This is a genomic window from Vibrio sp. NFR (genome assembly GCF_027587095.1).
Classification (GTDB): Bacteria; Pseudomonadota; Gammaproteobacteria; order Enterobacterales; family Vibrionaceae; genus Vibrio; species Vibrio harveyi.
On the sequence record NZ_JAPPTN010000009.1, the window covers coordinates 173,015 to 230,685 of the forward strand.

55 protein-coding genes (2 of these 55 running past the window's edge) are annotated in these 57,671 nt (G+C 45.4%); 12 read left to right on the forward strand and 43 right to left on the reverse strand.

Annotated elements, in window-relative coordinates:
• The 3 genes from OH463_RS17700 to OH463_RS17710 form a co-directional block, all read right to left on the reverse strand.
• Nucleotides 1–682, reverse strand: the 5' portion of a protein-coding gene (locus tag OH463_RS17700; RefSeq protein ID WP_026138334.1) for a lipase family protein. The gene continues 461 nt to the left of window position 1, outside the view; 682 of the gene's 1,143 nt are visible here — the first part of the coding sequence; its start codon is at nt 680–682; the stop codon falls past the left edge of the window.
• 1 nt (nt 683) lies between these two features.
• Entirely contained in the window at nt 684–1,256 is a 573-nt protein-coding gene (locus tag OH463_RS17705; RefSeq protein WP_017188494.1) for a DUF6795 domain-containing protein, read from the reverse strand.
• 164 nt (nt 1,257–1,420) lie between these two features.
• A complete protein-coding gene (locus tag OH463_RS17710; RefSeq protein ID WP_017818892.1) occupies nt 1,421–2,323 on the reverse strand; it encodes a LysR substrate-binding domain-containing protein in 903 nt (300 codons plus the stop codon).
• A gap of 105 nt (nt 2,324–2,428) precedes the next feature.
• Here OH463_RS17710 and OH463_RS17715 point away from each other — a divergent pair, with 105 nt between their 5' ends.
• Both OH463_RS17715 and OH463_RS17720 read left to right on the forward strand, forming a co-directional pair.
• Entirely contained in the window at nt 2,429–3,685 is a 1,257-nt protein-coding gene (locus tag OH463_RS17715; RefSeq protein ID WP_269991837.1) for a D-amino acid dehydrogenase, read from the forward strand.
• A 307-nt stretch (nt 3,686–3,992) separates the two neighbouring features.
• On the forward strand, nt 3,993–5,540 hold the full coding sequence (locus OH463_RS17720) for an alanine/glycine:cation symporter family protein (protein ID WP_005447683.1): 1,548 nt from the start codon (nt 3,993–3,995) through the stop codon (nt 5,538–5,540).
• Nucleotides 5,541–5,665: 125 nt separating this feature from the next.
• Here the strand turns inward: OH463_RS17720 and OH463_RS17725 are convergent, their stop codons facing one another.
• From OH463_RS17725 to guaB, 5 genes are all read right to left on the reverse strand, one after another.
• Nucleotides 5,666–6,259: an acetate uptake transporter gene (locus OH463_RS17725; RefSeq protein ID WP_005447690.1), complete on the reverse strand. Its 594-nt coding sequence runs from the start codon at nt 6,257–6,259 to the stop codon at nt 5,666–5,668.
• Nucleotides 6,260–6,441: 182 nt separating this feature from the next.
• Nucleotides 6,442–8,136, reverse strand: a complete 1,695-nt coding sequence (locus OH463_RS17730) for a chitinase (RefSeq protein WP_269991839.1) — start codon at nt 8,134–8,136, stop codon at nt 6,442–6,444.
• Between the two features lie 202 nt (nt 8,137–8,338).
• Nucleotides 8,339–9,862, reverse strand: coding sequence for a Na+/H+ antiporter NhaC family protein (locus tag OH463_RS17735; protein ID WP_061065606.1), 1,524 nt, complete (start codon nt 9,860–9,862; stop codon nt 8,339–8,341).
• Nucleotides 9,863–10,026: 164 nt separating this feature from the next.
• Complete coding sequence (guaA, locus tag OH463_RS17740) at nt 10,027–11,580, reverse strand: glutamine-hydrolyzing GMP synthase (RefSeq protein WP_005447693.1); 1,554 nt, start codon at nt 11,578–11,580, stop codon at nt 10,027–10,029.
• A gap of 126 nt (nt 11,581–11,706) precedes the next feature.
• A complete protein-coding gene (gene guaB / locus OH463_RS17745) occupies nt 11,707–13,170 on the reverse strand; it encodes an IMP dehydrogenase (RefSeq protein WP_005447694.1) in 1,464 nt (487 codons plus the stop codon).
• Between the two features lie 231 nt (nt 13,171–13,401).
• On the opposite strand from guaB, the gene xseA reads away from it, so the two are divergent.
• Nucleotides 13,402–14,733, forward strand: coding sequence for an exodeoxyribonuclease VII large subunit (gene xseA, locus OH463_RS17750; protein ID WP_050903979.1), 1,332 nt, complete (start codon nt 13,402–13,404; stop codon nt 14,731–14,733).
• On the opposite strand, the gene OH463_RS17755 is transcribed toward xseA, so the two are convergent.
• The 21 genes from OH463_RS17755 to trmJ form a co-directional block, all read right to left on the reverse strand.
• On the reverse strand, nt 14,730–14,954 hold the full coding sequence (locus OH463_RS17755) for a zinc ribbon domain-containing protein (RefSeq protein WP_005447696.1): 225 nt from the start codon (nt 14,952–14,954) through the stop codon (nt 14,730–14,732). The two genes, xseA and OH463_RS17755, sit on opposite strands and share 4 nt — an antisense overlap.
• A 72-nt stretch (nt 14,955–15,026) precedes the next feature.
• A complete protein-coding gene (locus tag OH463_RS17760; RefSeq protein WP_050903978.1) occupies nt 15,027–16,031 on the reverse strand; it encodes a GGDEF domain-containing protein in 1,005 nt (334 codons plus the stop codon).
• 294 nt (nt 16,032–16,325) lie between these two features.
• Nucleotides 16,326–17,195, reverse strand: a complete 870-nt coding sequence (locus tag OH463_RS17765; RefSeq protein WP_050903980.1) for a metal-dependent hydrolase — start codon at nt 17,193–17,195, stop codon at nt 16,326–16,328.
• A 93-nt stretch (nt 17,196–17,288) separates the two neighbouring features.
• On the reverse strand, nt 17,289–18,785 hold the full coding sequence (gene der / locus OH463_RS17770) for a ribosome biogenesis GTPase Der (RefSeq protein WP_009697676.1): 1,497 nt from the start codon (nt 18,783–18,785) through the stop codon (nt 17,289–17,291).
• A 181-nt stretch (nt 18,786–18,966) separates the two neighbouring features.
• Nucleotides 18,967–20,127, reverse strand: a complete 1,161-nt coding sequence (gene bamB / locus OH463_RS17775) for an outer membrane protein assembly factor BamB (RefSeq protein WP_009697675.1) — start codon at nt 20,125–20,127, stop codon at nt 18,967–18,969.
• A 12-nt stretch (nt 20,128–20,139) separates the two neighbouring features.
• On the reverse strand, nt 20,140–20,754 hold the full coding sequence (locus OH463_RS17780) for a YfgM family protein (protein WP_009697674.1): 615 nt from the start codon (nt 20,752–20,754) through the stop codon (nt 20,140–20,142).
• A gap of 126 nt (nt 20,755–20,880) precedes the next feature.
• The gene (gene hisS / locus OH463_RS17785; protein ID WP_005447704.1) at nt 20,881–22,149 is read right to left on the reverse strand and encodes a histidine--tRNA ligase; all 1,269 of its coding nucleotides are present in this window, start codon (nt 22,147–22,149) and stop codon (nt 20,881–20,883) included.
• Nucleotides 22,150–22,204: 55 nt separating this feature from the next.
• The gene (ispG, locus tag OH463_RS17790; RefSeq protein ID WP_005424674.1) at nt 22,205–23,323 is read right to left on the reverse strand and encodes a flavodoxin-dependent (E)-4-hydroxy-3-methylbut-2-enyl-diphosphate synthase; all 1,119 of its coding nucleotides are present in this window, start codon (nt 23,321–23,323) and stop codon (nt 22,205–22,207) included.
• A 5-nt stretch (nt 23,324–23,328) separates the two neighbouring features.
• Entirely contained in the window at nt 23,329–24,294 is a 966-nt protein-coding gene (gene rodZ, locus OH463_RS17795; protein ID WP_269991846.1) for a cytoskeleton protein RodZ, read from the reverse strand.
• A 419-nt stretch (nt 24,295–24,713) separates the two neighbouring features.
• Nucleotides 24,714–25,841, reverse strand: a complete 1,128-nt coding sequence (locus tag OH463_RS17800; RefSeq protein ID WP_005447708.1) for a bifunctional tRNA (adenosine(37)-C2)-methyltransferase TrmG/ribosomal RNA large subunit methyltransferase RlmN — start codon at nt 25,839–25,841, stop codon at nt 24,714–24,716.
• A 210-nt stretch (nt 25,842–26,051) separates the two neighbouring features.
• Complete coding sequence (gene ndk, locus OH463_RS17805) at nt 26,052–26,477, reverse strand: nucleoside-diphosphate kinase (protein ID WP_005440311.1); 426 nt, start codon at nt 26,475–26,477, stop codon at nt 26,052–26,054.
• Nucleotides 26,478–26,577: 100 nt separating this feature from the next.
• A complete protein-coding gene (pepB, locus tag OH463_RS17810; RefSeq protein WP_005447710.1) occupies nt 26,578–27,876 on the reverse strand; it encodes an aminopeptidase PepB in 1,299 nt (432 codons plus the stop codon).
• 172 nt (nt 27,877–28,048) lie between these two features.
• Nucleotides 28,049–28,243, reverse strand: coding sequence for a Fe-S cluster assembly protein IscX (gene iscX, locus OH463_RS17815; RefSeq protein WP_005424887.1), 195 nt, complete (start codon nt 28,241–28,243; stop codon nt 28,049–28,051).
• Between the two features lie 44 nt (nt 28,244–28,287).
• Nucleotides 28,288–28,626: an ISC system 2Fe-2S type ferredoxin gene (gene fdx, locus OH463_RS17820; RefSeq protein WP_005424889.1), complete on the reverse strand. Its 339-nt coding sequence runs from the start codon at nt 28,624–28,626 to the stop codon at nt 28,288–28,290.
• 13 nt (nt 28,627–28,639) lie between these two features.
• A complete protein-coding gene (gene hscA, locus OH463_RS17825) occupies nt 28,640–30,493 on the reverse strand; it encodes a Fe-S protein assembly chaperone HscA (RefSeq protein WP_009702953.1) in 1,854 nt (617 codons plus the stop codon).
• Between the two features lie 21 nt (nt 30,494–30,514).
• Nucleotides 30,515–31,030: a co-chaperone HscB gene (gene hscB / locus OH463_RS17830; RefSeq protein WP_005447715.1), complete on the reverse strand. Its 516-nt coding sequence runs from the start codon at nt 31,028–31,030 to the stop codon at nt 30,515–30,517.
• A 55-nt stretch (nt 31,031–31,085) separates the two neighbouring features.
• The gene (gene iscA / locus OH463_RS17835) at nt 31,086–31,409 is read right to left on the reverse strand and encodes an iron-sulfur cluster assembly protein IscA (RefSeq protein WP_005424893.1); all 324 of its coding nucleotides are present in this window, start codon (nt 31,407–31,409) and stop codon (nt 31,086–31,088) included.
• A gap of 73 nt (nt 31,410–31,482) precedes the next feature.
• Entirely contained in the window at nt 31,483–31,866 is a 384-nt protein-coding gene (gene iscU, locus OH463_RS17840; protein ID WP_005424883.1) for a Fe-S cluster assembly scaffold IscU, read from the reverse strand.
• Between the two features lie 37 nt (nt 31,867–31,903).
• A complete protein-coding gene (locus OH463_RS17845; protein WP_005447719.1) occupies nt 31,904–33,118 on the reverse strand; it encodes an IscS subfamily cysteine desulfurase in 1,215 nt (404 codons plus the stop codon).
• A gap of 28 nt (nt 33,119–33,146) precedes the next feature.
• Complete coding sequence (iscR, locus tag OH463_RS17850; RefSeq protein ID WP_005381720.1) at nt 33,147–33,653, reverse strand: Fe-S cluster assembly transcriptional regulator IscR; 507 nt, start codon at nt 33,651–33,653, stop codon at nt 33,147–33,149.
• Between the two features lie 125 nt (nt 33,654–33,778).
• Nucleotides 33,779–34,498 carry a tRNA (cytosine(32)/uridine(32)-2'-O)-methyltransferase TrmJ gene (trmJ, locus tag OH463_RS17855; protein ID WP_050904177.1) on the reverse strand — a complete coding sequence of 240 codons (720 nt, stop codon included), beginning with the start codon at nt 34,496–34,498 and terminating at the stop codon, nt 33,779–33,781.
• A 231-nt stretch (nt 34,499–34,729) separates the two neighbouring features.
• Here trmJ and suhB point away from each other — a divergent pair, with 231 nt between their 5' ends.
• Complete coding sequence (gene suhB / locus OH463_RS17860) at nt 34,730–35,533, forward strand: inositol-1-monophosphatase (protein ID WP_005447724.1); 804 nt, start codon at nt 34,730–34,732, stop codon at nt 35,531–35,533.
• A 71-nt stretch (nt 35,534–35,604) separates the two neighbouring features.
• On the opposite strand, the gene OH463_RS17865 is transcribed toward suhB, so the two are convergent.
• The 7 genes from OH463_RS17865 to OH463_RS17895 all read right to left on the reverse strand — a co-directional run bounded on the left by OH463_RS17865 (nt 35,605) and on the right by OH463_RS17895 (nt 43,571).
• Nucleotides 35,605–35,943 carry a hypothetical protein gene (locus OH463_RS17865; protein ID WP_033002896.1) on the reverse strand — a complete coding sequence of 113 codons (339 nt, stop codon included), beginning with the start codon at nt 35,941–35,943 and terminating at the stop codon, nt 35,605–35,607.
• Between the two features lie 479 nt (nt 35,944–36,422).
• A complete protein-coding gene (gene secF / locus OH463_RS17870) occupies nt 36,423–37,370 on the reverse strand; it encodes a protein translocase subunit SecF (protein WP_005447727.1) in 948 nt (315 codons plus the stop codon).
• 14 nt (nt 37,371–37,384) lie between these two features.
• Nucleotides 37,385–39,241 carry a protein translocase subunit SecD gene (secD, locus tag OH463_RS17875; protein WP_005447728.1) on the reverse strand — a complete coding sequence of 619 codons (1,857 nt, stop codon included), beginning with the start codon at nt 39,239–39,241 and terminating at the stop codon, nt 37,385–37,387.
• Between the two features lie 21 nt (nt 39,242–39,262).
• On the reverse strand, nt 39,263–39,592 hold the full coding sequence (yajC, locus tag OH463_RS17880) for a preprotein translocase subunit YajC (protein ID WP_005424903.1): 330 nt from the start codon (nt 39,590–39,592) through the stop codon (nt 39,263–39,265).
• Nucleotides 39,593–39,769: 177 nt separating this feature from the next.
• The gene (gene tgt / locus OH463_RS17885) at nt 39,770–40,906 is read right to left on the reverse strand and encodes a tRNA guanosine(34) transglycosylase Tgt (RefSeq protein ID WP_009697666.1); all 1,137 of its coding nucleotides are present in this window, start codon (nt 40,904–40,906) and stop codon (nt 39,770–39,772) included.
• 207 nt (nt 40,907–41,113) lie between these two features.
• Nucleotides 41,114–42,166, reverse strand: coding sequence for a tRNA preQ1(34) S-adenosylmethionine ribosyltransferase-isomerase QueA (gene queA / locus OH463_RS17890; RefSeq protein ID WP_038898477.1), 1,053 nt, complete (start codon nt 42,164–42,166; stop codon nt 41,114–41,116).
• A 235-nt stretch (nt 42,167–42,401) separates the two neighbouring features.
• Complete coding sequence (locus tag OH463_RS17895; RefSeq protein WP_269991854.1) at nt 42,402–43,571, reverse strand: trypsin-like serine protease; 1,170 nt, start codon at nt 43,569–43,571, stop codon at nt 42,402–42,404.
• A gap of 259 nt (nt 43,572–43,830) precedes the next feature.
• On the opposite strand from OH463_RS17895, the gene OH463_RS17900 reads away from it, so the two are divergent.
• Together OH463_RS17900 and OH463_RS17905 are read left to right on the forward strand one after the other, a co-directional pair.
• Nucleotides 43,831–44,052 (forward strand): hypothetical protein, encoded by a 222-nt coding sequence (locus OH463_RS17900; RefSeq protein WP_050907733.1) that lies wholly within the window; start codon nt 43,831–43,833, stop codon nt 44,050–44,052.
• A gap of 233 nt (nt 44,053–44,285) precedes the next feature.
• A complete protein-coding gene (locus OH463_RS17905) occupies nt 44,286–44,732 on the forward strand; it encodes a CBS domain-containing protein (protein WP_009697664.1) in 447 nt (148 codons plus the stop codon).
• Nucleotides 44,733–44,833: 101 nt separating this feature from the next.
• On the opposite strand, the gene aceA is transcribed toward OH463_RS17905, so the two are convergent.
• The 3 genes from aceA to OH463_RS17920 form a co-directional block, all read right to left on the reverse strand.
• Nucleotides 44,834–46,147, reverse strand: coding sequence for an isocitrate lyase (aceA, locus tag OH463_RS17910; protein ID WP_005440333.1), 1,314 nt, complete (start codon nt 46,145–46,147; stop codon nt 44,834–44,836).
• 148 nt (nt 46,148–46,295) lie between these two features.
• Nucleotides 46,296–47,924, reverse strand: a complete 1,629-nt coding sequence (aceB, locus tag OH463_RS17915; RefSeq protein WP_269991857.1) for a malate synthase A — start codon at nt 47,922–47,924, stop codon at nt 46,296–46,298.
• Between the two features lie 606 nt (nt 47,925–48,530).
• Entirely contained in the window at nt 48,531–49,436 is a 906-nt protein-coding gene (locus tag OH463_RS17920) for a hydrogen peroxide-inducible genes activator (RefSeq protein ID WP_005440336.1), read from the reverse strand.
• A 200-nt stretch (nt 49,437–49,636) separates the two neighbouring features.
• Here OH463_RS17920 and OH463_RS17925 point away from each other — a divergent pair, with 200 nt between their 5' ends.
• The 6 genes from OH463_RS17925 to OH463_RS17950 all read left to right on the forward strand — a co-directional run bounded on the left by OH463_RS17925 (nt 49,637) and on the right by OH463_RS17950 (nt 54,359).
• Nucleotides 49,637–50,245 carry a peroxiredoxin C gene (locus tag OH463_RS17925; protein WP_005445301.1) on the forward strand — a complete coding sequence of 203 codons (609 nt, stop codon included), beginning with the start codon at nt 49,637–49,639 and terminating at the stop codon, nt 50,243–50,245.
• A 275-nt stretch (nt 50,246–50,520) separates the two neighbouring features.
• Nucleotides 50,521–51,264, forward strand: a complete 744-nt coding sequence (locus tag OH463_RS17930; RefSeq protein ID WP_047514992.1) for a copper homeostasis protein CutC — start codon at nt 50,521–50,523, stop codon at nt 51,262–51,264.
• Nucleotides 51,265–51,330: 66 nt separating this feature from the next.
• Nucleotides 51,331–52,107, forward strand: a complete 777-nt coding sequence (ppk2, locus tag OH463_RS17935; RefSeq protein WP_269991860.1) for a polyphosphate kinase 2 — start codon at nt 51,331–51,333, stop codon at nt 52,105–52,107.
• Between the two features lie 9 nt (nt 52,108–52,116).
• Nucleotides 52,117–53,049, forward strand: coding sequence for a LysR family transcriptional regulator (locus OH463_RS17940; protein ID WP_069686838.1), 933 nt, complete (start codon nt 52,117–52,119; stop codon nt 53,047–53,049).
• Nucleotides 53,050–53,187: 138 nt separating this feature from the next.
• Nucleotides 53,188–53,826 (forward strand): YadA C-terminal domain-containing protein, encoded by a 639-nt coding sequence (locus OH463_RS17945; protein WP_005445292.1) that lies wholly within the window; start codon nt 53,188–53,190, stop codon nt 53,824–53,826.
• 53 nt (nt 53,827–53,879) lie between these two features.
• Nucleotides 53,880–54,359 (forward strand): hypothetical protein, encoded by a 480-nt coding sequence (locus OH463_RS17950; RefSeq protein WP_269991866.1) that lies wholly within the window; start codon nt 53,880–53,882, stop codon nt 54,357–54,359.
• Between the two features lie 3 nt (nt 54,360–54,362).
• Here OH463_RS17950 and phoU read toward each other — a convergent pair whose 3' ends face one another.
• The 4 genes in view from phoU to OH463_RS17970 are tightly spaced (at most 32 nt apart) and all read right to left on the reverse strand, a layout consistent with a single transcriptional unit that may run on beyond the window.
• Complete coding sequence (phoU, locus tag OH463_RS17955) at nt 54,363–55,061, reverse strand: phosphate signaling complex protein PhoU (protein WP_005440349.1); 699 nt, start codon at nt 55,059–55,061, stop codon at nt 54,363–54,365.
• Nucleotides 55,062–55,093: 32 nt separating this feature from the next.
• The gene (pstB, locus tag OH463_RS17960) at nt 55,094–55,912 is read right to left on the reverse strand and encodes a phosphate ABC transporter ATP-binding protein PstB (RefSeq protein WP_009705559.1); all 819 of its coding nucleotides are present in this window, start codon (nt 55,910–55,912) and stop codon (nt 55,094–55,096) included.
• A gap of 2 nt (nt 55,913–55,914) precedes the next feature.
• Nucleotides 55,915–57,588, reverse strand: a complete 1,674-nt coding sequence (gene pstA / locus OH463_RS17965) for a phosphate ABC transporter permease PstA (RefSeq protein WP_017188512.1) — start codon at nt 57,586–57,588, stop codon at nt 55,915–55,917.
• Between the two features lie 27 nt (nt 57,589–57,615).
• Nucleotides 57,616–57,671 carry the final stretch of an ABC transporter permease subunit gene (locus tag OH463_RS17970; protein ID WP_020194972.1) on the reverse strand. It continues 2,149 nt past the right edge of the window, so only the last 56 of its 2,205 coding nucleotides appear in the window; its start codon lies off the right edge, out of view; it ends in the stop codon at nt 57,616–57,618.

Consider the following 57,671-nt stretch of genomic DNA (forward strand, 5'->3'; position numbering starts at 1 on the left):
TATGATCTAGACCCTGTTGTCTGCTCGATAAATACTCCGAACCATTGTAAGGAGTGTGATAGAAAGGCCACACAGGAACTTTAGGTACAGGGTCAGCACCATTAACACATCTAAAAATACTATCTAGACGTTGAGTTGCATTCATAGAGAAACTTTTTCCACCTACTCTGGGAGCACCAAATGTATAAAGGTGAACTTTTGCATTAACTTCAGGAAAAGATTTAAGCCAGTTCGCGGCTAAAGTGGCTAAAGCACCACCAAGGCTATGACCCACACAGTGAATATTTAGTAATTTATCTGACTTACTGGTTTTCACGAAAGCTCTAATTTCAGGGACCATAGAATTAAAGGTTCCTTGAAACCCATTGTGTACTAGCTCTCCAGAATGTGTACCTCTATGGTTTGCCGTCATATTCGTCAATGCATCAGCAAGTGTTTTAGTGCCTCGAAAAGAAAGTACGATATCTCTCTTATAAATTTCACTAACCCCTTTACCTACAACGATGAAACCTGAAGTAGGGCGATAAAAAAAGCCTCCAGAAGTTCCTGATATCACGTTGCTAATATCAAACTTAAAGTGGGCCTTTGTGTTTTTTTGTAGAGAAATACTTTTTCTTTTTAATCTTGCTTGATAAGCAAGAGTTGCAATATCTGATGCAATTGTAGGTGATAATACACTCATATTAATCCTCTGACGGTAAGTCATTTGTTTCTTTAATCAGCTGTTCATTTGTATAACCTTTTAATCCTTCCCAACGACAAACCGAGACTAGAGGTAGATATATTCGCTCTCCACTTTGAGGTTCTCTGAACTCATAATTGAGTTCCTCTTGATTTAGTTCACAGTTAAGAGCCAACAATAATTCAGATACAAAAGGAATTGGCTTTGCATGCTTAGTAGCGTTCCACAGATAAACTTCCTTGCCTTCTTTTAAGATATATATTTCTTGAGCTACAACGAAGTTTTGCCCGAAAACATCTTCTGGCGCTCTCGAACGAACCTGAAAATTAGGAAAATAAAACTCCCCTTTTAAGCCAGTTATTGCCTCATCGGAGATTTTCTCTCCATCTTTGTAACCTTCGTAGAATAAGTCCCGATGAACCGTTAACCCCGCTTGCGGTACGCCATCAAGTGTGATGACACCACGAACTTCTGGAGACATTTCCACATCGTATTTTTTAAACGGCCAAAACATTGCGCTTGCTCCTACCGAAAATAGAGCTAAGGCTAATATAAGAGAGTTTTTTTTAGCCATAGTCTTTCTCATCCATTGATTAATTCTTAGATGATATGGAAAAAGAGGACGGAGTGAGAGGAGTGAATAAACGGAAGACAATTTGTGGGAAGCAATTCGAAGTATCATGTAATTAAGAAATTTATTTTTATTATTTCTTAAACACTCGTGTCAATTGGCTCTCTCTACATTGATAATTGAACTTGTTGTAAAAGCCACTTTTTAAATCGTTGGGTTGGTTCGCTTTTCGTGTTAATGATCAAGTAGTACCCCGCGTTGGCATCAACGGGTTCAAATGGTGAGACCAAACGACCATTTTTAAGTTCATCCTCCACCAGCGCCATACGTGCCATCGCAATACCAACGCCGGCTTCAGCCGCGGACATCGCCATATCCGTTCGATTAAAAAAATGCCCAGAATCCGTTTTAAAGTCTAGCCCCATACTTGATGCCCAATAGAGCCACTCATAGTCACGCGGCGCTTTATCCCATGGCATAGCATCGTGCAATAACGTCGCATCTCGCCATTGCTCTGGTGTCGTTTTAGGTGTTTTTAGCCACCCATGATCCTCAAGGTATTTGACACTCATCACTGGAAGAAGTTGCTCATCAAGAATCCGCTTCGCGTTTTTGTCTCGATACGGGTGCGGACCATAGTCAATTGCAACGTCGTAATCCTTCAGCTCACTATTCACAAGCGCTCCCTCTGCAAAAATCTGTACTTGCAGGTCGGGGTTATTTAGGTGGAAGCTTTCAAGCCTAGGAACCAGCCATTTAAATGCAAAAGAAGGTGTCAGTTTGAGGCGAATTTCATTGTGGGGCTTTTCAATCTGTAGCTCTTCAAGTGCTTTCCTAAGTTCAGAGAAGTGAAATTGCGAAGTCTGAGATAACTGCAAACCTTTAGGTGTCAGCCTAATTCCTCGCGAATGGCGTTCAAACAAAGTAAAGCCTAGTTGCTCTTCCAACTGGATAATTTGCTGGCTAATTGCGCCTGTCGTCAAGTGCAATGCCTTTGCTGCACTGGTAAAACTGTTGTGTTCCGCTACTTGGTTAAATAACCACAATCCACTTACGACACTACTTTTCATCCTGAGCCTATAGTTTTTCTAAACGCTGGATGTAATTTATATCGATTGTTAATAAAAGGTAAAGAAGACAAACTGCGCAACATCGAAAATGTGTGGAGCACATCAATGGAAGTCATCGTATTAGGTAGTGGTGTTATCGGTTTGACCTCAGCTTGGTATCTAGCTCAAGCAGGTTATCAGGTCACCGTGATCGAGCGCCAACCCAGCAGTGCGATGGAAACCAGCTTCGCCAATGCAGGACAAATCTCTTACGGCTACTCCTCACCATGGGCAGCCCCAGGCATTCCACTCAAAGCCGTGAAATGGCTAACCGAGGAGCATGCCCCACTCAAAATAAAACCGTCTCTCAGCCCAGAGCTTATCCGCTGGGCTACGAAAATGGTGTCTAATTGCACCTTATCTCGCTATCAGATCAACAAAGCACGAATGCTATCCATCGCCAATCACAGCCGCACTTGTTTAGAGCAGCTAAGACGTGATCATGCGATTGAATACCAAGGTCGCCAACTCGGAACGTTACAAGTATTTCGATCTCAACAGCAGTTAGACGCCATAGAAAAAGACCTTAAGTTGTTAGAACAAAGCGGTACACGTTTTCAGCTAATGAACGTCGAGCACTGCATCAAACAAGAGCCTGGGTTAGCGTTAGTAAAAGAAAAACTGGTCGGTGGGTTGTACCTACCCGATGATGAAACCGGAGATTGTTTCCAGTTTTGTCAGCAGTTAACTAAGCTGGCGAAAGCTTATGGTGTCAGGTTTGAATTCAATACAGAGGTAAGCAATTGGGTTACCGTAGGCAAAAAGGTCATGGGTGTCCAAACGGATCGTGGTTTATTTAAAGCAGACCAGTTTGTACTTGCTTCGGGCAGTTACTCAACGGCGTTACTCAAGCAGCTTGAGATTGATATTCCGATCTATCCCGTCAAAGGGTATTCACTGACGGTTCCGATTGAATGTGAACAATTTGCACCGCGATCTACCGTCATGGATGAGACCTATAAAGTGGCAATGACACGCTTTGACGATCGCATCCGGGTCGCAGGGACCGCTGAACTTGCGGGCTTTGATCCTTCATTACCGCAAAAGCGCAAGAATACGATTGAAATGGTGATTCGAGATTTATTTCCGCAAAGTGCCGATTTCACTAAAGCCGAATTTTGGACAGGATTTCGCCCCATGACGCCCGATGGTACACCCATCATTGGTGCGACCCCTTACGACAATTTATTCACGAATACCGGACATGGGACGCTAGGTTGGACCATGGCTTGTGGGTCAGGACAACTCCTTGCCGACATTATGATCGGTGCAGAAAGCAAAGTAACAAATCACTCAGAATTGAGCCTAAGCCGTTACGCCTAAACACCTGCAAACCATTTCAAATAGAACATTATTCCACATGTTGAATAGCATTCAGAAGATATGACTTCCATATCTCGCAGCACATTTTCATGACAATGTGCTGCATATTCAATCAATTCATTGTCATTTCCAATAAAAACCACACACAAACATAACAAGAACCAATTTTTAACAATATTTAACCATTCTGTGTTCATCATCACGCTACAAAGGATTTTTAGTCAAAAAGGTTAACAATTACATTACAAAGAAGGGTAATGTGTTGTACGAAAAACAACCACAACCATAACAAACAGGGAAAATACTCATGCAGTCATTAGTTGATTTTCTGAATGGAATTATCTGGAGTCCGGTACTGATTTATTTGTGCCTTGGCGCTGGTTTGTTCTACTCGATCATGACGCGCTTTGTGCAGATTCGTCACTTCTTTGAAATGTGGCGCTTGCTACTTTCTGGTAAGAGTTCAACCAAGGGGATTTCATCATTTCAGGCTTTGGCCGTTTCACTATCTGGCCGTGTAGGTACAGGTAACATTGCAGGTGTTGCAGCCGCTATCGGTTTCGGTGGTCCAGGTGCTGTTTTCTGGATGTGGGTTGTCGCCTTCTTTGGCGCAGCAACCGCATACGCAGAATCAACACTCGCACAGATTTATAAAGAAGAAGACGAAGGCGAATTCCGCGGTGGTCCAGCTTATTACATCGAAAAAGCAATGGGTCAAAAGTGGTACGCTTGGATCTTCGCTATCGCAACCATCTTTGCATGTGGTGTTCTGCTTCCTGGCGTTCAATCGAACAGTATTGGTAACGCAGTAGAAGCAGCATTTGGCTCAGGTGACATGATTGAAACCGCTATTGGTACCTTCAGTTTCGCTAAAATTTTCACTGGTACGGTTGTCTGTGTCATTCTTGCTTTCATTATCTTTGGTGGTGTGAAACGAATCGCGAACTTCACTCAAATCGTAGTTCCGTTCATGGCTCTGGCGTACATCATCACAGCATTCGTTATCATCCTACTTAACATCGGTGAAATTCCACGTATTGTTGGCATGATCATTGGTGATGCATTCACACCGATGGCGGGTATTGGTGCTGCGATTGGTTGGGGTGTAAAACGTGGTGTTTACTCTAACGAAGCAGGTCAAGGTACTGGTCCTCACGCTGCAGCAGCAGCAAGTGTTGATCACCCAGCACAGCAAGGTCTGGTTCAATCATTCTCTATCTACATCGATACACTGCTAGTGTGTTCAGCAACCGCATTTATGATTCTTATCACGGGTGCGTACAACGTACACGGTGCAGTCGAAGGTGCGTTCTTAGTACAGAACCTTCCAGCAGATATCGGTGCAAATGGTCCTGTATTTACGCAAATGGCGATTGAAAGTGCCCTTCCGGGTGTGGGTAAACCATTCATCGCGATTGCTCTGTTTTTCTTCGCCTTTACAACGATTTTGGCGTACTACTACATCGCAGAAACCAACATCGCTTACATCCGTCGCACAGTAAAAGTAAACGGTCTGATGTTTATCTTGAAGGTCATTCTGATCTCAGCGGTATTCTACGGTACGGTTAAAACAGCTAACCTTGCGTGGGCAATGGGTGACGTAGGCGTAGGTCTAATGGCATGGCTAAATATTGTCGGCATTCTGATCATCTTCTTCATGTCTAAGCCAGCACTAAAAGCTCTAGCTGATTATGAAGAGCAGCAAAAACGTGGGGTTACAGAGTACACATTCAACCCTGTTGCGCTTGGTATCAAAGGTGCTGACTACTGGGAAGAAAAGTACAAACGTAAAACAGGCAAAGCGCCTACAGCGGATAGCGACACGGCAGAAACAGTAGAACAACCATCTACCTAATGCCTCATTAACCTCCTCCCCCAGCAGGTTGGCGGGTATATAAGAAAAAGCAGTGGTCCGAAAAGGACATTAAAAAAGGGTTAGCCAGTGGCTAACCCTTTTCTTTTGCATTCAATTCGAAGCGATTATGCTGCGATTTCTTGCGTTGCAACTTGAGGCTTTTGCTTTTCGCCGATTGGAAGAACCGTGCGACCGTACTCGTTGTTTAGTACTTGAGCCATTGCGAAGTAGATTGCGCTTGCACCACAGAAGATACCTTCAAAGCCTGCGATAGTGCCGATCAGCTCACTACCAGTAAAGTCACGTGCAGCTAGTAGGAAGAACAGGATAGTAAGAGAACCAAATACGACTTGCTTCGCTACTGGGTAGCATAGAGAACCAATAAACATGAAGCCAGTGAAGATACCCCATAGCAGTAGGTACCAACCCATAAAGTGTGCTGGGCTTGCAGGAAGACCCATGTAAGGCATTACGATTAGGCCAACCAGTGTTAGCCAGAACAGACCGTAAGACGTAAATGCAGTCGTACCGAAAGTATCACCACGTTTGAAGCACATCATGCCAACAAGAACTTGGCTAAGACCACCGTAGAAGATACCCATTGCTAGGATCATTGAGTCAATTGGGAAGAATCCTGCGTTGTGGATATTAAGCAGAATCGTGGTCATACCGAAACCCATTAGGCCTAGCGGCGCTGGGTTAGCCAGTTTAGTAGACATGTAAGCGTACCTGTTTTCAAAAATGTTGATAAAAATTGCGCGCGAATTTTAATGGACTAAAAAACAAAAGAGAAAAGACGTTATTGGAAACTTAGATTGCACAAATAGGCAATCAAATGAATAAAAAAAGACCCTACTAAAAAGCAGAGTCTTTATAGATACTTAGACTATTTATTGTTCAATCACTGGCAAGAGATCTCATCCCAGAACCAGTTACTCTGGGTTGGCGTTTCCCATACACCCGGACCGTTTTTCGCAATAAAACACTTACCTTGATAAGTCACTTTGTCACCATTGGCTACTTGAGTGACACCTGGTTTCCATGCGATAAAGTCCCCTGAAACAGGAGGCTCCGTCACCGGTGGTTCGGTTACTGGAGGCTCAGTTACTGGTGGCTCTGTCACAGGAGGTTCAGTCGTTGGTGGCTCGGTTGGCGTGCCCGAAACGAGCTTCCAAGGGTCACCTTTGGTCGGCTCATTGCCTTGTGACCACCACTTAGCTTCATATACCGCCCCCTTGTAAGAGACTTGGTCGCCTGTGTTATAAACCTTGCCAGCATCCCATGCAGCAACACCACCTACAGGTGGGTCAACCGGATCGACTGGGTCTAGTTTGTCGACAATGCGTACTTCAGGCCAACCCGCGTGAGATTGGTAGAAGTTGGTAACACATTTCTCGTAATCTCCTGCTACCAGAGCCGAATATGCGGTTTGGAAGCCAACCAATTCACACTCAAATGAATGACCCCCAGGGCGATCTGAGTAGTACTTCCAGTTACCATCCCAGTTGGTGTAAAGCACATCAGTCGCACCGTTAAGGTTTAAGCTACCGTACGGCATTTGTTGCCAACAAGTATTGGTTTCATCAGCTTCGATAGGAATTTGATAATGCGCTGCTAAACCTTCCCAGTAACGAATACGGTTAACAGGCTGACCTTTGTCTTTGTTTTGCTCGCCACATTCAATACCGCCATTGATGACGTTGATAGTGGTACCAAAACCGTAACCAATGCCCGCATCGATCTCACGTTGCGATGGCACCCATGTACGATCAATTACGTGTAACATCGCTGGTTTTGGCGCTTGAGGGGTTAAGAAGAACCAAATTGCAGAAGCCAAGTTCAACCAAGAGTCAGCGACTAAACCCGGATTCTTCAGCAGCACCGATGCATCGCCATCAAACATTACTTCAGAGAATGCGCCATAGTTAAAGTGGTAAGAAAGCTGTTTGGCACCACGCCCAAAATACCCTTGACCAGGTTCGCATGGCCAGCGCTTATTTTGCCAATCGTTCTGACCACAACCTGTGGTGTAACCCTCTTGACCTTCAGACCATCCCATTTCGCGTACATGCACGAGTGCCTGCTGCCACTCTTCTAATGCAAGTGGGTTGTCTGATACGTTATCAACCGCAATGTGACCACCAGTTTCTTGAGCAAAATGCGCAAATGCTGTCACGATGGATTTCTTACAGATTGCGTCAGAGTCTCGACCATCGGTGTACTCACCACAGAATGCAGGGAACTTACCTATCGCACGTAAGAAACGAGTATAAGTGTATTCAGGCGCAGCCATTTGCGTTAGGAAGTCCCACTCACTTTCGGGGAATACACGTTCAACACGTTTAACGTTTTCTGGGTTACCTGCTGCGCCCGGTACGATAGCTTCTACAACGCTGTTCGGACGAGTCTCTAACGCCTGTGCCCAGATGGCATACATTGGGTCAGATGTTTTGCTTTGCTCAACCGCTTGAATGTCACCACGAGCGATCACGTAGCCATTCGGGTTTTGAGGATCAGGTTGGATATTCATACTGGCATGAGCTTGTGCCGCGAGCACACAGCTTAATGCAAGAGGCAGATGTTTGAGTGCAAACATGTCTAATCTCCGTATTTATCAATACAATATACAAGGAATAACTAGACACATAGTGGATCATGTAGAAAAAACGCCGAGTAAAGCCCATTCATTCTGCGACGCAAAGTTTATAAATAAATACTGTTACACAGCGGGTATCACAAAAACTGTTACCTTGACTCAAAACAAAACGGGAGAACCTTCCCCCCGTTTTTATTCTTGGTTATTGGTTGGCTGTTATCGACTCTAAAGCCTGCGAAGATTTCTGTTTAGAAAGCAATAAATAGACAGCAAACTGAACCACAACCGCCACCAGTACAATCACAGGCGAAGCCATTACCCCAGCGACAAAAAAACTTGCTAGGGCAATGGCACCATTAAGCACCGCATAAGGTAATTGAGTTCTAAAGTGTTCGTACTGTTCGCAACCAGCACCAGTCGAAGACAAGATGGTGGTTTCAGAAATTGGCGAACAGTGATCACCAAATAGACCGCCAGACAGAACCGCACCAATACACACCAACAATGGTGCATCAATCGCAACTGCAGTTGGGATAACCAACGGCATCATAATAGCGAATGTCCCCCACGACGATCCTGTTGCGAACGAAATAATACCAGCTAACAAAAATGCCACCGCTGGCAATAACCAATAAGGGAAACCAGCCTGCGCTTGTTCTGCAATGTACGCCGCTGCGCCAAGCTCCTTGCCAACCGAACTCAATGACCAAGCAAGAACCAAAATCACCGCAACGGACATCATGTTCGACATCCCTTTTAGGTAAACCTGAATGCCATCAGAGAGCTTTCTCACGCCATAAAACGCCATCAAACTAATTAGGGTAATTGCAGCAAAGAAATAAGCCGACGACAATGCAGCACGGAAGGTCGAGCCTGCGACTTTCTGAAATGGAAAACCGTGAGGCACTAGAATCGAGCAAAGCACAGCTAGCATGACGAGCAGCGGTGCCCAAACAAAACTTGTTTTTGCATTTTTATGCTCAAACACATTTAATGAATCTTGCACTTTTCCAAAATCAGAACCCTGCTCTGCAAGCTGTTCGGCTTTCGCCATTGGTCCAAAATCCAGCTTGAAGAAAGAGACAATCGGAACAATCGCGATCGCTAAAAAGGCATAAAACTGGTAAGGGATCGCGCCAATAAAAGCATCCCAATCACTGATACCTACATCTAGTGCAGCAAACTCTTTTTGAATCAGGCTCATGATATAAACGCCCCAACCGATGAAAGGGATGAGGATCGCCACTGGGGATGAAGTTGAATCGATGATAAAGGCTAGCTTCTGGCGAGAGACTTTCAGTTTATCAAAAAGAGGACGAAAGACAGGACCAACAATTAACGGTGTACCAAGGTCTGAAAAGAAAATAACAACGCCGCCAAACCAAGCAGAAAGCTGTGCTTGGCATTTACTTGCAACCCACTGAGTGACCTTTTTAGCGAACGCCACGCCACCGCCAGATTTCTCCATCAAGGCAACAAAACCACCAATGAAAACCAAAAGAAGGATGACGCCCGCATTGTAACTGTCAGTCAGTTGCGGCAACAGGTAACTTTTCATCAGTGCGCTAAACGAATCGAGCGGACCTTTGTCAACGAATGTGCCTTCTAACATAGCCACACCGCTAACAACGCCAGCAAAAAGACCGACAACAACGTTTCTTGTAGTTAGCGCGAGGACTAACGTAATAATGATGGGGATGAGGGAGGTAACTTCTGCCTGTTCCATAGCAATACCAACTTTAATATTTAAACACTAAAAATGAATATACATTCAACAATCTCGCATGTATATATTTTCTAATAAAAAAGTTGAGACCTGCGTTCACACTTTTCAGGCATAAAAAAACCAGCCCGAAGGCTGGTTTTTAATTTGGTATATCTAACAGGAAATTATTCCCATTCGATTGTCGCTGGTGGCTTACCAGAAATGTCGTAAACCACGCGAGAAATACCGTCAACTTCGTTGATGATACGGTTAGAAACCTTACCTAGGAAGTCGTATGGTAGGTGTGCCCAATGCGCAGTCATAAAGTCGATAGTTTCTACCGCACGTAGAGATACAACCCAATCGTACTTACGACCATCACCCATTACACCTACAGAGCGAACTGGTAAGAATACCGTGAACGCTTGAGATACTTTGTTGTATAGGTCTGCAGCGTGTAGCTCTTCAATGAAGATAGCGTCTGCACGACGTAGCAAGTCACAGTACTCTTTCTTGATTTCACCAAGAACACGAACACCTAGACCAGGACCCGGGAATGGGTGGCGGTAAAGCATGTTGTACGGAAGACCAAGCTCTAGGCCAATCTTACGAACTTCATCTTTAAACAGCTCACGTAGTGGCTCAACAAGACCCATTTCCATGTCATCTGGAAGACCGCCCACGTTGTGATGTGATTTGATCACGTGCGCTTTACCAGTCTTAGATGCAGCAGATTCGATAACGTCTGGGTAAATCGTACCTTGAGCTAGCCATTTCGCGTTTTTCAGCTTCTTAGACTCTTCATCAAATACGTCTACGAATACGTGACCGATTGTCTTACGCTTCTCTTCTGGATCCGATTTGCCTTCAAGTGCTTTTAGGAAACGTTCTTCAGCGTCAACTTTGATGATGTTCAAACCAAATTGGTCGCCGAACATATCCATTACTTGTTGACCTTCGTTTAGACGAAGAAGACCGTTATCTACGAATACACACGTTAGCTTGTCGCCGATTGCACGGTGAACTAGCATCGCTACTACCGATGAATCAACACCACCAGATAGACCTAGGATAACTTCGTCGTCACCCACTTGCTCTTTAATACGAGCAACCGCGTCTTCGATGATAGATTCAGAAGTCCATAGACGCTCACAGCCACATACGCCAAGAACAAAGTTCTCTAGCATTTGTAGACCGCCTTTCGTGTGCGTTACTTCTGGGTGGAACTGAACGCCGTAGTACTTCTTCTCTTCGTTCGCCATCGCAGCGTACGGACATGTGTCTGTCTCACCAACTTTCACGAAGTCAGCAGGAATTTCTACTACTTTGTCACCGTGGCTCATCCACACGTCTTGAGTTAGCTCAAGATCTTTAAATAGTGCAGATTCACCAGAAACTTTAACTTGTGCGTAGCCAAATTCACGTTCTGTAGAACCCGCTACTTTACCACCTAGCTGCTCAGCCATAGTTTGCATGCCGTAACATACACCTAATACTGGCACACCAGAGTCAAATACATATTGAGGAGCGCGTGGAGAGTTATCTTCCGTTACGCTTTCCGGACCACCAGAGAGGATAATACCGTCTGGATTGAATTCACGAATATCCGCTTCTTCAACGTCCCAGCTCCACAGTTCACAGTAAACACCGATTTCACGTACACGGCGCGCTACTAGCTGAGTGTACTGAGAACCGAAGTCCAAGATCAGAATACGTTGGTCATGAATATTTTTAGTCATTTTGAGCAGTCTTATAAGCTAGGTTATTAAAACGGAGGCGAGTGTACTCGCCTCTTATTAATGCTTCAAGGAAAAAAGCAAACGTTTACGTCGAGTGTGTAGGTTTTATTTTTACAACAGTAAAAATTAACCGCGACGGTAGTTTGGAGCTTCCTTAGTGATTTGAACGTCGTGTACGTGTGATTCAGCCATGCCCGCACCTGAGATACGAACAAATTCAGCTTTAGTACGCATATCTTCAATCGTTGCAGAGCCCGTAAGACCCATGCTTGAACGTAGACCACCCATTTGCTGGTGTACGATTTCTTTTAGACGACCTTTGTATGCGATACGACCTTCGATACCTTCTGGTACTAGCTTGTCTGCTGCATTGTCAGACTGGAAGTAACGGTCAGATGAACCTTGAGACATCGCACCAAGAGAGCCCATACCACGGTAAGACTTGTAAGAACGACCGTTGTAAAGAATCACTTCACCCGGTGCTTCTTCTGTACCTGCGAACATTGAACCAACCATCACACATGATGCGCCAGCTACGATTGCTTTACAGATGTCACCAGAGAAACGGATACCGCCGTCAGCGATAACTGGGATACCGAATGAGTTAGCCACTTCTGCTGCGTCTGCGATTGCTGTTACTTGAGGAACACCAACGCCCGTTACGATACGAGTAGTACAGATTGAACCAGGACCGATACCCACTTTCACAGCGCTAACGCCCGCTTCGATAAGTGCTTTAGCACCAGCACCTGTCGCAACGTTACCGCCGATGATGTCTAGATCTGGGTAAGCTGCGCGAGTTTCGCGGATACGGTTTAGTACACCTTCAGAGTGACCGTGTGAAGAGTCGATAAGTAGAACGTCAACGCCCGCTTCAACTAGAGCAGCAACACGCTCTTCGTTACCAGCGCCAGCACCAACGGCTGCGCCAACACGTAGACGACCGCGCTCATCTTTACATGCGTTTGGTTTACGTTCTGCTTTGTGGAAGTCTTTCGCAGTGATCATACCGGTTAGTTGGAACTCATCGTTCACAACCAATACTTTCTCAACGCGTGCTTCGTGCATCTTCTCTTGCACTTCTTCACGTGTTGCACCTTCTTTTACTGCTGCAAGGTTTTCTTTTGCTGTCATTACTGAAGACACTTTCTTAGAAAGGTCAGTAACAAAGCGCACATCACGACCAGTGATAATGCCTACAAGCTCGTTGTTCTCTGTGATGACAGGGAAACCAGCGAAGCCGTGTTTTTCAGTCAGTGCAACCACGTCAGCGATAGTCGCTTCAGGGCTAACAGTTACTGGATCAGAAACGACACCAGCTTCAAACTTCTTAACTTTACGAACTTCAGCAGCTTGCTGCTCAATAGACATGTTTTTGTGGATAAAGCCAATGCCACCCTCTTGCGCTAGCGCGATAGCTAGACGAGCTTCTGTAACAGTGTCCATAGACGCTGAAATCATTGGGATGTTTAGGGTGATGTTCTTAGTCAACTGAGTGCGAAGATCAGCTGTGTTTGGGAGAACGGTGGAGTGAGCTGGCACGAGTAGTACGTCATCGAATGTCAGCGCTTCTTTGGCAATTCTTAGCATTTGCAATATCTCACAATTAGAGGAGTAAAAAGACAATCCAATCTCATCGTTTCGCATAATGAGGGTAACCAGTTTTAGGTTGTTGGCTACATTTGGATTAGATATTGCGGAGGGATTATACGGTTAACGCAATCGCTTGACCACAAATTTTTTAATTTTTTTCTTGCAATTACCCCCTTGATATGTATTATATTGCCGCTAATTTCCATACTCACGTCTACGGAATTAGCTGTGCTCTCCCAGACCAATCAAAACATCTTCACTGTTTCTCGTCTCAATGCCGAAGTGCGTCTGCTGCTCGAAAACGAAATGGGGATCGTCTGGCTTGTCGGAGAGATATCCAACTTTTCAGCTCCCGTCTCTGGTCACTGGTACCTCACTCTTAAAGATTCTCGCGCTCAAGTTAAATGTGCCATGTTCCGTGGTAACAATCGTCGCGTCACTTTCAAACCTGCTAACGGCAATCAAGTATTAGTTAAAGCACGTCTGTCTCTGTACGAGCCTCGTGGTGACTATCAATTGATCATTGAGAGCATGCAGCCTGAAGGTGATGGTCGTCTGCAACAAGAGTTCGAAGCACTTAAGATGAAATTGGCAGCAGAAGGTTTGTTTGCTCAAACCAATAAGCAGCCTTTACCTGAGCACCCAAAACGCGTTGGTGTGATCACCTCAAAAACCGGTGCAGCACTGTACGACATCTTAGACGTATTGAAACGTCGTGATCCTTCCCTACCCGTGGTGGTTTACCCAACCATGGTGCAAGGTGAAGAAGCCGCGATTCAAATTGCGCAGGCAATCGGCCGTGCAAACAGTCGTGACGAATGTGATGTATTGATTGTTGGTCGTGGTGGCGGTTCGTTAGAAGACCTTTGGTGCTTTAACAACGAAATCCTTGCTCGCACTATTGCAGCAAGCCAAATTCCGATCATCAGTGCAGTTGGTCATGAGGTTGATGTGACAATTGCTGACTTTGTAGCGGACATGCGAGCGCCGACTCCATCAGCCGCGGCTGAATTGGTAAGCCGCGATAACAGCCACAAAGATCAAGCTTTGGTGACTCGCCAACATAAGCTAGCCAGTGCAATGCGTTACTACCTAGCGCAACAAAAACAGCAATCGGCTCAACTGATGCACCGTTTAGAGCGCCAGCATCCAAGCTATCAATTGCAGCGTCAGACGCAACAACTTGATGAGTTGGACATGCGCCTACAACGCGCAATGCAACGATTTATCACGACACGCCAACAAGCGGTTGAGCGTAAACATCATCGCCTACAACTGAATTCACCTGTAAAACGCTTGGCAGAGCAAAAATCAAAGCTTGACCGCGTTGAGCAAAAGCTAATGGACGCAATGGATCGCAAGTTACTGACCATGCGTCACCAACTGGCAATCGCGGCAGAGAAGCTAGATACGGTAAGCCCACTGGCAACACTAAAACGTGGCTACTCAATTACTCAGACTGAGCAAGGTCAGGTTGTTACCCAAGCAAAGGATGTAAAAACGGGCGACGTTTTAGTCACCCGCTTATCTGATGGTGAGCTTCGCTCAACGGTTAATTAACTGACTTTTTGAAACTCAAATCGAACACGTGATTTCGATTTGAGTTCATTACAACTATTGCAGAAATAGTTTGCCGCACCACAAGCCTGTAGTTTTTCTAACTCCGCATCGCAATCTGGGCAAAACCCTACCTTCTTATAATCTGAGTCGCACTGATTACAGTGATATTGCCCAGTCCATTCCAGTTCTACATCGCAAGTTGGGCAAATATTTGGTTGCATAACTTCCTCTAAATAACTTCAATTCACTGACTTACAGTCTAATCATAAGCCAGCTTAACGCCTTGATCTTTATCACGCTCGCTTAGCACGCTTGTTCTGATACATAGCAACATCAGCTTGTTGAATAAGCTGCTGCAACACTGCACGCTCACTAGCTGTACTACAAGAAGCGCCAATGCTGGCTTTGACTTGATATTCTTCTAATTGGTAAATCTGATTAAGCTCATCCGCTAAACGAGAAACAAAGTGAAAGTAGGTCTGCTCATTTGGGAAACAACAAAAACCGACAAATTCATCACCACCGTAACGTCCGATCACCGAGCAAGAGCGAAAAGCTTGTTTTAAATGTTCAGCTACTAGTACTAAAACTTGATCACCAGTCTCATGACCAAATCGGTCATTAATATACTTAAACTCATCAATATCAACGAAGAAACAGGCGACTAAGGCATTACGACCACATTTACCGTTTATTTTCCGGTCAACTTCTGACAACAAAGCACGACGGTTAAAGCAGTGCGTGAGAGGATCTCGACTGGCATGAAAATGAAGCTGTTCTTCTAAACGGTATTTCTCTAGCGCAACGGCATACAAGGCAGCTAGCATTTCGAGCACTTCAAGTTCATAAGGGTGAGGTTTGGAAGGGACGTTACTGTAAATAGCAAATGTACCCAGAACATGACCATCCGATGCAATAATCGGCACTGACCAGCACGCATGAAGTTGGGCTTGTTGAGTGAGTTTAAGAAAAGGTGCCCAGTTAACATGATGATCGATATCGCTAACAACCACAGTTTGTTTTAAGAATGCAGCAGCACCACAAGACCCGACCTTTGGTCCAATGGGGACTCCTTCAATAGCTTGGTTGTAGAAATCAGGTAAATGCGGAGCAAATTCCAAGTGCAATGTATTGGTATCGGGGTGCAATCGAAGTATGGAAGCTTGCCTCTTACCGAATAGGTGTTCACTTAACTTAATAACCTCATTGTTGAGGCTATCGCGTTCCATTCCCAGAGCAAGCTTACCTAAAAGACGATTGACTGCTCGGTGAGCATCTAACAGTCTATCTTTATCCATAATGGCGTAATCATATCGTTATTATGTTTATTAACCTGAAATATAATAAATCTATTAATATGACACAGGTAACTAACTCACATTATGCGAACGCGGCACTATAAAAGATCGCATGCTGATCATCGGATATTACCCTTTTGATCAGCGATCACCCCTTAAAAGAATATTTATATAACCACACACCGAAAGCATAAGTTACATATTCTGTCCCTCAATTTAAAACAGAATTTAAAACCACTCTTCCGCACAAAAAAACACACAAACAGAATATAATAAAAAGATCAAAAAGCTAAATTAGCGAATTACATCGGTGTGCATTTCGATGGTTTGTGAGTCTATCTCCACCAGTGTTACTTGGATGGAACCAAAGTCATTCAAATGGCTCGCATGCGTTCCCCCACAAGGGATGACAGCGATTTCACCTTCGCCTAAATCACACTGCCAGTAACGTGAATCGGTAAGGTGTTCACCATGGCAATCGATGGTGATCGCAACGTCCCTTTTTAGCCAATCTCTCAACAGAACATTCACCTGTTGTTCGATGCTTTTTAGGTCAGACAGCATATCTGCACTGTTTAACCCCCTTTTACGGAGTGTTTTACCTAAACGATAGGTATCCAGACATTTATCTGGGGTAACAAAGCTGGTCTCTTGGGCATAGCTGTTGAAGTCATAATTACCATGTGGGTCTTTACGATCTGCATCTTTACGCCAATAGTTTTGTGCAAGTACCTTGTTGAGTGCAAGGTATGCGATGTGCCCAGCACTATGACCACGACTCAGTGACAGTTGGTATTCCTTATCTACTTCTAGTAATGCTGCATCACCAACGGCAATAGCTTCTGTACGTGGCAACACATGTACCACAACAAACACCCACCCTTCCGTATCACGTTTTACCGGAATTTCAGTACCGACGAACAACTTTCCACTCGCAAGTTCTACCGCACCAACTTGACAATCGAGCACTTCAAAGCTCATGCCCTTAATAGTTAGTGTGCCTTTGTCAGCAGGATGATCTGGCCAAATGTGGCTGACAGGATGAAAAGGGGTCTCCTCAGTAACAACGTAAGTGACTTCTTCAGTGGAGTGAGAAAGTTGTACTGGTGCTTCCAGTTGCCAAGTTTGATGACAGAAGCGAGTTTTGGTAGCTGTGATCGTCATGTTAGTCATACTTCTAATGCATTGGTTCGAGCAAAAATCTGCTTATAAAAAAATACCCAAGTCGAAACTTGGGTATTCAGAAAATCTTAGCGATTACTTGTTGCGGTTTTTCACCGCAGACATCATACGCTTGCGCTTACGTTCTTGAGACAGCGTTAGCTTGTTTGTACGGTTCTCGTACGGGTTATCGCTGTTCTGGAAGTTAATACGGATTGGTGTACCCATGATTTCCAGAGACTTGCGGAAGTAGTTCATCAAGTAACGCTTGTACGAATCTGGTAGATCGCGAACCATATTACCGTGAATAACTACGATTGGTGGGTTGTAACCACCCGCGTGCGCATATTTCAGTTTGATACGGCGACCACGAACCATTGGCGGTTGGTGATCGTCTGTTGCCATCTTCATGATACGAGTTAGAACAGAAGTACCAACACGTGTCGTTGCTGACTTGTACGCTTCTTGAATCGATTCGAACAAGTGACCAACGCCTGTACCGTGAAGCGCAGAGATAAAGTGAATACGTGCAAAATCAACGAAACCTAAACGGCGGTCGAGTTCTTTCTTCACGTTCTCTTTCACTTCGTTATCTAGACCATCCCACTTGTTCACGGCTAGTACGATTGAACGACCTGCGTTCAATGCAAAGCCAAGTAGACTCAAGTCTTGATCAGAAATGTTTTCGCGCGCGTCGATAACCAATAGAACCACGTTTGCGTCTTCTACGGCTTTCAGTGTTTTAACAACAGAGAACTTCTCTACTGTTTCGTTGATACGACCACGACGACGTACGCCTGCAGTATCGATCAACACGTATTCACGACCATCACGTTCCATTGGGATATAGATAGAGTCACGAGTGGTGCCTGGCATGTCGTATACCACGACGCGCTCTTCACCAAGAATACGGTTTGTTAGTGTTGATTTACCAACGTTAGGACGACCAATGATTGCCAATTTGATTGGCTGGTCTTGCAAACGTTTGAACTCCGCTTCAGCATCTTCTTCGGTGTAATCTTCAATCGCTAGCTCTTCATCTTCGAATTCAGTCAGATCTTCAATCTCACCTTCTTCAGATTCGCTTGCTAGAAGATCATCGAAAAATGGCGCTAACGCTCGTTCCAACAATGCTGTCACACCACGACCGTGTGCCGCAGCGATTTGGTACATGTCATCAACACCAAGTTGCCAGAAATCGGCACAAGCAGCATCAGCATCAATACCATCGATCTTGTTTACTACCAGCATTGCTGGTTTTTCGATTTTACGCAGATGCGCGGCAATCGCTTCATCCGATGGTGTTAATCCAGCACGACCGTCAACAAGGAATAGCACTACGTCAGCTTCATCAATCGCTGCTAACGATTGTTCCGCCATCTTTGTTTCTACACCTTCTTCCGTGCCATCAATACCGCCGGTATCAATAACGATGAATTCATGTTCTTCGCCAAGGCGAGCTTGGCCATATTTACGGTCTCGCGTTAGGCCAGGGAAGTCCGCAACCAACGCATCACGCGTACGTGTCAATCGGTTAAATAGTGTAGATTTACCTACGTTCGGACGCCCCACAAGAGCAACAACAGGTACCATAACAACCTCTACAATAATCTTTCTTCTGTAGTTATAGGTAACGACTTGCTTGATGCCAAATCAAACCAGCTTTTTACCTATAACCACGTCAGGAATAACGGTTAATAAATAAAAATTTCAAACAACAAAACGGCTCCTAACTGTTACCAGCCAGGAGCCGAATGTGAATTATATCACGATATTATTCGTTGATGGTTAGTTTCTTTACATCGCCATTGCGAGTTGTAATCACGTAACCATCAGACAATAGTGTCGGACCAACAGCAAAACCACTGTCATCGACATATTGTTGTGCAACGAATTCGCCAGTCGAACGATCCATCCAGTGTAGGTAACCTAATGTGTCGCCTACCACTAGATAGTTATCAACAATCACTGGAGCAGTAAGCTGGCGGTATTCCAACTTGCTGTTTTCCCAAAGCTCTGTACCGCTGCGTGCATCTACTGCAACTACGTGATCTTTTTCTGTGATCACGAAGATACGGCTACCGTCTGTAGCAATATCAGTTGCTGACGAGTAGTTACGCTTCCAAATTGGATTTGCAGAACGTAAGTCGATTGCAATAAGTTGACCGTTGTAACCAACAGTGAAAAGAGTGCCGCCCAGTACAATCGGTGAAGAATCAACGTCTACAAGACGATCGATTTCCGTAGCACCTTTTGGAGTACCTACTGGTTGTTGCCAGATCAATTGACCACGTTCAACAATTGCCGCAGCTAGTCGACCGTTTGCTGTCCCCCAGAATACACCACCACCAATAGCCGTTGGCGTGCTATCGCCACGCAACGTTAGGTTTGGAACTTCTGTGCTCAGCGCCCAGCGTTGCTCACCAGTACTTTCATCCAAAGCAATCAAAGTGCCTCGGCTAGTATTTACAATGATCAAACCAGAGTCAGCGACGGGTTTCGCTAACACCTCACCACCTACTTCGATACGCCAGATGATGTCACCGGTTTCTTGGTCAAGTGCAATCACTTCACCATTTTCAGAACCAATGTAAAGGTGTTCATACGCAGCTGTGATACCACCAGAAAGGCGTGCAATCACATCTTCTTCTAGATCAGTTTGCCATTTGAGCTTACCGTTTTCTGGATCTAATGCTTTGACTAGACCATCACGACTTGCAACAAACAATGTGTCGTTAGCAACAACAGGAGACAGCTTCGAGAAATAATGACCTACGCCACCACCAATCGACGTTGACCATTCCGCACTTGGCGTAAACTGACTGTCTACCTGAGGCAATGGAGCCATGACAATGGTGTCTTCCTCGCCAGCACAACCAGCCAGAATTCCCACTGTTAATGCCCCTAACAAGGCTTTCTTAAAGACTCTTTTCATCCAATGCGGTCCTTATTTCGCCAGGTCGTCCAATTTCATTTGTAGTGCAGGGCTAGCATCTGCAGCTTGTTGAGCTTCAGTGTATGCTGTGTATGCTGCCTCTTTGTCACCTTGACGAAGAGCGATATCACCACGAAGTTCTGCAATACGACCCGTCCATGCAGCGTCAGTTACTTTGCCTAGTTCTGCATTTGCAGCGTCAAAGTTACCCATTTCTGCTTCAATACGCGCAATACGGTAGCTGATAAGTGGAGTTAGCGCGGCATCTTTAGTGTTGCTTTGAGCCCACTTAAGTTGCTCAAGTGCAGCTGAAAGATCTTTGGCATCTACTTGTACTTTTGCTAGCTGGAGCGCAGCAAGTACTGAGTATTCTTTAACTTTGTTTGAGTCGATGAACGCTTGAATATCTGCTTGTGCGTCTGCACCTTTGGTTTGCAGGGCGTTCATTACTGTTGTGTAGCTTTGAGAAGCTGCTTCACTCGCCTGAATCACAGAATCCTGGTAGTAACGCCAGCCAAATAGACCACCTAAACCAACAACCGCACCGATGATGACGGCTTTGCCGTTTTCCTTCCACCAGTCTTTAATGGCTTCAACTTGTTGTTCTTCAGTATCGTAAAGTTCCACTTCCTGTCCTCTTAAAACATGTAAATGACAGCGAGGCTGCCATTGTTCCTATTTCGTCGAAAGGCTCCTATCTTGGGAGCCTTACTATTACGAATTAGGATTTTAATCTTTAGCTTATTAAAAGACTTAAATCAGTGCTGCGATCTTCTCAGCAACTTCTGTTTGGTTGTAAGTCTCTTGCTCACCACCCACCAAGTCTTTTAGTACTACGGTGTTTTCTGCAACTTCGTTTTCGCCCAGAACCAATGCTACTACAGCACCGACTTTATCTGCGCGCTTAAACTGTTTCTTGAAGTTACCACCACCGAAGTGACTCATCACACGAACGCCTGGAATAGCTTCACGAAGCTGTTCTGCTAGCTTCATACCAACCATCATTGTGCCTTCGCCTGCTGTCACAACGTAAACATCTACACTGCGACGAACGTCTGTTAGCTCTAGCGTTTCTAGCATCAGTACAAGGCGCTCTAGACCCATGGCAAAGCCAACGGCAGGTGTTGCACTGCCTCCCAATTGTTCTACAAGACCATCGTAACGACCACCGCCACATACTGTACCTTGAGCACCTAGGCTCTCAGTGATCCATTCAAATACCGTGCGGTTGTAGTAATCCAGACCACGAACTAGACGCTCGTTAACTGTGTATTCGATACCTGCAGCGTCTAAAAGTTCACATAGACCTGCGAAGTGTGCTTTAGATTCTTCACCTAAGTACTCAGAAAGGCGAGGTGCATCACCTAAAATAGCCTGAACATCAGGGTTCTTCGTATCCAGAACTCGCAGTGGGTTCGTGTGCATGCGACGCTTACAATCTTCGTCTAGCACATCGATATGTTGCTCAAGGAATGCAACCAGTGCCGTGCGGTAGTCTGCGCGATCTTCTTGAGAACCGATAGAGTTAAGCTCAAGACGAACATGCTCATTGATACCCAGTTCACGCCATAGACGTGCAGTCATCATGATAAGCTCAGCATCAACGTCTGGACCATTTAGACCGAACACCTCAACACCACACTGGTGGAATTGACGGTAACGACCTTTCTGCGGACGCTCATGGCGGAACATAGGTCCCATGTACCACAGACGTTGTTCGTCACGGTTGATCAGACTGTTTTGAATACATGCACGCACACAACCCGCCGTACCTTCAGGGCGAAGTGTTAGGCTGTCTCCGTTACGATCATCAAAAGTGTACATTTCTTTTGAAACGACATCAGTCTCTTCACCAACCGCACGGCTGAATAGGTTTGTTTCTTCAACGATTGGCATGCGCACTTCGTTATAGCCGTATGCGCTCACAGTACTTTTTACTGCGTTTTCAAGTTTTTGCCACAGCGGAGACTGAGTTGGAAGGCAATCGTTCATGCCTCGGATTGCTTGGATTTTCTTTGCCACAATTATTACCGTCGCTTAGTAACCCGAGCACACTTAGTGTGCTCAAGCTATGAGATTAATCTTCTTGTTTGATATCGATGCGGTTAGCTTGATCTAATACAGATGCTTTCGCACGGATTTTGGCTTCTAGCTGATTCACTAGATCATCGTTGTCAAAACGCTCTTTCTGACGTTTTCCGTCTTCGTAGAATGCGCTCTTCTTGTTGCTGCCTGCCAGACCTAGGTGTGAAACCTCAGCTTCACCTGGGCCGTTTACGACACAGCCGATGATAGACACATCCATAGGTGTGATGATGTCTTCTAGGCGCTCTTCCAATGCGTTTACTGTGTTAATCACGTCGAATTCCTGACGTGAGCAGCTTGGACAGGCAATAAAGTTGATACCACGTGAGCGAATACGCAGAGACTTAAGAATATCAAAGCCAACTTTGATCTCTTCTACCGGATCTGCCGCCAACGAGATACGTAGCGTATCACCGATGCCTTCAGCTAAAAGCATACCAAGACCAACCGATGACTTCACAGCACCAGCTCTTGCACCACCAGCTTCGGTGATACCGAGGTGTAGTGGCTGGTCAATCTGCTTTGCCAATAGGCGGTATGAATCCACCGCTAGGAATACATCCGACGCTTTCACACTAACTTTGAACTGGTCAAAGTTAAGGCGGTCTAGATGATCCACATGACGCATCGCCGATTCCACCAATGCTTCTGGCGTTGGCTCACCGTATTTCATCTGCAGATCTTTTTCTAAAGAGCCACCGTTGACGCCAATACGGATTGGGATGTTTTTGTCACGGGCACAATCAACAACCGAACGAATACGCTCTTCGTTGCCAATGTTACCTGGGTTAATGCGCAAACAGTCAACACCGTACTCTGCCACTTTCAGTGCAATACGGTAGTCGAAGTGGATGTCCGCAACGAGCGGCACTGACACTTGCTGTTTGATAAGCTTAAAGGCTTCCGCCGCATCCATGGTAGGAACAGAAACACGTACAATGTCTGCACCCACTTTTTCTAATGCTCGGATTTGTGCGACTGTGGCTTCCACATCAGTCGTGCGAGTGTTTGTCATTGACTGTACAGCAATTGGTGCACCATCACCAATTGGCACATCACCCACATAAATACGCGTCGATTTACGACGAATAATTGGAGATTCGTGTTGCATAATATTTATAACGGTAAAGTGAATCTAGCTACTTTGCCTGAAGTATACCCAGAAAGGTCGACAGGTTCACTTGCAAATGTCATTGTTACGCCTTCAGGTGCGCCTAATATCACTTTAAACGGTGCTTTTCCGACAAGTTCTACATCTTGACCCGGTTTGCGAGTACCACTTACCAGTGTTTTGCCGTTTGCGTCTTTAACTTGAATCCAGCAATCAGCTTTAAATTTCATAGTCAGTAACGTCATGCCTTCTGGAATAACTGGAGTTACTGGCTCTTCTGCCGCTTGAGCATCTTCGATAACCGCAACAGGCTCTTGAGCGGTTTCCTCAACAGCTTCAGCTGTCGGAGTTACTGTTGACTCAGCCATCGCCTCATCAGTCGCGCTCATTGTCGTATCAGCTTCAGAAACAACCGCTGGCGCAGCAGATACAGGAGCGATTTCAGCTGGAGTGCTTGCGATTAGCTCATCTGCGCTCATCTGATCGATATCAGCATCATTGGCAACATGTTCTGTTTCTGCCGTTTCAGAACTCAACTGTGCAAGGCTATTCTCTTGTTGGTTTTGCCACCACCATGCCGCGGAGATACCGGTAATCACGATCGCGATTGCCCAAGTCAGCAACATAATTCGGCTGTTGTGTTTCTCGTGCTTGGTTTTACGAGAGAAGCTTTGCATCTCTGTTTCTTGCGGCTTCACATGAACTTCAGATGTTTGCTCTAAAGCTGCCAAAACAATCTTTTCATCAAGACCAACAAGCTTTGCATACGAACGCAAATAGCCACGCGTGAATGTCGTGACCTGTTGTTCTTCAAATCGATTGTTTTCAATGTCTTCAATAACAGAAACGCGAAGTCTAAGGCGATCAGCAACGTGCTTCTGAGTCATACCTAGAGATTCGCGTTTGTTTTTTAGTATTGTGCCTGCTTCCATAGAAAGAGGCACTTCATTAGTCTTTTCGTGTTCTGTCATAATGGCGGTATTTAATCTGTTTGGTGGCTAACGCAGTTATTTATTTTCGTTTTTGTTCTAATTAAGCCTCACTTAAAGATAGCTAGCCTAAACGCGTTAACCAAAAATAATCTTTTAGAAATTCTCAGTAGTCAGAGTAAGAATGCTCGTCTTGCAATGGTTCAGCAAAGCGTATTGGAAAAAATACTGAGAATAGTCAATGTCGTAGTTATATTTCACTCACCATGATAAGCGAATGTTTAACGAAGACAAAAACTCTTTGCTCTCAAATTAACAGATAGCTCAAGCTTTTGTCCAAAAATTGACACAGCAAAGTAAAATTAGCACCGTTCAGTCTGTCAGCATCAAATGACAATCCACTTGTAATAAACAAAATAGCCAGAGCATAAGGCTCTGGCTATTTCTTTATTCTTGGCGTCTTAAACCGCTTTTACATCGATAGTTTCAGCACCACGTGCTGCTTTTAAAGCTGCGGTACGTTTCGTACGGTCAATAACATCACCGACTAACTGACCACACGCAGCATCAATATCATCACCACGTGTTTTACGAACCGTTACAGTGTGGTCATATTGCATCAATGTTTTTTGGAAACGGTCAATACGTGAGTTACTTGGTTTCTTGTAAGGTGAACCTGGGTACGGGTTAAATGGAATCAGGTTGATCTTGCATGGCGTATCTTTCATTAGCTCTGCCAACTCACGTGCGTGGTCCATGTCATCATTAACATGATCAAGCAGCACGTACTCTACCGTAACTTTACCGCGGTTAGCATTTGAAGACGCGATGTAACGGCGAACAGACGCGAGAAAATCTTGGATATCCCAACGGTCGTTGATCGGCATGATTTCACTACGTAGCTTGTCGTTTGGTGCATGAAGAGAAATCGCCAATGCTACATCAATTTTACCGGTCATCTGATCAAGACCAGAAACAACACCTGACGTTGATACGGTAACTCGACGCTTAGAAAGACCGAAACCAAGATCATCAAGCATGATTTCAAGCGCAGGGATAAGGTTCTTCATGTTAAGAAGTGGCTCACCCATCCCCATCATCACTACGTTAGTGATTGGACGGCGACCCGTTTCTTTCTGTAAGCCGATTTCACGTGCAGCACGCCATACCTGACCAATGATTTCAGATACTTTTAGGTTACGGTTGAAACCTTGTTGAGCGGTTGAACAGAACTTACACTCCAGCGCACAACCAACCTGAGAAGACACACATAATGTTGCGCGGTCATCTTCTGGGATGTAGACCGTTTCTACGTCTTGGTCACCCACCTTCATCGCCCACTTAATTGTGCCGTCTGAAGAATGTTGAGCCTCTGCTACCGTTGGTGCTTTGATTTCACACTTGTACTGCAGTTTTTCACGTAGTTTCTTGTTGATGTTCGTCATGTTATCGAAGTCATCAACACCGAAATGGTAGATCCACTTCATAACCTGATCAGCACGGAACGCTTTTTCGCCTAGCTCTTCCGCGAAAAATTGACGCATGCCCTTGCGATCAAAGTCGAGTAGATTGATTTTTTCAGTGGTCATGTTGCCTCTCAATGACTGAAACAAGAATAAGGGCGCGAATTGTACAGCCTTTATGCAGCTACAACAAGGGCTGTAAGACCCCGACTTCGCTAAGGCATTAAAATATTAATGATTAAATTTTAGCCAATTATTATCATTCATTCTTTCTAAGTAACAGATAAGAAAAAGCCCCGGAAAGATCCGAGGCTTAGGAAGCAAATTAGTACAAGATTAGCGAGGGCAAATCTCTGACTCTGGGAAGAAGTACTCGATTTCACGAGCTGCTGACTCAGGGCTATCCGAACCATGAACAGAGTTATGGCGCATGCTTAGTGCGTAATCGGCACGGATAGTGCCACATGCTGCTTCTTCTGGGTTTGTTTTGCCCATTAGCTCACGGTAGCGTGCGATTGCATCTTCACCTTCAAGAACCTGAACCATGATAGGACCAGATGTCATGAACTCTTTCAGTGCAGGGAAAAAAGGTTTGCCTTCATGTTCTGCGTAAAAACCGCTCGCCTGTTCTTCTGTCAGATGAACCATTTTTGCAGCAACGATACGTAGACCCGCCTTTTCAATACGGTGGTAGATTTCACCAATCAGGTTGCGTTCTACAGCGTCGGGCTTAACAATTGAAAACGTTCTTTCTAGAGCCATAAAGTTTCCTTTTTGTACTTGTAATAATAGTTTTATATGAGTGACTTGCGTCTCTCTTAGTTATACCAGTACAGACGGGGTGTCTGCACTGGTAAAAGTCTTATTTTGCTGCTTGTTCGTTCAAGAAACGAGCAAGTGTGCGAACACCCATGCCTGTTGCGCCTGCAGCCCACTTATCAGACGCTGACTTACGGTACGTGCCTGCACAGTCAAAGTGCAACCAACCTTTCTTGTAATCCTCGACAAAGTAAGACAAGAATGCTGCAGCTGTACTTGCGCCAGGTGAGTAATCGCCAGAACTGATGTTAGATAGGTCAGCAAAGTTTGACGGCAGCATGCCACGGTGAAAATCAGCAAGAGGCAGTGGCCACAGACCTTCTTTCTCTTGGTTTGCCGCCGTTAGCGCTTGATGAGAAAGCTCATCATCAAAGCTCATTAATGCATGGTAATCGTTCCCTAGTGCATTCTTCGCTGCGCCCGTTAGGGTCGCACAGTCAATGATCAGTTCAGGGTTTTGCTCACTTGCGTAAATAAGACCATCAGCAAGAACCAAACGACCTTCTGCGTCGGTATTCATGATCTCAACGGTCTTACCATTTTTGTAAGTGATGATGTCGCCCAGTTTAAGTGCGCGACCAGAGACCATGTTCTCCGCACAACAAAGGATAAGCTTTACACGCTTATTAAGACCACGAAGAATAGCAAGACCAAGACCGCCAGTAATCGTACCTGAACCGCCCATGTCCGCTTTCATTGCCGTCATGAAGTTTGATGGCTTCAAGCTGTAACCACCTGAATCAAAGGTGATGCCTTTACCTACTAGACATGCAAAGACTGGTGCGTTTTCATCGCCTGTTGGGTTGTAATCAAGTTGCAGCATTGCCGATGTGCGCTCAGAGCCACGACCTACGGCATAAATACCTTCCCAACCTTCTGAAAGCAGATCTTTATCTTTAACGATACGAGCCGTTACTGTACCTTGTGGCGCGATAGATTTGATGAATTCAGCTGCCATGGTTGCCAATTGACGTGGCGCCACTTCTTCTGCAGTTTTGTTGATGATATCGCGAGTAAAGTCCGTAGAAGTGATGCGAGCGTGAAGCTCTGCTTGGTCTTGCTCAGAAAGCTCAACCCATTCTAGTGTGCCGTGTTTTTTCGGGTTGCGGTAACCTTGGTGGAATGCCCAAACGCTCTCCAAATCCCAGTTATCACCAGCAAGTAAAACTGAACGAATTCCTTGGCCATCGAGTTGACGCGCTGCACGTTGAATCGCACCAAGATCGTGACCTTCACCTAGGTGAATGGTTGCGCCATTCTCAGCGAAAGAAAGCAGTGCTTTGTCGCCCCAATGTGGTGCCGCTGGTTCTTGGCTAAGAAATACAGACATCTGTGTAGACATGGTTTCTCCTTGTCTTATAACGGCGTTGCCTACGCCTCTTCTTTTTTAATAACTAACGGATGTTAGCATTATGTAGGGTAAAAATGTCAACTTGATAAAAAAACGGACCTAAAGGTCCGCTTTTTTTAGTGAGAATTGTTAACTCTGCTGCGTTTTACCGCCGAATTGAGCATTAGTCTGCTTCGTCCATCCAGCACAAGATAACCGCTTCTAGAATCTTTTCATTACAATGGTTTGGCTCATCGTCAAACTCATCCAACTCCATGATCCATTGGTGAAGATCGGTAAAACGTACGGTTTTAGGATCTAAGTCGGGAAACTTGTCACAAAGCTCAATCGCGATATCGCGAGAATCTGTCCATTTCATTGCTCATCTTCCTTTTGCTTCGCCCCTATGTTGGGGAGATAGTATTAGTGATCTTCCGACGCGTGGTTTAGCGTGTATTTTGGAATTTCAACAACCAAATCTTCATCCGCTACTTTTGCTTGGCAACCAAGACGAGATTCAGGCTCTAGACCCCATGCTTTATCTAGCATGTCATCTTCTAGCTCTTCACTCTCTTCTAGCGAATCAAAACCTTCACGAATGATCACGTGGCAGGTAGTACATGCACATGACTTTTCACATGCGTGTTCGATACCAATGCCATTTTTTAGCGCTACGTCTAGAACGGTGTCACCAGTGTTTGCTTCCAACACTGCACCCTCTGGGCACAAATCTTCGTGTGGTAATACAATAATCTTAGGCATAACTACTTATCTCTTATATATCATTAACTGACTGACCTGACAGTGCAGCTCGAATCGATTTATCCATACGGCGCGACGCAAAATCTTGGCTTGCTTTGTCGGTGTCTTTGATGCCTTGCTCGATAGCGTCCGCATCTTCGCCGTTGCGCAGTTCAATCAGCGCTTCAATCACTTTTAATAGGTCTTGTTTCTCTTGGTCTGATAGTAGTTCATCACCATCAGCTTGCATCGCAGCAATCAAACCTTCAATCACACGATCCGCTTCTACGCGCTGCTCAGCCAGTGCACGAGCTTGCATGTCTTCTTTCGCGTAAGTCATCGAGTCACGCAGCATGTTTGCGACTTCGTCATCGCTTAAACCGTAAGAAGGTTTCACTTGGATTTCAGCCTGAACACCCGTGCTCTTTTCCATCGCAGTGACAGACAACAGACCATCAGCGTCCACTTGGTACGTCACGCGAATGTGTGCAGCACCAGCCGCCATCGGTGGAATGCCTTTTAATGAGAAACGAGCCAGTGAACGACAGTCATCCACCATTTCTCGTTCACCTTGTACGGTGTGCACGCTCATTGCCGTTTGACCATCTTTGAACGTCGTAAACTCTTGCGCACGAGCCACAGGAATAGTGGTGTTACGTGGAATGATTTTCTCAACCAAGCCGCCCATGGTTTCAATACCAAGAGATAAAGGAATAACGTCCAGAAGCAGCATCTCAGAGTCAGGTTTGTTACCCGCTAGGATATCTGCTTGAATACCCGCGCCGATTGCAACAACTTCATCTGGGTTAATGCTTGTCAGTGGTGTACGACCGAAGAATTCACCTACCATTTCACGAACAAGCAATGTGCGAGTTGAACCGCCAACCATAACCGCTTCAAGTACGTCTTCCGCATCCACATCCGCATCTTTCAATGCACGACGGCAAGACATCAGGGTTTTCTTCACTAGCGGACGAATCAGATCTTCGAACTGCTCGCGAGTCACAGAACCTTTCCAACCAAATACATCAACATCAACACTGTCTTGCTCAGAGAAAGCAATCTTAGTTGCTGTTGCAATGTTCAGCAGTGCACGGTTTTTCTCAGCAGAAAGCGGCGCTTCTAGACCAGCTTGCTCCATTAGGTAATCCGCTAATAGGTGGTCAAAATCATCACCGCCTAGCGCAGAATCACCACCTGTTGCTAATACTTCAAATACGCCTTTTGACAAACGTAGGATGGAGATATCGAACGTACCGCCACCTAGATCGTAAACCGCAATCACGCCCTCTTGACCAGAGTCTAGGCCGTAAGCGATCGCTGCAGCTGTCGGCTCGTTAAGCAGACGTAGCACATGAAGCCCCGCCAATTTCGCCGCATCTTTTGTACCAGCACGTTGAGCATCATCAAAGTAAGCAGGAACAGTAATAACCACGCCAGCTAACTCGCCGCCGAGTGTATCTTCTGCACGTTTTCCTAGTGCTTTAAGAATATCGGCAGACACTTCAATCGGGTTCTTGTCACCTTGTGCAGTTTGCAAAATAGGCAGACCGTTGTCGCTTTCTTTAAATTGGTAAGGCAAAGATGGGTAGCGAGCTTGAATGTCTTTTAGTGAACGACCAATCAGACGTTTTACCGAAATAATGGTGTTTTCTGGTTCTTGCTCTGCTTTTGCTTTTGCCTCGTAACCAACTAAAGCCGAGTCCTGTGCGTAGTTCACCACAGAAGGCAAAATGCTACGACCTTGATCGTCTGTCAGTGTGTTTGCGTCACCGCTGCGAACAGACGCAACCAAAGAGTTGGTAGTACCTAAGTCGATACCCGCTGCTAACTTGTGCTCATGAGGTGCCGAGCTTTGGCCCGGTTCTGCGATTTGAAGTAATGCCATGATGGGTCCTTGTCGCGCTAACTAGCCGAGGAGCTTGTCTTCAACCAGTTCAATTTCGTTCTTTAGCTTGGCAATGAATTTGAGTTTACGAACTCGGTCTGCAGCTTCCGCCCAAAGACCTTGGTCAAGTTCTTGTTCTACACTCGCCAAATGCTGTTTGTACATTTTGCTGACCTTAGAATCGAAGTCAAAAAGCGCTGATTCAGGATCAGAGCTGTCAGCAATGTCTTCCAGTTCTTCACGCAGTTCCATTTGTTCCATTAGGAACATCGGGTCTTGCATGGTTTGTTGCTCACCACGAATTTCTGTGCCGTTTTCTGCCAATATGTATTCAGCGCGAGAGATTGGATGCTTAAGTATTTGATACGCATCGTTGATTTGCGCTGCTTTTTGAACAGCCATCAAGCGATCACGCTCTGAGGCAGTCGCAAAGTTGTCTGGGTGGAAGCGTTTTTGTAGTTCTCGGAACTGAGAAGAAAGAAGGCTACCATCCAGCTGAAACTGACTTGGTAGCCCAAATAATTCAAAGTGATTCATTAAGATCGGGTCCTAGTAAAGCCTTCTGGACTCACTTGCCCAGAAGGACAGTCAATTAGACGTTGAAGCTTTCACCACAACCACATTCACTTTTCGCGTTAGGGTTGTTGAATTCAAAACCTTCATTCAACCCTTCCTTAACGTAATCCAGCTCAGTACCGTCTAGGTATACTAGGCTTTTCTTATCAATGATGATCTTTACATCCGACAGTTCAAAAACTTCATCTTCTTCGTTTAGATCATCAACAAACTCAAGAACGTAAGCCATGCCGGAACAGCCTGTCGTCTTCACTCCAAGACGCAAACCGATACCTTTACCTCGGTTATCTAGGAATGCTTTTACGCGACTTGCCGCTGATTCTGTCATTGTGATGGCCATACTGCACCTTAGTCTGTCTAAATTACGTTTTGGAATGGGAGCATTTCAAGGGCTCCCATTATATACGGAATAATTATTCCTGGTGTTTTTTCTTGTAGTCAGCAACCGCTGCTTTGATTGCGTCTTCCGCAAGGATTGAGCAGTGAACTTTCACTGGTGGAAGCTCTAGCTCTTCTGCAATCTCAGAGTTTTTGATAGATGCCGCTTCGTCGATAGACTTGCCTTTTACCCACTCAGTTACTAGTGAGCTTGAAGCGATTGCACTACCACAACCGTATGTTTTGAATTTCGCGTCTTCAATGATGCCTTCTGGCGTCACTTTGATTTGAAGCTTCATTACGTCACCACAAGCTGGTGCGCCAACCATGCCGCTGCCTACTGATGGGTCTTCTTTATCGAACGAACCAACGTTACGTGGGTTCTCGTAGTGATCAATTACTTTTTCGCTGTATGCCATGATAAATTACCTCGAATCCTCTATTCAGTCCGTGAGATTAATGGTGAGCCCATTCAACAGTGCTCAGATCAACCCCTTCCTTGTACATATCCCATAGAGGAGACATGTCGCGTAGCTTAGTCACTGCAACGCGGATTTGTTCAATTGCGTAATCAATTTCTGCTTCAGTCGTGAAACGACCAAATGAGAAACGTACTGAGCTGTGCGCCAATTCGTCGTCTAGACCAAGTGCACGAAGAACGTAAGATGGCTCTAGGCTCGCTGATGTACAAGCACTACCAGAAGAGACTGCTAGGTCTTTCAGTGACATCAGTAGAGATTCACCTTCTACGAATGCAAAGCTCACGTTTAGGTTGTGTGGAACACGCTGTTCAAGATCACCGTTCACCGTTACTGCTTCTAGATCTTTAACGCCATCTAGAAGACGGTTACGAAGTGCTAGCGCGTGATCGTAATCTTTTTGCATGTCTTCCTTCGCTACACGGAACGCTTCACCCATACCCACGATTTGGTGAGTTGGAAGTGTACCCGAACGGAAACCACGCTCATGACCACCACCGTGCATTTGCGCTTCCAGACGGATACGAGGCTTACGACGTACGTAAAGTGCGCCAATGCCTTTAGGACCGTATACTTTGTGCGCAGACAGTGAAATTAGGTCAACTTTCAATTCTTGAACATCGATTGGCAGTTTGCCCGCAGACTGTGCCGCATCCACGTGGAACACAATCTTACGTTCACGACATAGTTCGCCGATTGCAGCGATGTCTTGGATTACACCAATCTCGTTGTTAACGTGCATGATTGATACCAAAACAGTGTCTTCTCGCATTGCTGCTTGAAGTTTGTTTAGATCGATCAGACCGTTTGATTCTGGCTCTAGGTAAGTCACTTCAAAGCCTTCGCGTTCTAGTTGACGACATGGGTCAAGAACCGCTTTATGCTCTGTTTTACAAGTGATTACGTGTTTACCCTTCTTAGAGTAAAAATGTGCTGCACCTTTGATAGCAAGGTTGTCAGACTCTGTCGCACCAGATGTGAATACGATTTCGCGAGGATCTGCATTTAGAAGGTCAGCAATTTGCTCACGAGCAGTATCTACAGCTTCTTCTGCCTGCCAGCCGTAACGGTGCGAACGCGAAGCTGGGTTGCCAAATGTGCCATCCATTGTCATGTACTGAACCATTTTTTCAGCAACACGAGGATCTACTGGACATGTAGCGGAATAATCAAGATAAATCGGCAGTTTCATTCTCTACTCCAATGTAAAATGCTGACCGCTAAGAGCGGACGTTTACACCGATGGGCGCGGCGGTTGTATTTTTGTTTGAAAGCCCATGAGTTACCGCCAGATCAATGTCCTGACGATCAGAAATTTCTAAAACTTCATTGTCTGTCATTAGCTCACCGAGCGTAATGTTATTCAAGAAGTCACTAATACGAGAGCTCAGGTCACGCCATAGGGTGTGAGTTAAGCAACGAGTACCACCCTGGCAATCGCCTTTGCCTTGGCATTTGGTTGCGTCTACTGACTCATCAACCGCGGCAATCACAGTGCCAATGGCAATGCTGTGCGCGTCTGCTCCAAGTCGGTAACCACCACCAGGACCACGAACGCTGGCTACAAGACCTGCTTTACGCAATTTTGAAAAAAGCTGCTCTAAGTATGAGAGCGAGATCCCTTGACGCTCTGAGATATCTGCAAGAGGTACTGGGTTTTGTTGCGAATGCAGTGCCACATCCAGCATGGCTGTCACCGCATATCTTCCTTTAGATGTAAGTTTCATACCACACCGTATCCACATGGTTTGTAATGATTAGGATTTTTCCATACCCGACTAAAACGATCAAGTATTTATTTGACTATTTTAGTCAGGTATTCATCCTCACACCTAAAGTGGTTATTATTTGTTCAGAGTTTCTTTTCGATCGCCGTCAAAACACCGCGCAGAATATTCAACTCTTGCACCTCTGGTCGTGCACGTGAGTACAAACGACGCAGCTTGTTCATCACCTGACCCGGCTGTTCTTTGTTGATAAATTGGGTATCAACCATCACCTTTTCAAGGTGCTCAAAGAACATTTCTAGCTCTTTATGACGTGGATACTCTTCAGGCTCACTTGGGGCGTATTGGCTTTGCTCTAGGTTGAGGTGTGCAACGCGAACTTCATAGCTCAACGTTTGGACGGCCATCGCTAAGTTAAGCGAACTGTATTCAGGGTTAGCAGGAATGCAAACATGATAGTGACACTTTTGCAGTTCATCATTCGTTAGACCGGTTCTTTCTCGACCAAAGACCAATGCGACTGGGTGCTTTTGCCCTTCAACTGCAAACTTTTCTCCACACTCACGTGGCTCAAGCATTGGCCATTCAAGTGTACGTGAGCGAGCACTTGAACCCACAACAAGACCGCAATCTTCAATGGCTTCTTCAAGCGTACTTACTACAGTGGCATTTTGAGCAATATCACCAGCACCAGCAGCAAGCGCAAGGGTTTGATCATCGACTTCACATTGCGGATCAACCAATACTAGTTGGCTTAAACCCATGACTTTCATTGCTCGAGCTGCCGAGCCAATGTTGCCTGAATGAGAAGTTCCGACGAGTACGATTTTTACTTGATCCAACATCTGTGTTTGCTACCTGAATTAAAACCGAGGAATATTATCATAATTTTCTAATACACCCTAGAGTGAAGCGGGCTTCTATTCGCATTCTCATCAATTGTTTTCTTCTCTATCGACATAGCTATCACAACTCGTTTTGCTTGCGCACAAAAAATAACCACTTCCCTTTTCGTTTGACTCTGGTATACTCGCCGCCGCTTTAAATTGTTCTTTAACATCCGTTGGGAAATTCGTATGCATCCAATGCTAAACATTGCTATTCGCGCTGCGCGAAAGGCAGGCAATCACATTGCTAAATCATTAGAAAACACAGATAAAATTGAATCTACGCTAAAAGGCACTAATGACTTTGTTACTAATGTAGACAAAGAAGCAGAAGCTATCATCATCGATACTATCAAGCACTCTTACCCAGAGCACTGCATCGTTGCTGAAGAAGCTGGTCTTATCGAAGGTAAAGATAAAGACGTACAATGGATCATCGACCCAATGGATGGCACTAATAACTTTGTAAAAGGTTACCCAACTTTCGCAGTATCTATCGCGGTTCGCTTCAAAGGTAAAACTGAAGTGGCTTGTGTATACGATCCAATGCAAAACGAGCTATTCACTGCACAACGCGGTGCTGGCGCTCAGCTAAACAACGCTCGTATCCGTGTTACTCAACTTAAAGACCTACACGGTACTGTTCTTGCGACTGGTTTCCCATTCAAACAGAAGCAACACTCTGAGTCTTACATCAAGATCGTAGGTTCTCTATTCACTGAGTGTGCTGACTTCCGTCGTAGCGGTTGTTCTGCTCTTGACCTATGTTATGTGGCAGCTGGTCGTGTAGATGGTTACTTTGAGCTAGGTCTAAAACCTTGGCAGATGGCTGCAGGTGAGCTTATCGCTCGTGAAGCTGGCGCAATCCTAACTGACTTCGCTGGCGGTACTGACTACATGAAGTCTGGTAACATTGTTGCTTCTAGCGCTCGTGGCGTGAAATCTATCCTTAAGCACGTTCGCGAAAACGGCAACAGCGCGATCCTTAAGTAAGATTCTGAAGTCATACTAAGCCCGTCACGCTGATGACTTTTGAATAGCCCCGCTCATTGAGCGGGGCTTTTTTATATCGAACAATCTGCCTGTTTATAGAAACGGTCGTAGTCAGGTAAGTGGTCTATTTTTACGTGCTTAACCTTCCATACTTGTTCCTTCATTAGAAACTGCAACGAAACCGTGACTGGCTGGTATACATCTCCAAATCCGTTAACGGAAAGACACCCAACGCCTCCATCCTCACTGTATGCTTCAAAGTAAGACAGCTCCGTAACCAAACTTGATGGGATGGATGATAAAAATGGAAATTGATGACCAAATTTTATTGGGTGAGATTTAATACTATTTAGCTCTTCAATCGATAGGTTTGGTCCTGCCATAGCTTCTACCACCTCGATATACTGCATCTTGTATAAATTATTGCGTATATCAAGGTAAGTATCGTGGAGTGGGCTTGCTATGCAGGGCCCTGAAACACTGAGTAAAACCGGAATAGGTAGAATTCTATTTAGCATAATCAACTAAACCCAAGCTTCACGGAGCGCTTGATCAATTTTACTCGGCTTAAATCTGTACTTACAAAGCCCCCACTCGCACTGCTCTAAAAGCTCTCGGACATTTACCTGCCCAGTAACTAGCTTGGTGGTAACGCCTTTATAGTGTTTGTAAGAAATCTCTACAAACTTCAGTAACTGTACTTTTATTTCAGCTTGCCTTGACATTATTTCCCCCCGAAATTGTTGAACATACTTCCGATATTCAACTCAATCAAAAAACTACAATTCAAGCTGGAAATACTTCAAAGAAAAGTGAAACAATCAAATCTATCAAGCATAAAAAAACCGCTGACTGCTCAGCGGTTTTTGTTTTCGGTTCTCAATCTGCCTTATGGCATCTCGTCGAACTCTGCACCTTCTTTTTCTACTTGAGGTGGCATCAAGTGCTCTTTCTGAATGCCCAGTTTTAGCGCTAGCGCTGATGCTACGTAGATAGAAGAGTAAGTACCAACAGTGATACCTAGTAATAGCGCTGTTGCAAAACCGTGAATCATCGCACCACCTTGCATAAACAGTGCAATTACCACGAACAACGTCGTACCAGACGTAATCAAAGTACGGCTCAATGTTTGAGTAATTGAAGCGTCCATGATGTCCGAAGGTTCACCCTTACGCATCTTACGGAAGTTTTCACGAATCCGGTCGAATACAACAATGGTATCATTGAGCGAGTAACCGACTACCGTTAGTAGCGCCGCTACGATGGTAAGGTCAACTTCGATTTGTAGGAATGAGAATACACCCAGCGTGATGATGATATCGTGTGCCAGTGCCATTACCGCACCAGCCGCTAGACGCCATTCAAATCGCATCGATACGTAGATCAGGATACAGATTAGCGATACAAGGATCGCCAGACCGCCCGCTTCTGTTAGCTCATCACCAACGTTTGGACCTACGAATTCAATACGACGCATTTCTACGCTTTCGCCAGTACCTTCTTTGATCGCACCAATGATTTGGTTGCCTAGCGTTTCACCTGAAACGTCGTCACGTGGACGAAGACGAACCATCACTTCACGAGCACTACCGAAGTTTTGAACTGTCGCATCGCCGAAGCCTTTTGAATCTAGTGCTGCGCGAATTTCTTCAAGGTTTGCAGGTTGTTCAAAACCTACCTCGATTAGCGTACCACCAGTAAAGTCTAGACCCCAGTTCAACCATTTGGTTGATAGCGTGAAGATAGAAGCAGCGATCATAAAGATGGAGAATACGAACGCGACTTTCGACCAACGCATAAAGCCGATCGTGTTTTCTGCTTTTAGAATTTGAAACATATTAATTCCCAGCCTTAGATCGACAATTTATCAACGCGTTTGCCACCGTAAATCAGGTTCACGATACAACGTGTACCCACAATAGCGGTGAACATTGAAGTTAAGATACCGATAGATAGTGTTACCGCGAAGCCCTTCACTGCGCCTGTACCCACTGCAAATAGAATGATTGCAGTGATAAGCGTTGTGATGTTCGCATCGGCAATGGTACTGAATGCGTTTGCGTAACCTTGGTGGATCGCTTGCTGAGGACTGCGTCCATCTCGAAGCTCTTCACGGATACGCTCGAATATCAGCACGTTCGCATCGACCGCCATACCGACGGTTAAGACGATACCGGCAATACCTGGCAACGTCATGGTAGCGCCTGGAATCATCGACATCACACCAATGATAAGAACCAAGTTTGCCATCAACGCAATGTTAGCAATCAGACCAAAGCCACGGTAGTAAAGCAGCGTAAACAGCATTACCGCAACCATACCCCAGATACATGCTTGGATACCCATATCGATGTTTTGCTGACCCATTGATGGACCAATGGTACGTTCTTCAACGATAGAGATCGGTGCGATTAGTGCACCAGCACGAAGTAGAAGTGCTAGGTTGTGCGCTTCTGCTGCAGAGTCGATACCCGTGATACGGAAGTTACGACCAAGAGCCGATTGAATCGTTGCTTGGTTGATAACTTCTTCATGCTTATCAAGGATAACTTTGCCTTCAGGCGTACGACGACCACTGTCTTTGTATTCTGCAAACACGGTAGCCATTAGCTTACCGATGTTCTTCTTAGAGAACGCGGACATTTTGTTGCCACCTTCGCTGTCTAGCGAGATGTTAACTTGTGGGCGACCGTATTCATCAACACTTGAACTTGCATCCGTGATGCTTTGACCACCAAGAATAACGCGCTTCTTAAGCACAACTGGGCGACCATCACGGTCCATCTTGATTTCGCTACCTGCTGGCGCGCGACCATTTGCCGCCGCTGATAGGTCAGCTTTATCGTCAACTTCGCGGAACTCTAGTGTTGCTGTAGCACCTAGAATTTCCTTCGCACGAGCTGTGTCTTGAACACCTGGTAGCTCAACTACGATGCGGCTAGCACCTTGACGTTGAACCAATGGTTCAGCAACACCCAGTTCGTTAACACGGTTACGAAGAATCGTGATGTTTTGTTCAACTGCGTAGTTACGTATCTCTTGTAAACGTTGCTCGGTAAAGGTGGCAATCAACGCGTAACGACCATTAGAATCAGAGTCGACAAAGTTCATGTCTGGATGATTCTTTTCTAGCGTTGCTTTCGCTTCCGCTAGCTGCTCCTCATTACGTAGCAGTACTTCCACACCTTCTGTACCAGAAGGACGGATTGCACGGTAACGGATCTTAGCTTCACGAAGTTCGCTACGGAAAGCTTCTTCTTGTTGACCAACCAACTTCTCCATCGCCGCGTCCATGTCAACTTCCATTAGGAAGTGAACACCACCGCGCAGGTCAAGACCTAGCTTAAGTGGCGACGCACCGATTGCTTCTAGCCAATCTGGCGTAGATGGAGCAAGGTTTAGTGCAACAATTTTATCTTTGCCAAGCGCTTCGCTGATGATATCGCGGGCACTGATTTGAGTGTCAGTGTCATTGAAACGAACAAGGATTGATCCATTCTCGAGAGCAATGGATTTATGAGAGAGATGCTCTTTATCAAGAGCTTTGGTGACAGCATCCAGCGTTGACATATCTACAGAGGCGCCACGCGCCCCTGTAACTTGAATAGCCGGATCTTCACCGTAGATATTTGGAAGTGCGTACAACGCAGCGGTGATGATGGCAAAAAATACCATCAAGTACTTCCATAATGGATAACGGTTTAGCACAGCGAGGATCCTTTAGCTGTTTTATAGAGACTTCAGCGTACCTTTTGGTAGCACTGCAGTTACGAAGTCTTTCTTGATTACAACTTCATTGTTTGCATTTAGCTCAATTGAAATGAAATCGTTGTCTTCAGCAATCTTAGTGATTTTACCCACTAGACCGCCGCTTGTTAGAACTTCATCACCTTTGCCCATAGAAGACATTAGGTTCTTGTGTTCTTTAACACGCTTAGATTGCGGACGGTAGATCATGAAGTAGAAGATCACCGCGAACATGCCTAGCATGATTAGCATTTCAAAACCGCCGCCTGCTGGTGCGCCTTCTGCTGCTGCGTGAGCTTGAGAAATAAACATTAAAACATCCTCATTATATTTTATTGATAATCCAACAAGTTGGGCTTTCGTAATTTAGATTCAAGTTTGAGATTAAGTAATAGAGATCACCTTCTCAAAAATAACGTACGTTAGCCTACTTTATTAGCAAAAGCCTCTGGCAACATGCCAAAGGCTTTAATTCTTTTAATCTGTCAATTACTGCTCTTTTGCAAGCGGTGGCACTTCACGACCACGACGCTCATAGAATTCAGTAACAAACTCATCGAAACGATCTTCATCAATCGCCTTACGAATGCTTTCCATCAGACGCTGGTAGTAGCGTAGGTTGTGGATAGTGTTCAGACGAGCACCTAGGATTTCGTTACAACGCTCTAGGTGGTGAAGGTACGATTTGCTGTAGTGCTGACAAGTGTAACAGTCGCAATGCGGATCTAGCGGAGTTGTATCCGTTTTATGTTTCGCATTACGGATCTTGATCACACCACCAGTCACAAATAGGTGACCGTTACGCGCGTTACGCGTTGGCATTACACAGTCAAACATGTCGATACCACGACGAACACCTTCAACCAAATCTTCCGGTTTACCTACACCCATTAGGTAACGAGGCTTATCTTCTGGAAGTTGTGGACATGTGTGTTCAAGAATACGGTGCATGTCTTCTTTCGGTTCGCCTACTGCAAGACCACCAACTGCGTAACCATCAAAGCCGATTTCTGTCAGACCTTTGATAGACACATCACGTAGATCTTCGTAAACACCACCTTGAACGATACCAAATAGGTTGTTCGGGTTTTCTAGTTTGTTGAAGTGATCACGTGAGCGCTGTGCCCAGCGTAGTGACATTTCCATCGATTTTTTCGCTTCGTTGTGTGTCGCCGGGTATGGCGTACACTCGTCGAAGATCATTACGATGTCAGAACCTAGGTCTTTTTGGATTTCCATCGACTTTTCCGCGTCCATGAAAATCTTGTCACCGTTTACAGGGCTACGGAAGTGAACACCTTTCTCAGTGATCTTACGCATTTTGCCTAGACTGAATACTTGGAAACCGCCTGAATCGGTAAGAATAGGACCGTGCCAGTTCATGAAATCGTGCAGGTCACCGTGCATTTTCATCACTTCTTGACCAGGACGTAGCCATAGGTGGAAAGTGTTACCTAGCAGGATTTCTGCACCAGTACCTTTCACTTCTTCTGGTGTCATGCCTTTAACGGTACCGTAAGTACCTACTGGCATGAACGCAGGAGTTTGAACAGTGCCACGTTCGAAGGTCAATTGACCACGACGTGCATTGCCGTTTTTCTTCTTAAGATCGAATTTTAATTTCACGATGCCTCCGGGTGTCAGAGAAACAGTCTGACTATTTATCCAGGGTGGTAAACCCTATTTTAAGGAGCGGTCGCTTTTCCGTGCGAGAGACAAAGCAGAGATTCCACTTTATTTCCTAGCTTACTGCTAGCACTCGTAAATCGTTAACTTTCTCCCCCTCCTAGCCTCACCCTTTTTTGAAAGGAAGGCTAGAGAGGGGTCAAAACATTATGCGGTCTTCTTTTTAATAAACATTGAATCACCGTACGAGAAGAAACGGTATTTGTTTTCCACCGCGTGCTTGTAAGCATTCATGGTGTTCTCGTAACCTGCAAACGCACTTACCAACATGATCAGGGTTGATTCAGGTAAGTGGAAGTTGGTGATCAAGCAATCCACCAGCTGGTACTCGTAACCAGGGTAGATAAAGATTTCAGTATCGCCAAAGAATGGAACCAGTTCTGTGCCTTTCTTAAGCGCGTCTTGCGCTGCACTTTCTAGTGAGCGAACAGACGTTGTACCTACAGCGATGATGCGACCACCGCGCGCCTTAGTTGCGTTAATCGCATCCACTACGTCTTGTGGTACTTCAACGTATTCTGCGTGCATGTGGTGATCATTAATGTCATCCACTTTAACTGGCTGGAACGTACCCGCTCCCACATGCAAAGTAACGTATGCTAGCTCAGCGCCTTTCGCTTTGATTTTTTCAAGCAGAACATCATCAAAGTGAAGACCCGCCGTTGGCGCAGCAACCGCACCAGGCTTTTGGTTATAAACCGTTTGGTAACGCTCTTTATCCGCGTCTTCATCTGGACGGTCGATGTATGGAGGAAGTGGCATGTGACCAATTTCTTCCAGAATCTCTAGTACCGTGTTATCAGAATTAAATTTCAGTTCAAACAGTGCATCATGACGAGCGACCATTTGTGCTGAGTATTCATCGTTTTCACCAACAAAGATCGTTGTACCTGGTTTTGGCGATTTCGAACAACGAACGTGTGCCAGAATGCTTTTCTCGTCGAGCATGCGCTCCACTAACACTTCTAGCTTACCGCCTGATTCTTTACGACCAAACAAACGCGCAGGAATAACGCGAGTATTGTTGAAAACCACTAGGTCACCGGCTTGAACCTGCTCCAGCACATCGGTAAACGTGCCATCAATAAGTTCACCAGTATTGCCGTCCATTTGCAGCAGTCGGCTAGCGGTACGCTCTGGTTGAGGGTAGCGAGCGATGAGTTCATCTGGAAGGTCGAAATGGAAATCTGATACTTGCATGTTACTTGTCTTATCTATTGGTCAAATCACGTCAAAGACGACGATAAAATTGCGACGAGTTTTTCGCAGCAGACTAGTATATGTTTACATGCTGCAATAGCAAGCAAATCCCCCTAGATTGACTGTAAAAGCTTTCACCAAGAGTGTAATAAAACGTGAAAGACGCAAAACAGACGCGCATAAAAAAAGCAGCGAAGTTCGCTGCTTTTTAAAATGTTTATCAGTCGTTGACCGTTTAACTTTTGCGTCGGCGCGCCCACACCAGTGGAACCAATAAGCCGAATAGCCAAGCGCCTAGGCTACCACCGTCGTCCTCAGAACCTCTGAAATCACAATTGTTGGTCGCAATGCCATCGTGGCACTCCTCTTCCCCACCACCACTTCCACTATTCGCTTCTTTGATGAAATTCGGCTCAATGATGTAACTGCTCGGTGGGTCACCGGCGGTGATGTAAGACTGTACCCAATCGTAATATTGGCTCACTTTGGTGTAGAAGCTTGGGATCGTCAAAGAGCCACACGTAGGCAGAACAAGAGGCGCACCACTAACAATTCCAATCTGTTTGCCCGTCGCCACATCCACCAGCGGACCACCACTATCACCTTTACACGCGGAGTTGCCATACTGAGTGTGGCTATCCGGTTCTAACACTCGGTTTTTCGTTGGTAGTGTACAGATTTTGGTTTGGTTCTCTCTGGAATCAATGATCCCCGGAAAACTGCTGCCAATTTCTAAACGCTCATAACATTTATCGATAGGTAAAAATGTACTGATGGTAGTTTTGAGCGTATTGGAAGGTTCAGATGCATCCGGCTGAGTGGTTCCCCATCCAAATACTTGCACGTTTTCGACACGTTGATTGGTCAGGTCGTTATCGTTCCAATCCGCTGCCAGACGCGCTTCGATATTCTCCATATCAGTTTTATTCGCTAAGTCGGCAAAGCGTGCATTTGCTACTGGACGTGTGAGATACAATAACGCGATGTCTGAATCTAAACCCGTTTGGATAGGTTTCACATTGCCATTGCTGTCAATCTCAGCCTTTGAAATCCGCGTGTAGTCGGGGTGAACCACAACGTGAGACACAGGATAGAAGTTATCCAGCCCTGCAGAGTTAAGTTCATAAACGTTGGCATTCACCGACAGTTCCCCCGGCGGAGTTACATAGTAGCTCGCTTCGTTGGTTCCCTGCCCCATCACCACACAGTGTGCCGCAGTCAACACCCATCGTTCAGTCAGCATAGTGCCGCCACACAACGGGAACTCTGCCATGTTACTTGCTCGTAAAGTCACGCGATCTACCGGGTCGGTTTGCTCATCTCCTAGCACAATTGCCTGAGCAGATTGCATGCTGAATGCCGCAACTGTCAGCGCAATGAGTTTGTTACACGTTGTTCGTTTCATTTAGGTTGTTATCTTCAATCTGGTAAGCCTGAGCGTATCTTCTTCCACAGGCTTATCTTGGAAAATCAAGCAAGTAAAAATGTGCGATTCAATTCATTGGATTAACTGCGGTCTACACACCTTATCAGTCAAAAGTGCAAACTGACTCGCATTGAGTTTCCCCCTGCAACTACCAATTAAAAACAAACTTATCAATAGAGATAAGGGCGACTATATTGAAAGTGAGCGATACGCTCTTTGATGATAAATTGAGGTAAGTATGAAGATCTTTCTAGCCACTTTAAGTGCTTCAATATTGTTGTTTTCTGCCAGCAGTTTTGGCGATGAGAGAACAAATTTGTTTCGAGCTCAGCAACAAGCTTGTGCCTTAAAACAAGTCCCTCGCCACTGCGCTGTGAACGTACCTGGTAAACACTACATTGGTCGCTGTGTCGATGCGAAAGCGTATGGTCTTATCTGTGTGCATTTCAAGCAACGTTAGAGTAACCAAAGCTAAGGTTTCAACGCCTTAGCTTTGGTTATTTATGATAGCGCTTACATCCTAACATCGCCCTAAATGAGTAGCTGGATTTATGGAAAACACCAGTCCATTTTCACCTCTGATTGATCTCCATCTAATCGTATTATTTTATTAGTGAAAAACGAGTTAGCTCCCAGATATACAGCAAAATATTCTCTATATTTAAGAGAAGGACAATGCCGCTGGAGGTCTCTATGATCAAGGTTGAAGACATGATGACTCGCAACCCTCATACCTTGCTGCGTGAGCACACATTACGTGACGCAAAAAGTATGATGGACGCGCTTGATATTCGACATATTCCGGTTGTTGATGCCAATAAACACTTAAAAGGCTTGGTGACTCAACGCGATATTCTTGCCGCACAAGAATCCTGCTTGCACCCAGATGAGGCAGAACAATCTTTTACCCTCGATACTCCGCTTTACCAAATGATGCACACCAACATCATGACTGCCGAACCAAGGGCAGGTTTAAAAGAAAGCGCAATCTATATGCAAAAGCATAAAGTCGGCTGTTTGCCAGTGGTCAATAAAGGTCATTTGGTCGGCATCATCACTGATACAGACTTTGTGACTATTGCAATTAACTTGTTAGAGCTGCAAGAAGAAACCGAGCCGGAAGAAATCGAAGCGGATTAATACGCCACTACGTTTTTCTCGAATCGTAGACAAAAAAAGAGCGGCTCAATCGCCGCTCAAAGATGTCATTACTAACGTAGTAATAGTCGACTCTATGATGATTAAAATTGGTCTTCTTCAGTAGAACCTGTCAGTGCTGTCACTGATGAGTTACCACCTTGGATTGTATTGGTCATTCTATCGAAGTAGCCCGTACCAACTTCTTGTTGGTGCGCTACGAACGTGTAACCTTTTTCTGCCGCTTCAAACTCAGGACGTTGAACCTTCTCAACATAATGTCGCATACCTTCGCCTTGAGCGTAAGCGTGTGCCAATTCGAACATGTTGAACCACATGTTGTGGATACCTGCTAGCGTAATGAACTGGTACTTGTAGCCCATGTTAGCCAGCTCTTGTTGGAACTTAGCAATGGTTTCTGCGTCTAGGTTCTTCTCCCAGTTGAATGAAGGCGAACAGTTGTATGCCAACAGTTGGTCTGGGTACTCTGCATGAATCGCTTCTGCAAACTTGCGTGCTTCTTCTAGACATGGCGTTGCTGTCTCACACCAAATAAGATCCGCATATGGCGCATAAGCCAGACCACGCGAGATAGCTTGGTCGATACCTGCACGCACACGGTAGAAACCTTCTTGAGTACGCTCGCCTTCGATGAAGTCTTTATCGTATGGGTCACAATCAGACGTTAATAGGTCTGCTGCGTTTGCATCGGTACGTGCGATTACCAGCGTTGTCGTGCCAGCAACGTCCGCAGCAAGACGAGCTGCTACCAGTTTTTGCACTGCTTCTTGAGTTGGAACCAGTACTTTACCGCCCATGTGACCACACTTCTTCACGGATGCCAGTTGGTCCTCAAAGTGAACACCTGCCGCACCTGCGTCGATCATCGATTTCATTAGCTCGTAAGCGTTCAATACACCACCAAAGCCTGCTTCAGCATCCGCTACGATTGGTAGGAAGTAATCAATACCGCCTTCGTCTTCTGGTGACTTACCTGCTGACCACTGAATTTGGTCTGCGCGACGGAATGAGTTATTGATGCGTTTTACTACCGACGGCACAGAGTCTACTGGGTACAGAGATTGGTCTGGGTACATCGTCGAAGCGGTGTTGTTGTCCGCCGCTACCTGCCAACCTGATAGGTAAATCGCTTCAATACCTGCTTTTGCCTGCTGTACGGCTTGACCACCCGTCAGTGCACCAAGACAGTTTACGTAACCTTTCTTTGAACTACCGTTGACCAGTGACCAAAGTTTGTCAGCACCACGTTGTGCGATTGTGTTCGCAGGCACCATAGAGCCACGCAGTTCTACCACTTCTTCTGCTGTGTAAGTACGCTTTACGTTCTTCCAGCGTGGGTTGGTTGCCCAATCTTTTTCCAGAGCTTCAATTTGTTGGCGGCGAGTTAAGTTAGTCATTGGTCTATCCCTCTTATAATGTGCACTTGTGCATGTGCGTTGAGTTTTCCGTTCTCAGGCAGTACATCCTTATCTGCCTCGAATCCTTCACGTATTGGTTAAGTAAAAATGTATTAGTTAAATAAAATTAGTGTTCCAAATCTTTGGGTTAATCCAAGTAGTCATAACCTGGAATGGTTAAAAAGTTGGTCAGTTCATCGCTTGTGGTGAGCCTAGCCATCAAATCTGCCGCTTCTTCAAATCGACCTGCTTGGTAGCGCTGCTCGCCAATTTCTTGCTTCACGACTTCAATCTCTTCTTTCAGATAGAGTTCGAACAGCTCTTTAGTGACCTTCAATCCGTTGTCGAGCGACTTACCGTGTTGAATCCATTGCCAAATAGAAGCACGGGAGATTTCTGCCGTTGCAGCGTCTTCCATCAGCCCGTAAATCGGCACACAACCATTGCCAGAGATCCAAGCTTCGATGTATTGCAGCGCAACGCGGATGTTATGGCGCATGCCCTCTTCTGAGCGTTCACCTTCGCACGGTTCAAGCAGCTCTGCGGCGGTTATTGGTGCGTCTTCTGAACGGCTCACATCCAATTGGTTGGTGCGCTGCCCCAGTGTGGCACTGAACACTTCCATTGCGGTGTCTGCCAAACCTGGGTGTGCAACCCAAGTGCCGTCATGACCGTTGTTAGCTTCTAGCGATTTATCGTTGTGGATCTTATCCAGCACTTTTTGGTTTTCTTGTGGGTCTTTAGCCGGAATAAAGGCTGCCATGCCGCCCATCGCAAATGCGCCACGTTTATGACAGGTACGCACCAACAATCTTGAGTAAGCGTTGAGGAATGGCTTGTCCATCGTCACTACTTGGCGATCCGGAAGTACGCGATCTGGGTGGTTTTTCAGTGTTTTGATGTAGCTAAAGATGTAATCCCAGCGACCGCAGTTCAACCCAACGATGTGCTCTTTCAGAGAGAACAGAATCTCATCCATTTCGAATACGGCTGGTAAGGTTTCAATCAGCACTGTTGCTTTGATGGTACCTGTATCCAAACCGAAATACTCTTCGGTGAAATGGAACACTTCGCTCCACCACTTCGCTTCATGATGCGATTGCAGTTTCGGGATGTAGAAGTAAGGACCGCTTCCCTTTTTCAGTAGCAGTTTATAGTTGTTGTAGAAGTACAGAGCGAAATCGAATAGCGCACCTGGAATGATCTGACCGTGCCACGTTACGTGTTTTTCTTTTAAATGCAGTCCGCGAACACGGCAGATCAACACCGCTGGGTCTTCTGCCAGCTGATAGTGTTTGCCATTACCAGGGTTGGTGTAGCTGATAGTGCCATTAACAGCGTCGCGCAGGTTGATTTGACCATCCAGAACTTTACTCCACGCAGGGGACATCGAATCTTCGAAGTCTGCCATGAACACTTTTACATTCGCATTCAGTGCGTTAATCACCATCTTGCGATCAGTCGGTCCTGTAATCTCCACTCGGCGATCTTGCAGATCTTGCGGGATTCCAAGGATCTTCCAACTTCCTTCACGAATGTCTTGTGTCTCTGGTAGAAAGTCTGGCAGTTCACCAGCGTCGATGCGTGCTTGCTTCTCTTCTCGTGCTTCCAGCAACTGTTCAACACGTCCGGCAAATTTTTCACACAGTAGAGATAAAAAGGTTTGGGCTTCAACAGGGAAAATTGCTTGACGTTCAGGAGCAACGACTCCATTCACCTCAAGCATGCCTTGGGTTTGCTTTAGTTGTTGTGTTTTTTGTTCTGTCTGAGCAAGCATAATCATTCATCCTTAACGTGCTTTATCCATCTTGGGCAGTCAGCCTAAAGCTACATTTGTAAGTTATGAACAACAAATTACATCCTTCGATTTGGTGTTCACTTCGCTTCGTTGTGTCTATACATTGCGCAACCTGAATTGCTTTTTCAATCTAGACATAAGTCTTACAAGCCTTTAATTAAGCTAACCCAACAAAGATTTAAGCGAAACCCCTCAAGTAAACAAAACGTTAAATTCAAAGTTTTATTCGGTATCAAACAAGTGTTTGATTTTTGAGTTTAATTTGTAAGTTATTACGTAATTAAATTACATTAAATTTACAGGTTATTTTTGAATTCAAACAAGCGTATGAATAGTGAGGCAGGAGAAAAATCCTTGTATTCACAAGGGCTAGGAAGAGGAAATTAAACGCGACTTAAACGCGTTACACAGGCAGTTGTGTAAAATTAACATTGTGAAATTTCACTATTTTATGAAAGCTTCATGAAAGTTCATCTGTAAAATTTTACAAGTCAAAGTTCACGCACAGAATAAAATGCTAAAAAGCGCACTATTTCTAGTGCGCTTTTTGATATTAGATCAGGAGTAGCAGGCTAATACTAATAGCTAAAGCAGTTCAGAGACGACTTCTGCCAATTGATTGAAAGTGTTTGATCGTGACGAACTCGGACGCCAAACCAAACCAATATCGCGATACGCTTGCTGACCAGGAGGGTCGATCACCACTAAGTTCTGGTTATGTAGCAAACCATGATCAATCGCCATTTGCGGAATAAACGTGGTGCCCAGACCATTCGCTACCATTTGCACCAATGTATGAAGACTGGTTGCGGTGAATGGGTTGATCTTCTCTTTGTCCGTCAACTTACATGCTGAAACCGCGTGCTCTGTAAGACAGTGCTCTTTCTCTAATAAGAAGACGGATTCATCTGGCAAGTCTGCATAACGGATCGGCACAGGAACGGAATCCGCTTGATTGGCACTGATCACCATGCGGAACGGGTCTTGTCCCACTACTCGGCTTTCCATTCCTTCTATCTCTACAGGCAGAGCCAGAATCAACACGTCCAACTCACCGTGGCGAAGTGCTTGCAGCAAGTTAGTCGTCGTGTCTTCTCTTAATAGAAGGTTTAATTGAGGGAAGCGGTAGTTCACCTCCTGAACAAGGTCGCACAATAAGAAAGGAGCAATGGTCGGAATACAACCTACTTTTAGCTGCCCTTCCATATCATCGCCTTGGCATAGACGCCCCAGCTCAACAAGATCTTGCCCTTTAGCGAGCAGTTCTCGACCATGTTGCACCACCATCTCACCAGCTTGGGTGAAAACTAATGGGCTTTTTTTATCTTTCTTTTCATAAAGCGGGCAACCAATCAACTCTTCAAGGTTTTGGATGCCTTTACTTAAGGTAGATTGACTGACAAAACAACGCTCAGCAGCATCACTAAAATGTCGAGTTTCATGCAGAGTGACCAAATAGTGTAACTGCTTCAAGCTAGGCCATTTATTCATAATTCTATTTGTATCTATTGCTGTTCCAGTGATCGAGATAATAGTTTCGTTATTATCGCTTTTTTCGATGAACTCAATCTATTTATTTCGCTTTTTTCAATACTACAATCTGTACTATAGTTTGTCTCGCACAAACAAGGACCAAACCTAAATAACTGAATGTAGGTTTGGATCAAACCAAATTTTTTAGGAGCAAAAAAATGGTACTAGTAGGTCGTCAAGCCCCTGACTTTACTGCAGCAGCTGTTCTAGGTAACGGCGAAATCGTTGAAAACTTCAACTTTGCAGAATTCACTAAAGGTAAGAAAGCAGTAGTATTCTTCTACCCACTAGATTTCACTTTCGTTTGCCCATCTGAGCTAATCGCATTCGACAACCGTCTAGCTGATTTCCAAGCTAAAGGTGTTGAAGTAATCGGTGTTTCTATCGATTCTCAGTTCTCTCACAACGCATGGCGTAACACTGCTATCGAAGATGGCGGTATCGGTCAAGTTAAATACCCTCTAGTTGCTGACGTTAAACACGAAATCTGTAAAGCGTACGATGTAGAGCACCCAGAAGCAGGCGTTGCTTTCCGTGGTTCTTTCCTAATCGACGAAGAAGGTCTTGTACGTCACCAAGTAGTTAACGATCTACCACTAGGTCGTAACATCGACGAAATGCTACGCATGGTTGATGCACTAAACTTCCACCAGAAGCACGGCGAAGTATGTCCTGCACAATGGGAAGAAGGTAAAGCAGGTATGGACGCATCTCCAAAAGGTGTTGCAGCGTTCCTATCTGAGCACGCAGACGACCTAAGCAAGTAATAGACTACATAGCCCAAGCTCAACGGGCGTGTTGGTTGGATGTATATATAAAGCAAAAAGCTATAGCGGAAAAACCGCAAACGCCAATCAGTCTAAGTAAAGTCATAAAAAAGCCCAGAGTTCACTCTGGGCTTTCTTTTTATCTGCATTTTTGAAAAGCAAAAGAGGCAAGCATCACGCAAAAAGTTTACCTCTATTTCCCTCCGTCTCAGTACAGATTCTCCCCTTTCGTCCTGCTAGTATTTGCTGTAATTACAATAATTCAGGACAACCTAGTGAACACTCAACTTGAAGTCTGTATTGATAACATTGAATCTCTCCACAACGCGATTGCCGGTGGTGCAACCCGCATCGAACTCTGCTCTTCACTTGCTTTGGGTGGCTTAACCCCAAGCTATGGCTTTATGCAGCAAGCCGCTAAACGCTCTACTATTCCGGTTTACGCGATGATTCGCCCTCGCCAAGGCGACTTCTTCTACAGTGAGGAAGAAATCGAAATGATGCGTTGGGATATTGAAGCCGCTAAACAAGCAGGCTTGAATGGTGTCGTACTCGGCGTGCTCACTCAAGACGGCAACATTCATATGCCGTACGCAACTGCGCTGTGTGAATTTGCTCAAGCGCTTGGCTTAGGCGTGACCTTCCATCGTGCCTTTGACCAGTGTCGCGACGCTGAAAAAGCGTTAGAAGAAGTGATCAGCTTAGGTTGTGAACGTATTTTAACCTCCGGTCTTGCGCCTTCGGCACCGCAAGGTATCGATGTGCTTAAAACCTTAGTTGAACAAGCACAAGGACGCATTGCGATCATGGCGGGCGCCGGTGTGAATGCGGACAATGTTGGTCAGATCGTTGAACAAGCCAAAGTCACTGAAGTGCATTTATCTGGCAAGACAACTCGCCCAAGTCACATGACCTTTATTGCCGAGCAAAGCAAAATGGGCGCTGCCGATATAGATGATTTTTCGATTCCAGTCACCAACACCGATGCTATCGCGAACATGGTAACAGCTCTCAATTAAGAGCTTTCAAATCCCGTCTTTAGTTATTGAGTGCTAACATATTGATAACTAAGGACGGGAGGAAACATGGCGAAACTGAAGAAAAAGGAATACGAAGAAGCACTAGAACAACTGCAAATTGAGTTGGTTAAGCTCCAAGAGTGGGTCAAACACAAAGGGCTTAAAGTCGTGGTACTTTTTGAAGGACGTGACGCCGCTGGCAAAGGTGGCACCATCAAACGCATCACTGAAAAACTCACCCCTCGTGTCTGCCGTATCGCAGCCCTTCCCGCCCCAACAGAGAAAGAAAAAACACAATGGTACTTCCAGCGTTATGTGGCACACCTGCCTGCTGCTGGAGGAATCGTACTGTTTGACCGCAGTTGGTACAACCGTGCCGGCGTAGAGAAAGTCATGGGCTTTTGTACCCCAGATCAATATGAAGAGTTTCTCCGTTCTTGCCCGGAGTTTGAACGCATGCTTCAGCGCTCTGGCATCATCTTAATTAAGTACTGGTTTTCGGTCTCCGATGAAGAGCAAGAAAAGCGCTTTCTAGAACGCATCAACACCCCAATTAAACGCTGGAAGTTCAGCCCAATGGATTTGGAATCACGCAATCGCTGGGCAGAATATTCAGAGGCAAAAGATAAGATGTTTGCCTACACAGATACGAAAAACTGTCCTTGGTGGGTAGTCCCTTCTGATGATAAAAAGAAAGCTCGATTGAACTGTATCAGCCATCTGCTTAGTCAAGTCGAATACGAAGAACTTGAGCATCCAGTTATCGAATTGCCAGAGTTGAATAAAGAAGGTTATGTCCGTGCGCCTATCGACGATCAAACCTTCGTTCCTGATAAATATTAGAGATGTATCATGGCGAAAGACCTGTTTCACACCCTTGACCTGAATCTGCTCAAGACCTTTATGGTTTTGATGCAAGAGCGAAACATGCGTAAAGCATCACAGCGCTTGTTTGTCTCTCAGCCAGCGATCAGTCAGGCATTACAAAAGCTACGTAATCACTTCGATGATGAGCTGTTTGTGAAGGTCAAAACTGGTCTTGAACCGACACCGTTCGCCGAATCTCTTGCCAATGATATTACCCCCCATCTCGATGGTTTAGCTGCCGCAGTTAATCGCTCTCATCAGTTTGATCCTGCCGAAGTGGACAACAAAATTCGAATTGCACTGGCACCAATCACAATGACTTGCTTGCCCGGTTTCCTCTTCGAACAAATGAGAGCGTTAGCACCTAATGCTCAACTTGAATTAGTTGGTTGGTCGAACAGCACGGTTGATGAGATCTTGAAAGGTGAAACACTGATGGGAGTAAATTACGAGTTACTTCTGACCAATAAAGAGATCTACACGCCGAAGCTACTGGATTTGAAAGGGCGTATTTTTGTCCGTGAAGATCACCCAATCACCAAGACTCATGTTGAGCCACATGATCTTGGCGGATACCCAATTGCTTCTTTGATTTCCCCAGGTTGGAACGACAAGTTCAGTTACGCATCTGAGCTTCTTACCGAAATGGGCATTGAACACAGCATTGGCTTTCGCTCAGAAATGGTCTCTGCAATACTTGATGTCGTCAAACACACCGACATGTATTTACCTCACTCCAATTTACTTCCGGTAGAGCAATTTCCGGGATTAAGAGCCGTTGATGTCACGATTGATGGTCAACCACAAATGAAGTCTATTCACGCTCATATGCATGTGAGAAACCGGAATAACCCACTAGTAAAATGGTTAACAGAGCTTATTCAACAAGGTCTAAAATCACAGAGTGATAAGATTTAATTATCACTGAGATAACAATAGCCATTTAGTCATAAATCATACTTCTCAATAAGATAGCCCTGCTTTTAAGGGAAATGACAAAAAGCGATTGCTTACAGTAAGGATGCTGTCCCTCGTTTACTTATTGAGAGTTCAGACATGACTAAAAAAATTGTAAAGCTTACCGCTGCTTGCACCCTTCTTGCTTCTTTCAGCTCAATTGCAGCTGTTATCCCGGATCGTCCACACCCAGGCATTCCAACCAACCCAATTCAAGGTGTGCCAGAGCAACCTGTTCTACCAGAAGTTGATAACGGTGTTCCTGGAGTGCCAGATCGTCCACATCCAGATCAATCACCAACACCACCAATCGAAGCAGCACCAGAGCACCCAACGCTTCCTGAACCAGACAACGGTATTCCTGAAGTCCCAGAGCGTCCAACACCGCAACTGCCATCAAATCCTATTGAAAATAACCCGACGGATGACCGTCTGAACCACTTAGAGGGCTTAGCCGCAGAATACGACTACCGCTTAAACCAACAAGCAGAACAAATGGACGGTATTCGCGCAAGTCTACACGCAGTCACCAACGCTCGCCCTTATGCAACCAATGGTGAACTGGCAATCGGTGCCGGTGTGGGTTTTTCTGGTAGTAAAGAAGCAGTAGCGATTGGTGGTGCGTACGGTCTAAGTGATCAAGTAAGCCTGTCAGGCACATTCCACTATGAATCATCAGGCAAATATTCTTCATCTGACGTTGCTGGCGGCGTTGGTGTTCAAATTAGCTTTAAGTAAAAACTGCACTCAATAAGTTCATAGCCAAGGAAGGCTTTTATTTAGGTAACTCTATGAAACGCAAATTCTTTCTCGCTGCCCTTATTCTCGCTCCTATTAGTGTCCAAGCTTCAGGTATTTATGTCTCTCCAGAAGTTAAGATTGGCTCATTTCGAGGGGCAGGTATCCAATTGGGGGCGACCGATATTGCGGGCTTTGATGCGCTGTATTTTGATTACTCTCAGATTACTTATAAGAGCGGTAATTATGATGAAACCATTGACGCCTACCGTATTGGCTTTCAACACTTATTTGGTCATCAACCACAGATGGGATTTCAAGCGAGCTTAGGATTAGCGCAGTACGATGGAACGTATCGCAATGAACGAAGAGATGCGAACGGATTGAGTATTGGTGGCGCTTACGCATATCAAGTTAACCCAATATTATCAGTTCGAGCAGGTGCGGATTTAGACGTTTTCATGAACGATAAAACACACACCTACACAGACACTGCCATTAACTTTTCTCTAGGCTTTGGTTTGCGCTTTTAAGACTTACTTCAGTACGTCATCGATGCTTTGATCACCTAGATGGCGTACATCTTTTCCTTTCACGAAGTAGATAATGTATTCACAGATATTTTGGCAACGGTCACCCACGCGTTCAATGGCTCGCGCCGACCACATCACTTGCAGAATATGTGGAATGTTTTTCGGGTCTTCCATCATGTAAGTCATCAACTGACGAATCACCGCTTCGTATTCCGCATCCAACTTATCATCAAGCTTGTGTACTTCTGCTGCGGCTTCTACATCCATACGAGCAAACGCATCAAGCACTTGGTGTAACATTTGGATTGCTTGACGACATAAAGGCTCTAACGAGACTTGGAATTGGCGCTCTTTCGATGATGGGCTTTCAATCGCCACATAGGCAATACGTGTTGCAACATCACCAATGCGCTCAAGATCTGTGATGGTCTTAATGATAGCCATGATCAAGCGTAAGTCTTTTGCTGTAGGCTGACGCTTAGCAATGATGCGAGTACAAGCGTCATCAATCGACACTTCCATCGCATTAACTTTGTGATCATCACGCACAACTTTACGCGCCAGTTCGATGTCTTCCTTGTGCAAGGCTTGAATAGCATACGACAACTGCTGTTCTACCAAGCCTCCCATGGTAAGTACATGGGTACGAATCGATTCTAGCTCTACGTTAAATTGTCCTGAGATGTGACGTCCAAAGTGCATGGCTTTCCTTTTAATCCTTGAAAGGTCGCGGCTTAACCGTAACGACCGGTAATGTAATCTTCGGTTTGTTTCTTCATTGGAGAGGTGAAGATCGAATCCGCATCCGAGTATTCAATCAACTTACCCATATGAATGAACGCAGTGTGATCACTGACGCGCGCCGCTTGCTGCATGTTATGGGTAACGATAACCACAGTATATTGAGTCTTGAGCTCGTTGATAAGCTCTTCAATAGTTAAAGTTGAGATTGGATCCAACGCCGATGTCGGTTCATCCAATAATAGTACTTCTGGCTCAATCGCAACGGCGCGTGCAATCACCAAACGCTGCTGCTGGCCACCAGAAAGTCCAAATGCGTTTTCATGTAAACGGTCTTTTACTTCATCCCACAATGCCGCAGAACGTAGTGAACGCTCGACCGCATCGTCTAGCATGCGACTGTTCTTCACCCCTTGTAGACGAAGACCGTAAACCACATTTTCGTAAATTGACTTAGGGAATGGGTTTGGGCGCTGGAATACCATGCCTACTCGGCGGCGCAGCGTGGCAACATCCACACTTGGGTTGTACACATTCTTACCGTGCAAGCGTACTTTCCCCGTCACCTTACAACCTTCGACTAAATCGTTCATGCGGTTGATACAGCGCAGCAATGTAGATTTACCACAACCGGACGGTCCGATGAATGCGGTTACGCGTCCTTTTGGGATGCGCATGGAGATATCATGCAACGCCTGAGTCTGACCATAGAAAAGATTAAGGTTCTCAATCGAGATAGCCGTTTGTTCATCCGTCAGGTTGTGCACATCCAATGGCGGCTCATAACCTAATGTATTATCAAAGTTAAACATGCTTAATCTTGTCCTAAAGTTCGGTATTTCTCTCGCAGATTATTACGAATACTGATTGCTGTTAAGTTTAGTCCGACAATAACCGTCACGAGTAAGAAGGAAGTCGCGTAAACCAACGGACGCGCAGCTTCGATATTCGAAGTCTGGAATCCAACATCGTAAATGTGGAAACCTAAGTGCATGAACTTTCTATCCAAATGCACGTAAGGGAATTGCCCATCCACTGGCAAGCTAGAAGCTAACTTCACGACCCCCACCAACATCAATGGCGCCACTTCCCCCGCAGCCCGAGCAATTGCGAGAATCAAACCAGTGATTATCGCAGGGGTTGCCATAGGCAAAACCACACGCCAAAGCGTTTCGAACTGCGTTGCACCCAAGGCTAACGAGCCATGGCGAACTGAACTAGGAATACGGGTTAAACCTTCTTCTGTGGTAACAATCACCACCGGTAGCGTCAAGACCGCTAGCGTCAGTGCAGACCACAACAAGCCCGGCGTACCAAAGGTTGGAGCGGGTAATCGCTCGGCATAAAACAGGTTATCGATTGAGGCACCAATGGTATAAACAAAAAAGCCCAAACCAAATACGCCGTAAACGATAGAAGGAACACCGGCAAGGTTAATCACCGCAATACGGATCACCCGAGTTAGGGCATTATTCTTGGCATATTCATGCAAATAAATCGCCGCAACCACACCTAATGGCATCACGATGATCGACATGATGATAACCAAGAAAACCGTACCGAAAATCGCTGGGAAAACCCCACCTTCAGAGTTCGATTCGCGAGGGTCTTCGGATAAGAACTTCCAAACCTGTTTTCCCCAATGGGTAACCTTTTCAGGCAGTGACATTTGGTTTGGATACCAGTAGTCCAAAATGTCTTCTAATGGAATCGAAACTTGAGTCCCAGTCATGTCTTCGACAATCAGCGCATAATCAGAGAAGCCCAAGCGCAGCCCGTCAAGTTGCATGTCTAGCTTGGCTAACTCTGCTTCAATTTCTGCCTTACGCTTGCTGTTGTTTGCTAAAAACTCTTCAGTGATGGTGTCGTTAAGCTCGTGCTTACGTTTATCTAAGCGAAGCTGCTCTAACTGCCATCCCAAGTCTTTTACTTGGTCATCCACCAGCATGTCGATTTCGTGATGCAAGGTTTCGGCATCATCGAGCTTTTGATCCAAAAGCTTTTGAATGTCATTTTCGTAACGCGTGTTACCATCTTGGAAGGCCACAAACTTACCGAAGAAGTAGCCACCGCTGCTGCGTTCAATCACTGCCCATTCGCCCGGCGTAGTTGGATCATCCAACTGCATTCTCAACACAGAAATAAAGTCCGCTGGGTACAATTCACGGTTGGCAATTTTGATGTTTAGGCGCGTCGCAAACTCTTCGTCATCCGCGAGTTTATTCGCCGCTTCTTCTGGTAGGTAACTTCTTGGCACAAAGCTGCGCTCGTAAACCTGACCAACCAGAATCGAATTTTCATGCAGCACTTCGCCCTGCACCGGAGTCAGCGCAGCAACATTCCATTGATAAAGTGGCGCAGGCCAGAAGTAAGTAAGCCCCTTCCAGCCAATCAATAGCAATAAACCGAGGACAGAAAGCAGACTGATGCTTACCGCTCCCCCGGTTAACCAAATCCAAGGTGCGCCAGAACGAATCCAATTTAACACGCTATTACTCGCTCTTTCGTTAACTGATTACAACGCACGATATTTATCTCTTAGTCTTTGACGAACCCATTCCGCCAAGGCGT

Coding starts and splice junctions, on each gene's coding strand:
- OH463_RS17705 (WP_017188494.1), bottom strand. CDS start 1,256: ATGGCTAAAAAAAACTCTCTTATATTAGCCTTAGCTCTATTTTCGGTA.
- OH463_RS17710 (WP_017818892.1), bottom strand. CDS start 2,323: ATGAAAAGTAGTGTCGTAAGTGGATTGTGGTTATTTAACCAAGTAGCG.
- OH463_RS17715 (WP_269991837.1), top strand. CDS start 2,429: ATGGAAGTCATCGTATTAGGTAGTGGTGTTATCGGTTTGACCTCAGCT.
- OH463_RS17720 (WP_005447683.1), top strand. CDS start 3,993: ATGCAGTCATTAGTTGATTTTCTGAATGGAATTATCTGGAGTCCGGTA.
- OH463_RS17725 (WP_005447690.1), bottom strand. CDS start 6,259: ATGTCTACTAAACTGGCTAACCCAGCGCCGCTAGGCCTAATGGGTTTC.
- OH463_RS17730 (WP_269991839.1), bottom strand. CDS start 8,136: ATGTTTGCACTCAAACATCTGCCTCTTGCATTAAGCTGTGTGCTCGCG.
- OH463_RS17735 (WP_061065606.1), bottom strand. CDS start 9,862: ATGGAACAGGCAGAAGTTACCTCCCTCATCCCCATCATTATTACGTTA.
- guaA (WP_005447693.1), bottom strand. CDS start 11,580: ATGACTAAAAATATTCATGACCAACGTATTCTGATCTTGGACTTCGGT.
- guaB (WP_005447694.1), bottom strand. CDS start 13,170: ATGCTAAGAATTGCCAAAGAAGCGCTGACATTCGATGACGTACTACTC.
- OH463_RS17755 (WP_005447696.1), bottom strand. CDS start 14,954: ATGCAACCAAATATTTGCCCAACTTGCGATGTAGAACTGGAATGGACT.
- OH463_RS17760 (WP_050903978.1), bottom strand. CDS start 16,031: ATGGATAAAGATAGACTGTTAGATGCTCACCGAGCAGTCAATCGTCTT.
- OH463_RS17765 (WP_050903980.1), bottom strand. CDS start 17,195: ATGACGATCACAGCTACCAAAACTCGCTTCTGTCATCAAACTTGGCAA.
- der (WP_009697676.1), bottom strand. CDS start 18,785: ATGGTACCTGTTGTTGCTCTTGTGGGGCGTCCGAACGTAGGTAAATCT.
- bamB (WP_009697675.1), bottom strand. CDS start 20,127: ATGAAAAGAGTCTTTAAGAAAGCCTTGTTAGGGGCATTAACAGTGGGA.
- ispG (WP_005424674.1), bottom strand. CDS start 23,323: ATGCAACACGAATCTCCAATTATTCGTCGTAAATCGACGCGTATTTAT.
- rodZ (WP_269991846.1), bottom strand. CDS start 24,294: ATGACAGAACACGAAAAGACTAATGAAGTGCCTCTTTCTATGGAAGCA.
- OH463_RS17800 (WP_005447708.1), bottom strand. CDS start 25,841: ATGACCACTGAAAAAATCAATCTACTCGACTTTGATCGCAAGGGCATG.
- ndk (WP_005440311.1), bottom strand. CDS start 26,477: ATGGCTCTAGAAAGAACGTTTTCAATTGTTAAGCCCGACGCTGTAGAA.
- pepB (WP_005447710.1), bottom strand. CDS start 27,876: ATGTCTACACAGATGTCTGTATTTCTTAGCCAAGAACCAGCGGCACCA.
- iscX (WP_005424887.1), bottom strand. CDS start 28,243: ATGAAATGGACAGATTCTCGCGATATCGCGATTGAGCTTTGTGACAAG.
- fdx (WP_005424889.1), bottom strand. CDS start 28,626: ATGCCTAAGATTATTGTATTACCACACGAAGATTTGTGCCCAGAGGGT.
- hscA (WP_009702953.1), bottom strand. CDS start 30,493: ATGGCATTACTTCAAATCGCAGAACCGGGCCAAAGCTCGGCACCTCAT.
- hscB (WP_005447715.1), bottom strand. CDS start 31,030: ATGAATCACTTTGAATTATTTGGGCTACCAAGTCAGTTTCAGCTGGAT.
- iscA (WP_005424893.1), bottom strand. CDS start 31,409: ATGGCCATCACAATGACAGAATCAGCGGCAAGTCGCGTAAAAGCATTC.
- iscU (WP_005424883.1), bottom strand. CDS start 31,866: ATGGCATACAGCGAAAAAGTAATTGATCACTACGAGAACCCACGTAAC.
- OH463_RS17845 (WP_005447719.1), bottom strand. CDS start 33,118: ATGAAACTGCCGATTTATCTTGATTATTCCGCTACATGTCCAGTAGAT.
- iscR (WP_005381720.1), bottom strand. CDS start 33,653: ATGAAACTTACATCTAAAGGAAGATATGCGGTGACAGCCATGCTGGAT.
- trmJ (WP_050904177.1), bottom strand. CDS start 34,498: ATGTTGGATCAAGTAAAAATCGTACTCGTCGGAACTTCTCATTCAGGC.
- suhB (WP_005447724.1), top strand. CDS start 34,730: ATGCATCCAATGCTAAACATTGCTATTCGCGCTGCGCGAAAGGCAGGC.
- OH463_RS17865 (WP_033002896.1), bottom strand. CDS start 35,943: ATGCAGTATATCGAGGTGGTAGAAGCTATGGCAGGACCAAACCTATCG.
- secF (WP_005447727.1), bottom strand. CDS start 37,370: ATGTTTCAAATTCTAAAAGCAGAAAACACGATCGGCTTTATGCGTTGG.
- yajC (WP_005424903.1), bottom strand. CDS start 39,592: ATGTTTATTTCTCAAGCTCACGCAGCAGCAGAAGGCGCACCAGCAGGC.
- queA (WP_038898477.1), bottom strand. CDS start 42,166: ATGCAAGTATCAGATTTCCATTTCGACCTTCCAGATGAACTCATCGCT.
- OH463_RS17895 (WP_269991854.1), bottom strand. CDS start 43,571: ATGAAACGAACAACGTGTAACAAACTCATTGCGCTGACAGTTGCGGCA.
- OH463_RS17900 (WP_050907733.1), top strand. CDS start 43,831: ATGAAGATCTTTCTAGCCACTTTAAGTGCTTCAATATTGTTGTTTTCT.
- OH463_RS17905 (WP_009697664.1), top strand. CDS start 44,286: ATGATCAAGGTTGAAGACATGATGACTCGCAACCCTCATACCTTGCTG.
- aceA (WP_005440333.1), bottom strand. CDS start 46,147: ATGACTAACTTAACTCGCCGCCAACAAATTGAAGCTCTGGAAAAAGAT.
- aceB (WP_269991857.1), bottom strand. CDS start 47,924: ATGCTTGCTCAGACAGAACAAAAAACACAACAACTAAAGCAAACCCAA.
- OH463_RS17920 (WP_005440336.1), bottom strand. CDS start 49,436: ATGAATAAATGGCCTAGCTTGAAGCAGTTACACTATTTGGTCACTCTG.
- OH463_RS17925 (WP_005445301.1), top strand. CDS start 49,637: ATGGTACTAGTAGGTCGTCAAGCCCCTGACTTTACTGCAGCAGCTGTT.
- ppk2 (WP_269991860.1), top strand. CDS start 51,331: ATGGCGAAACTGAAGAAAAAGGAATACGAAGAAGCACTAGAACAACTG.
- OH463_RS17940 (WP_069686838.1), top strand. CDS start 52,117: ATGGCGAAAGACCTGTTTCACACCCTTGACCTGAATCTGCTCAAGACC.
- OH463_RS17945 (WP_005445292.1), top strand. CDS start 53,188: ATGACTAAAAAAATTGTAAAGCTTACCGCTGCTTGCACCCTTCTTGCT.
- OH463_RS17950 (WP_269991866.1), top strand. CDS start 53,880: ATGAAACGCAAATTCTTTCTCGCTGCCCTTATTCTCGCTCCTATTAGT.
- phoU (WP_005440349.1), bottom strand. CDS start 55,061: ATGCACTTTGGACGTCACATCTCAGGACAATTTAACGTAGAGCTAGAA.
- pstB (WP_009705559.1), bottom strand. CDS start 55,912: ATGTTTAACTTTGATAATACATTAGGTTATGAGCCGCCATTGGATGTG.